General features: G+C 61.8%; 56 protein-coding genes (2 of these 56 only partly in view). 24 read left to right on the forward strand and 32 right to left on the reverse strand.

Translation table 11 applies throughout. The features are described 5' to 3' along the window. Positions 1–27, forward strand: the 3' portion of a protein-coding gene (locus U9R80_RS00285) for a cytochrome c oxidase subunit 3 (protein WP_301839082.1). 861 nt of this gene lie to the left of the window's left edge; only the last 27 of its 888 coding nucleotides appear in the window; its start codon lies beyond the left edge, outside the window; the stop codon is at positions 25–27. A gap of 6 nt (positions 28–33) precedes the next feature. Here the strand turns inward: U9R80_RS00285 and U9R80_RS00290 are convergent, their stop codons facing one another. Beyond that, a complete protein-coding gene (locus U9R80_RS00290) occupies positions 34–237 on the reverse strand; it encodes a twin transmembrane helix small protein (protein ID WP_028942629.1) in 204 nt (67 codons plus the stop codon). Between the two features lie 63 nt (positions 238–300). Here U9R80_RS00290 and U9R80_RS00295 point away from each other — a divergent pair, with 63 nt between their 5' ends. Genes U9R80_RS00295 through U9R80_RS00315 form a run of 5 tightly spaced genes read left to right on the forward strand, consistent with a single transcriptional unit; the run spans position 301 to position 4,205 of the window. Beyond that, positions 301–1,041: an SURF1 family protein gene (locus tag U9R80_RS00295; protein ID WP_301839084.1), complete on the forward strand. Its 741-nt coding sequence runs from the start codon at positions 301–303 to the stop codon at positions 1,039–1,041. Then, entirely contained in the window at positions 1,007–1,600 is a 594-nt protein-coding gene (locus U9R80_RS00300) for a hypothetical protein (protein WP_301839085.1), read from the forward strand. Before U9R80_RS00295 ends, U9R80_RS00300 begins: the two co-directional genes overlap by 35 nt. A gap of 9 nt (positions 1,601–1,609) precedes the next feature. Further along, positions 1,610–2,692 carry a COX15/CtaA family protein gene (locus tag U9R80_RS00305; protein ID WP_301839086.1) on the forward strand — a complete coding sequence of 361 codons (1,083 nt, stop codon included), beginning with the start codon at positions 1,610–1,612 and terminating at the stop codon, positions 2,690–2,692. Continuing rightward, positions 2,677–3,576 (forward strand): heme o synthase, encoded by a 900-nt coding sequence (cyoE, locus tag U9R80_RS00310; RefSeq protein ID WP_301839087.1) that lies wholly within the window; start codon positions 2,677–2,679, stop codon positions 3,574–3,576. The genes U9R80_RS00305 and cyoE overlap by 16 nt, the downstream gene beginning before the upstream one ends. Then, on the forward strand, positions 3,573–4,205 hold the full coding sequence (locus U9R80_RS00315) for an SCO family protein (protein WP_301839090.1): 633 nt from the start codon (positions 3,573–3,575) through the stop codon (positions 4,203–4,205). The genes cyoE and U9R80_RS00315 overlap by 4 nt, the downstream gene beginning before the upstream one ends. 65 nt (positions 4,206–4,270) lie before the next feature. Here U9R80_RS00315 and U9R80_RS00320 read toward each other — a convergent pair whose 3' ends face one another. The 3 genes from U9R80_RS00320 to U9R80_RS00330 all read right to left on the reverse strand — a co-directional run bounded on the left by U9R80_RS00320 (position 4,271) and on the right by U9R80_RS00330 (position 6,782). Further along, on the reverse strand, positions 4,271–5,041 hold the full coding sequence (locus tag U9R80_RS00320; protein ID WP_301839091.1) for a MetQ/NlpA family ABC transporter substrate-binding protein: 771 nt from the start codon (positions 5,039–5,041) through the stop codon (positions 4,271–4,273). A 62-nt stretch (positions 5,042–5,103) separates the two neighbouring features. Beyond that, positions 5,104–5,775, reverse strand: a complete 672-nt coding sequence (locus tag U9R80_RS00325; RefSeq protein ID WP_028942636.1) for a methionine ABC transporter permease — start codon at positions 5,773–5,775, stop codon at positions 5,104–5,106. Continuing rightward, the gene (locus U9R80_RS00330; RefSeq protein ID WP_301839094.1) at positions 5,775–6,782 is read right to left on the reverse strand and encodes a methionine ABC transporter ATP-binding protein; all 1,008 of its coding nucleotides are present in this window, start codon (positions 6,780–6,782) and stop codon (positions 5,775–5,777) included. The genes U9R80_RS00325 and U9R80_RS00330 overlap by 1 nt, the downstream gene beginning before the upstream one ends. Positions 6,783–7,007: 225 nt before the next feature. Between U9R80_RS00330 and katE the strand changes: the two genes are divergently transcribed. Continuing rightward, positions 7,008–9,146, forward strand: coding sequence for a catalase HPII (gene katE, locus U9R80_RS00335; protein WP_324804570.1), 2,139 nt, complete (start codon positions 7,008–7,010; stop codon positions 9,144–9,146). Positions 9,147–9,182: 36 nt separating this feature from the next. Here the strand turns inward: katE and U9R80_RS00340 are convergent, their stop codons facing one another. The 4 genes from U9R80_RS00340 to zur all read right to left on the reverse strand — a co-directional run bounded on the left by U9R80_RS00340 (position 9,183) and on the right by zur (position 12,062). Next, a complete protein-coding gene (locus tag U9R80_RS00340) occupies positions 9,183–9,896 on the reverse strand; it encodes a PA5502 family lipoprotein (RefSeq protein WP_301839097.1) in 714 nt (237 codons plus the stop codon). Between the two features lie 129 nt (positions 9,897–10,025). Continuing rightward, a complete protein-coding gene (gene znuB / locus U9R80_RS00345) occupies positions 10,026–10,808 on the reverse strand; it encodes a zinc ABC transporter permease subunit ZnuB (RefSeq protein ID WP_301839100.1) in 783 nt (260 codons plus the stop codon). After that, on the reverse strand, positions 10,801–11,580 hold the full coding sequence (gene znuC / locus U9R80_RS00350) for a zinc ABC transporter ATP-binding protein ZnuC (RefSeq protein WP_301839102.1): 780 nt from the start codon (positions 11,578–11,580) through the stop codon (positions 10,801–10,803). Before znuC ends, znuB begins: the two co-directional genes overlap by 8 nt. Continuing rightward, positions 11,580–12,062, reverse strand: coding sequence for a zinc uptake transcriptional repressor Zur (zur, locus tag U9R80_RS00355; RefSeq protein WP_028942642.1), 483 nt, complete (start codon positions 12,060–12,062; stop codon positions 11,580–11,582). The genes znuC and zur overlap by 1 nt, the downstream gene beginning before the upstream one ends. Positions 12,063–12,128: 66 nt before the next feature. Between zur and U9R80_RS00360 the strand changes: the two genes are divergently transcribed. Then, entirely contained in the window at positions 12,129–13,052 is a 924-nt protein-coding gene (locus U9R80_RS00360; RefSeq protein WP_301839104.1) for a zinc ABC transporter substrate-binding protein, read from the forward strand. A 66-nt stretch (positions 13,053–13,118) separates the two neighbouring features. Here U9R80_RS00360 and U9R80_RS00365 read toward each other — a convergent pair whose 3' ends face one another. Continuing rightward, complete coding sequence (locus U9R80_RS00365; RefSeq protein WP_301839106.1) at positions 13,119–14,069, reverse strand: homoserine kinase; 951 nt, start codon at positions 14,067–14,069, stop codon at positions 13,119–13,121. Positions 14,070–14,133: 64 nt separating this feature from the next. Then, entirely contained in the window at positions 14,134–14,421 is a 288-nt protein-coding gene (locus U9R80_RS00370) for a DUF2782 domain-containing protein (protein ID WP_301839107.1), read from the reverse strand. 74 nt (positions 14,422–14,495) lie between these two features. Here U9R80_RS00370 and polA point away from each other — a divergent pair, with 74 nt between their 5' ends. After that, complete coding sequence (polA, locus tag U9R80_RS00375) at positions 14,496–17,258, forward strand: DNA polymerase I (protein ID WP_301839108.1); 2,763 nt, start codon at positions 14,496–14,498, stop codon at positions 17,256–17,258. A gap of 301 nt (positions 17,259–17,559) precedes the next feature. On the opposite strand, the gene yihA is transcribed toward polA, so the two are convergent. Next, positions 17,560–18,192, reverse strand: a complete 633-nt coding sequence (gene yihA / locus U9R80_RS00380) for a ribosome biogenesis GTP-binding protein YihA/YsxC (RefSeq protein WP_301839109.1) — start codon at positions 18,190–18,192, stop codon at positions 17,560–17,562. Positions 18,193–18,385: 193 nt separating this feature from the next. Here yihA and U9R80_RS00385 point away from each other — a divergent pair, with 193 nt between their 5' ends. From U9R80_RS00385 to U9R80_RS00415, 7 genes are all read left to right on the forward strand, one after another. Further along, positions 18,386–18,688 carry a c-type cytochrome gene (locus U9R80_RS00385; protein WP_301839110.1) on the forward strand — a complete coding sequence of 101 codons (303 nt, stop codon included), beginning with the start codon at positions 18,386–18,388 and terminating at the stop codon, positions 18,686–18,688. Between the two features lie 33 nt (positions 18,689–18,721). Further along, positions 18,722–19,339, forward strand: a complete 618-nt coding sequence (locus U9R80_RS00390) for a c-type cytochrome (protein ID WP_301839112.1) — start codon at positions 18,722–18,724, stop codon at positions 19,337–19,339. A gap of 173 nt (positions 19,340–19,512) precedes the next feature. Continuing rightward, positions 19,513–20,145: a thiol:disulfide interchange protein DsbA gene (gene dsbA, locus U9R80_RS00395; protein WP_301839113.1), complete on the forward strand. Its 633-nt coding sequence runs from the start codon at positions 19,513–19,515 to the stop codon at positions 20,143–20,145. Positions 20,146–20,157: 12 nt separating this feature from the next. Beyond that, entirely contained in the window at positions 20,158–21,012 is an 855-nt protein-coding gene (locus U9R80_RS00400; RefSeq protein WP_301839114.1) for an endonuclease/exonuclease/phosphatase family protein, read from the forward strand. A 28-nt stretch (positions 21,013–21,040) separates the two neighbouring features. After that, positions 21,041–22,972 carry a GGDEF domain-containing protein gene (locus U9R80_RS00405; protein WP_301839115.1) on the forward strand — a complete coding sequence of 644 codons (1,932 nt, stop codon included), beginning with the start codon at positions 21,041–21,043 and terminating at the stop codon, positions 22,970–22,972. Positions 22,973–23,033: 61 nt separating this feature from the next. Continuing rightward, positions 23,034–23,810, forward strand: coding sequence for an N-acetylmuramoyl-L-alanine amidase (locus U9R80_RS00410; protein ID WP_301839117.1), 777 nt, complete (start codon positions 23,034–23,036; stop codon positions 23,808–23,810). Between the two features lie 75 nt (positions 23,811–23,885). After that, positions 23,886–25,505, forward strand: a complete 1,620-nt coding sequence (locus U9R80_RS00415; protein ID WP_301839118.1) for an EAL domain-containing protein — start codon at positions 23,886–23,888, stop codon at positions 25,503–25,505. Between the two features lie 12 nt (positions 25,506–25,517). Here U9R80_RS00415 and U9R80_RS00420 read toward each other — a convergent pair whose 3' ends face one another. Both U9R80_RS00420 and algB read right to left on the reverse strand, forming a co-directional pair. Then, positions 25,518–27,305 (reverse strand): KinB sensor domain-containing domain, encoded by a 1,788-nt coding sequence (locus U9R80_RS00420; protein ID WP_301839120.1) that lies wholly within the window; start codon positions 27,303–27,305, stop codon positions 25,518–25,520. Beyond that, positions 27,302–28,648 (reverse strand): sigma-54-dependent response regulator transcription factor AlgB, encoded by a 1,347-nt coding sequence (algB, locus tag U9R80_RS00425; RefSeq protein ID WP_301839122.1) that lies wholly within the window; start codon positions 28,646–28,648, stop codon positions 27,302–27,304. Before algB ends, U9R80_RS00420 begins: the two co-directional genes overlap by 4 nt. A 209-nt stretch (positions 28,649–28,857) precedes the next feature. Here algB and U9R80_RS00430 point away from each other — a divergent pair, with 209 nt between their 5' ends. The 6 genes from U9R80_RS00430 (at position 28,858) to U9R80_RS00455 (ending at position 34,369) form a co-directional block, all read left to right on the forward strand. After that, positions 28,858–29,694, forward strand: a complete 837-nt coding sequence (locus U9R80_RS00430; RefSeq protein ID WP_301839124.1) for a BON domain-containing protein — start codon at positions 28,858–28,860, stop codon at positions 29,692–29,694. A 172-nt stretch (positions 29,695–29,866) separates the two neighbouring features. Next, positions 29,867–30,139, forward strand: coding sequence for a hypothetical protein (locus U9R80_RS00435; protein WP_301839126.1), 273 nt, complete (start codon positions 29,867–29,869; stop codon positions 30,137–30,139). Positions 30,140–30,178: 39 nt separating this feature from the next. Then, complete coding sequence (locus U9R80_RS00440; RefSeq protein ID WP_009401691.1) at positions 30,179–30,343, forward strand: DUF1328 domain-containing protein; 165 nt, start codon at positions 30,179–30,181, stop codon at positions 30,341–30,343. A gap of 2 nt (positions 30,344–30,345) precedes the next feature. Continuing rightward, positions 30,346–30,816, forward strand: a complete 471-nt coding sequence (locus U9R80_RS00445; protein ID WP_301839131.1) for an inhibitor of vertebrate lysozyme family protein — start codon at positions 30,346–30,348, stop codon at positions 30,814–30,816. Positions 30,817–31,566: 750 nt separating this feature from the next. Further along, positions 31,567–32,898, forward strand: a complete 1,332-nt coding sequence (gene gltP, locus U9R80_RS00450; protein WP_028942660.1) for a glutamate/aspartate:proton symporter GltP — start codon at positions 31,567–31,569, stop codon at positions 32,896–32,898. Positions 32,899–33,139: 241 nt separating this feature from the next. Then, a complete protein-coding gene (locus U9R80_RS00455; protein WP_301839133.1) occupies positions 33,140–34,369 on the forward strand; it encodes a nucleoside recognition domain-containing protein in 1,230 nt (409 codons plus the stop codon). Here the strand turns inward: U9R80_RS00455 and U9R80_RS00460 are convergent. The 9 genes from U9R80_RS00460 to U9R80_RS00500 all read right to left on the reverse strand — a co-directional run bounded on the left by U9R80_RS00460 (position 34,351) and on the right by U9R80_RS00500 (position 44,500). Next, the gene (locus tag U9R80_RS00460; protein WP_301839134.1) at positions 34,351–34,986 is read right to left on the reverse strand and encodes an ABC-type transport auxiliary lipoprotein family protein; all 636 of its coding nucleotides are present in this window, start codon (positions 34,984–34,986) and stop codon (positions 34,351–34,353) included. The genes U9R80_RS00455 and U9R80_RS00460 overlap by 19 nt on opposite strands. After that, entirely contained in the window at positions 34,983–35,921 is a 939-nt protein-coding gene (locus U9R80_RS00465) for an MlaD family protein (protein WP_301839135.1), read from the reverse strand. Before U9R80_RS00465 ends, U9R80_RS00460 begins: the two co-directional genes overlap by 4 nt. A gap of 1 nt (position 35,922) precedes the next feature. Next, positions 35,923–36,693: an ABC transporter ATP-binding protein gene (locus U9R80_RS00470; RefSeq protein WP_442964993.1), complete on the reverse strand. Its 771-nt coding sequence runs from the start codon at positions 36,691–36,693 to the stop codon at positions 35,923–35,925. 29 nt (positions 36,694–36,722) lie between these two features. Further along, complete coding sequence (locus U9R80_RS00475; protein ID WP_442964928.1) at positions 36,723–37,856, reverse strand: ABC transporter permease; 1,134 nt, start codon at positions 37,854–37,856, stop codon at positions 36,723–36,725. A 51-nt stretch (positions 37,857–37,907) separates the two neighbouring features. Further along, a complete protein-coding gene (locus U9R80_RS00480; protein ID WP_301839138.1) occupies positions 37,908–38,930 on the reverse strand; it encodes a DUF5924 family protein in 1,023 nt (340 codons plus the stop codon). A 122-nt stretch (positions 38,931–39,052) separates the two neighbouring features. Further along, the gene (locus U9R80_RS00485; RefSeq protein WP_301839139.1) at positions 39,053–40,432 is read right to left on the reverse strand and encodes a M16 family metallopeptidase; all 1,380 of its coding nucleotides are present in this window, start codon (positions 40,430–40,432) and stop codon (positions 39,053–39,055) included. Positions 40,433–40,469: 37 nt separating this feature from the next. Then, positions 40,470–42,128, reverse strand: a complete 1,659-nt coding sequence (locus U9R80_RS00490; protein WP_301839141.1) for a Na/Pi cotransporter family protein — start codon at positions 42,126–42,128, stop codon at positions 40,470–40,472. 217 nt (positions 42,129–42,345) lie between these two features. Next, on the reverse strand, positions 42,346–43,119 hold the full coding sequence (locus U9R80_RS00495) for a TerC family protein (protein ID WP_028942669.1): 774 nt from the start codon (positions 43,117–43,119) through the stop codon (positions 42,346–42,348). A 73-nt stretch (positions 43,120–43,192) separates the two neighbouring features. Beyond that, entirely contained in the window at positions 43,193–44,500 is a 1,308-nt protein-coding gene (locus U9R80_RS00500; RefSeq protein WP_301839142.1) for a CitMHS family transporter, read from the reverse strand. Between the two features lie 304 nt (positions 44,501–44,804). Between U9R80_RS00500 and U9R80_RS00505 the strand changes: the two genes are divergently transcribed. Continuing rightward, positions 44,805–45,206 (forward strand): GFA family protein, encoded by a 402-nt coding sequence (locus U9R80_RS00505; RefSeq protein WP_301839144.1) that lies wholly within the window; start codon positions 44,805–44,807, stop codon positions 45,204–45,206. A gap of 3 nt (positions 45,207–45,209) precedes the next feature. Here U9R80_RS00505 and U9R80_RS00510 read toward each other — a convergent pair whose 3' ends face one another. The 10 genes from U9R80_RS00510 to U9R80_RS00555 all read right to left on the reverse strand — a co-directional run bounded on the left by U9R80_RS00510 (position 45,210) and on the right by U9R80_RS00555 (position 54,970). Continuing rightward, positions 45,210–47,168: a DUF7844 domain-containing protein gene (locus tag U9R80_RS00510; RefSeq protein ID WP_301839146.1), complete on the reverse strand. Its 1,959-nt coding sequence runs from the start codon at positions 47,166–47,168 to the stop codon at positions 45,210–45,212. After that, positions 47,165–47,485, reverse strand: a complete 321-nt coding sequence (locus tag U9R80_RS00515; protein ID WP_301839147.1) for a DUF2388 domain-containing protein — start codon at positions 47,483–47,485, stop codon at positions 47,165–47,167. The genes U9R80_RS00510 and U9R80_RS00515 overlap by 4 nt, the downstream gene beginning before the upstream one ends. 27 nt (positions 47,486–47,512) lie before the next feature. Next, positions 47,513–47,806 carry a DUF2388 domain-containing protein gene (locus U9R80_RS00520; RefSeq protein ID WP_301839148.1) on the reverse strand — a complete coding sequence of 98 codons (294 nt, stop codon included), beginning with the start codon at positions 47,804–47,806 and terminating at the stop codon, positions 47,513–47,515. A gap of 120 nt (positions 47,807–47,926) precedes the next feature. Continuing rightward, on the reverse strand, positions 47,927–48,244 hold the full coding sequence (locus U9R80_RS00525) for a DUF2388 domain-containing protein (RefSeq protein WP_301839149.1): 318 nt from the start codon (positions 48,242–48,244) through the stop codon (positions 47,927–47,929). 296 nt (positions 48,245–48,540) lie between these two features. Beyond that, positions 48,541–48,756 carry a DUF1127 domain-containing protein gene (locus U9R80_RS00530; RefSeq protein WP_301839151.1) on the reverse strand — a complete coding sequence of 72 codons (216 nt, stop codon included), beginning with the start codon at positions 48,754–48,756 and terminating at the stop codon, positions 48,541–48,543. Positions 48,757–49,075: 319 nt separating this feature from the next. Then, positions 49,076–50,569 (reverse strand): acetyl-CoA hydrolase/transferase family protein, encoded by a 1,494-nt coding sequence (locus tag U9R80_RS00535; protein WP_301839153.1) that lies wholly within the window; start codon positions 50,567–50,569, stop codon positions 49,076–49,078. Positions 50,570–50,746: 177 nt separating this feature from the next. After that, on the reverse strand, positions 50,747–52,183 hold the full coding sequence (locus U9R80_RS00540) for an NAD(P)(+) transhydrogenase (Re/Si-specific) subunit beta (protein WP_301839155.1): 1,437 nt from the start codon (positions 52,181–52,183) through the stop codon (positions 50,747–50,749). 2 nt (positions 52,184–52,185) lie between these two features. Then, positions 52,186–52,503 carry an NAD(P) transhydrogenase subunit alpha gene (locus U9R80_RS00545; RefSeq protein WP_301839157.1) on the reverse strand — a complete coding sequence of 106 codons (318 nt, stop codon included), beginning with the start codon at positions 52,501–52,503 and terminating at the stop codon, positions 52,186–52,188. A gap of 11 nt (positions 52,504–52,514) precedes the next feature. Continuing rightward, positions 52,515–53,636, reverse strand: a complete 1,122-nt coding sequence (locus U9R80_RS00550) for a Re/Si-specific NAD(P)(+) transhydrogenase subunit alpha (protein ID WP_301839160.1) — start codon at positions 53,634–53,636, stop codon at positions 52,515–52,517. Positions 53,637–54,043: 407 nt separating this feature from the next. Next, positions 54,044–54,970 (reverse strand): LysR family transcriptional regulator, encoded by a 927-nt coding sequence (locus U9R80_RS00555; RefSeq protein ID WP_301839162.1) that lies wholly within the window; start codon positions 54,968–54,970, stop codon positions 54,044–54,046. A 160-nt stretch (positions 54,971–55,130) separates the two neighbouring features. On the opposite strand from U9R80_RS00555, the gene U9R80_RS00560 reads away from it, so the two are divergent. Next, on the forward strand, positions 55,131–55,978 hold the 5' portion of the coding sequence (locus U9R80_RS00560; RefSeq protein ID WP_028942681.1) for an acyl-CoA dehydrogenase. 334 nt of this gene lie beyond the right edge of the window; 848 of the gene's 1,182 nt are visible here — the first part of the coding sequence; it begins with the start codon at positions 55,131–55,133; the stop codon falls past the right edge of the window.

The raw sequence follows: 55,978 nt of genomic DNA on the forward strand, positions 1-55,978 counted from the left end.
CTGTTTATCTTCGTGTATGTGCTGTAGCGGTGTTCAGAACGGCGCGTGGGAGACCAGCTGTCCGCTGTAGAAGCCCCAGGTAATCAGCGCCAGGGTCAGTGCAGCGAGGGTCACCCGCACCGTCAGGGCCTTGAGCAGGCGCGTGGAGTGTCCGTCGTCCTTGACCAGAAAGAACAGGCCACTGAACAGGCTGGCGATGGTAGCCAGCAGCATCAGGACAATCGCGGCTTTAAGCATGGCGAAACTCCGGGGGGATGCATCGATGACCTTAAGTATAGCGATTGACCATGGGGTGACCGGGTGAAGCCATTTCGCCCGGGCTGGGTGCCGACCCTGGTGGTGCTGATGCTGCTGCCCGGCCTGATCGCCTTGGGCTGCTGGCAATTGGGGCGCGCCGAGCAAAAACGCGCCCTGCTCGCCAGCTATGCCGAGCGCCAGGCCAGTGAGCCGCTGGGCGTAGCACAGCTGTCGCAGTTACCAGACCCGGCGTATCGCCGGGTGCATTTGTTTGGCCATTTCGATCCCCAACATAGCTTGCTGCTCGATAACCGCATGCGTGAGGGCAAGGTCGGCGTCGAGCTGCTGCAACCTTTTCTCGATCAGGCCAGTGGCCTGTGGCTGCTGGTCAACCGCGGCTGGCTGCCCTGGCCGGATCGGCGCAATCCCGTGCAGTTCAATACGCCAGAGCAGACACTGAGCCTGGACGCCTGGGTGTATGTGGCGCCCGGCGCCACCTTTCAACTGCACGCCGACCCTGAAGGCGGCACCTGGCCGCGGTTGCTGACAGCCATCGACGCCGGGCACCTCTGGTCGCAGTTGTCTCGCGAAGGTTTTGTCCATGAACTGCGCCTGGAACCGGGCCCGGCCAGCTACCGGCTGGACTGGCCGGTAGTCGCCATGGGCCCGGAAAAACACCTGGGCTACGCCGTGCAGTGGTTTGCCCTGGCGCTGGCACTGGTGCTGCTTTACCTCTACTTCGGCTGGCATAAAAACAAGGAGAAACAGCATGGGAGTCGTCACGAGTCCACTCAACATGTCTGAAGGCAAGACGCCGTCAGGGCGCGCCCGCGGGCGCCTGCAACTGGTGCTGATCCTGCTGGTGGTGATCGGCCCGATGCTGCTGGCGACCGGCATGTACAAGTTCCAGTTCTGGGTGCCGGACAGTCGCAGCTACCACGGGGAGATGATCGGCAACGGCCAGAACCGCGCCGACTTGGGTGTGAGCGCCGACGAGCAGCGCTGGCAGTTGCTGGTCAGTGCGCCCAAAGACTGCGGCCTGGACTGCCAGCAACTGGTGTACCTGGCGCGGCAGATCCAGATCGGACTGGGCCGTGATGCCAGCCGTGCCAGCCACGCCCTGGCCACTGCGCAACCGGTGAATGCCGACTATCAAGCCCGCCTTGAGCGTGAATACCCGCAGTTGCAGCGTTATCCGCTGGACCTGGGCAAATACGACGCGGCGAGCCAGGGCAAGCAGGATGCCCAACTGTGGATCGTCGATCCCCACGGCAACCTGGTGCTGCGCTACGACGCCAGGGTCAAGGGCAAGGACTTGCTCAATGACCTGCGCCATCTGCTGAAACTGTCCAATATCGGGTAGGACTTCACCATGGCCAGACCTGGATTTCGCCTCGCTGTGTTCGCCACCTTGCTGGCACTGGTGGTCGTCCTGCTCGGTGCCTACACCCGCCTCACCCATGCCGGCCTGGGTTGCCCCGACTGGCCCGGGTGCTACGGCTTTATCAGCGTACCCAAGACCGAGGCGCAGCTTGCCCATGCCGAGTTGCACTTCCCGGACACGCCGGTGGAAGCCCACAAGGGTCGTAACGAGATGGTCCACCGCTACTTCGCCGGCACCCTGGCGCTGGTGATTACCCTGCTCGCCTGGCAAGCCTGGCGTCGCCATGGGCGAGACGGCCAACCTTATCGCCTGCCCCTGATGCTGCTTGGCGTGGTGTTCACCCAGGCGGCCTTCGGCATGTGGACGGTGACGCTCAAGCTGTGGCCGCAGGTGGTCACTGCACATCTGTTAGGGGGCTTTGCCACCTTGAGCCTGCTGTTCTTGTTGAGCGTGCGCCTGTCGCGGGCATTTCCGCCCTTGCCCCGGCTGCCCTTGAGTGTACGGCGCATTGCGGCCCTGGCCTTGCTGGTGGTGATCGGGCAGATCGCCCTGGGCGGTTGGGTGAGCGCCAACTACGCGGCCGTGGCCTGTATCGACCTGCCCACCTGCCATGGCCAGTGGTGGCCCGAGGCCGATTTCGCCAACGGATTCCATCTGACCCAGCACATCGGCCCCAACTACCTGGGCGGGCAACTGGACAGCGATGCACGCACCGCCATTCATATCAGCCATCGCCTGGGTGCGCTGATGGTCACCGGTGTGCTGTTGCTGCTGAGCTGGAAACTGCACCGCCACGGCCTGAGCAAATTGGCGCGGCTGGTGCTGCTGGCGCTGGCCGTGCAGATCGGCCTGGGCATCAGCAATGTGCTGTTCCACCTGCCGCTGGCGGTCGCCGTGGCCCATAACGCCGGGGGCGCCATGCTGTTGCTGTGCATGGTGCTGGTCAATTACCGCATTCGCGTGGTGGCCAGGGCCAAGGCGCGACGGGTCAGCCAGGGCTGGCGCCTGACACCGCTCAGCACGGGCGGTGCAGGTCATTATCTGGGAGATAACGCATGGCGACGCTTCTGAGTGAGCGCAGGCTGCAGGCGGGCTGGCGCGACTACCTGGAGCTGACCAAGCCCAAGGTGGTGGTACTGATGTTGATCACCTCGCTGGTGGGCATGTTCCTCGCCACCCGCGCCGGCGTGCCGTGGACGGTATTGCTGTTCGGCAACCTGGGCATCGCCTGCTGCGCGGGCGCGGCGGCGGCGGTCAATCATGTGGTCGACCGGCGCATTGATGCATTGATGGCCCGCACCCATAAAAGGCCCCTGGCCGAAGGGCGGGTAGCGCCCGCTGCGGCGTTGATCTTTGCCTTGTTGCTGGCGCTGTCGGGCATGGCCTTGTTGCTGGTGTTCACCAACGCCCTCACCGCCTGGCTGACGCTGGCCTCGTTGTTGGGTTATGCGGTGATCTACACCGGCTTTCTAAAACGTGCCACGCCCCAGAACATCGTCATTGGCGGTCTGGCCGGTGCGGCGCCGCCACTGTTGGGCTGGGTGGCGATCAGCGGGCACATCAGTGCCGAGCCATTGCTGCTGGTGCTGATCATCTTTGCCTGGACACCGCCGCACTTCTGGGCCCTGGCCATCCACCGTAAGGAAGAGTACGCCAAGGCGGATATCCCGATGCTGCCGGTGACCCATGGCGAGCACTACACCAAGGTGCATATCCTGCTGTACACCCTGGTGCTGCTGGCGGTCAGCCTGCTGCCCTTCGTCATTCACATGAGCGGGTTGCTGTACCTGGCCTGCGCCGTGGTGCTGGGCGCGCGCTTCCTGCAATGGGCCTGGGTGTTGTACCGTGGCAGTCGGCCGCACGCGGCGATCAAGACCTTCAAGTACTCTATCTGGTACCTGTTCCTGTTGTTCATCGCGCTGCTTGTAGACCACTACCTACTGTTGAACCTATGACTCGAACCCAGAAAACCGTCTTCATCCTCGTTGCCCTGGTCGCCGTGATCCTCGGGCTTACCGTCAACAAGGTGCTCAATGGCCGCAGCGAGGGCAACCCTACCGAACTGATCGACGCGGGCATCATTCTGCTGCCGCAAAGCCGCACCGTGCCGAGCCTGGAAATGACCGACGAGAAAGGTCAGGCCGTGGCGGTGGATGAGCTCAAGGACAAGTGGTCGCTGCTGTTCTTTGGCTACACCTTCTGCCCGGACATCTGCCCGACCACCCTCGCCCAGTTGCGCCAGGTGAAAAGTGAATTGCCCAAAGAGGCTGCCGATCGGTTGCAGGTCATTCTGGTCAGCGTTGACCCCAACCGCGACACACCGGCGCAGTTGCAGCAGTACCTGGGCTATTTCGACAAGGATTTCCGTGGGCTGACCGGCTCACTGGAGAACATTCAGAAGTTGGCCAACGCGGTGAGCATCCCGTTCATTCCGGCCGATACCAGCAAGCCGAACTATACGGTTGACCACAGTGGCAACCTGGCGGTCATCGGACCGGACGGCAAGCAGCGCGGGTTCATTCGTGCGCCCTTCAACAACCAGAAGCTGGTTGCTCAGTTGCCAGGGTTGGTGAAGCGGGACTAAAAGCATCGCGGGGCAAGCCCGCTCCTACGCGGTAGGAGCGGGCTTGCCCCGCGATCGGTTCGGGATCAGAACGCCGGCTTGACCGCGCCTTTGTACTTCTCTTCGATGAACTTCTTCACTTCCGGGGTGTGCAGGGCTGCGACCAGCTTCTTCACTGCCTCGGCATCCTTGTTGTCTTCCCGGGTTACCAGAATGTTCACGTAAGGCGAGTCGCTGCCTTCGATGACCAGTGCGTCCTTCTCAGGGCTCAGCTTGGCTTCCAGCGCGTAGTTGGTGTTGATCAGCGCCAGGTCGACCTGGGTCAGCACACGCGGGATGGTCGCCGCTTCCAGTTCACGGAACTTGAGGTTCTTGCTGTTCTCGGTGATGTCTTTGACGGTGGACAGAATGTTGGTGTTGTCCTTGAGCTTGATCACACCGGACTTGTCCAGCAGCAGCAGGGCACGGCCGCCGTTGGTGGCATCGTTGGGAATGACCACGGTGGCGGTCGACGGCAGCTCGTCGAGCTTCTTGTACTTGCTGGAGTAGGCGCCCAGAGGCTCCAGATGCACGCCGGCAACGCTGACCAGGTGGGTACCCTTGGCCTTGTTGAACTCATCCAGGTACGGCTGGTGCTGGAAGAAGTTGGCGTCCAGGCGCTTTTCGGCAACCTGTACGTTCGGCTGGATGTAGTCGGTGAACACTTTCACCTTCAGGTCCACGCCTTCTTTGGCCAGGGCTGGTTTGACGAACTCGAGGATCTCGGCGTGCGGCACCGGGGTGGCGGCCACGGTCAGGGTCTCGGCCTGGGCCGAGAAGGCCGCGACGGCGGCAACAACAGCAAGCAGCTTTTTCATCAAATCACTCCTTGTGAGGGCCGGTCCGGCCCCCGGTGCGTCGGCGTCGCCGACCCATGGGGTTACTTACGGGAAAAATGCACAACCAGTTTGTCGCCCACGCTCTGCAGTACTTGAACCAGGATCAGCAGCAGGACCACGGTGACAATCATGACGTCGGTCTGGAAACGTTGGTATCCAAAGCGAATCGCCAGGTCGCCCAGGCCGCCCGCGCCCACCACACCGGCCATGGCGGTGTAGGACACCAGGGTAATGGCGGTAACGGTGATGGCCGCGAAGATACCCGGACGGGCTTCTGGCAACAGGGCATTCATGATGATCTGGCGAGTGGTGGCGCCCATCGACTGGGTTGCCTCGATGATGCCGCGGTCGACCTCGCGCAGGGCGGTTTCCACCAGGCGGGCAAAGAACGGCGTAGCACCGACCACCAGCGGCGGGATAGCCCCGGCGACACCTAGCGAGGTGCCGGTGATCAGCACCGTGAACGGGATCATCACGATCAGCAGGATGATGAACGGCAGCGAGCGCAGGATGTTGACCACCAGCGACAGCAACGCATACACGCCCTTCTGCTCGAACAACTGGCGCGGGCCACAGAGGAACAGCAGCACGCCCAGAGGCAGGCCCAGCAGCACGGTGAAGAACAGCGAGCCGAACAGCATGATCATGGTATCGACGGTGGCCAGCCAGATTTCGGCCCAGTCGACGTTGGCAAAGAAACTCAGGAATTCCATTAACGCAGTACCTCCATATGAACATCAGCCGCTGTGAAGCGGGCGAATGCCGCTTCCATGTCGCCGCCGGTGACGGCCAGGGTCAGCTGCCCATAAGGGGTATCTTTGATGCGGTCGATGCGGCCTGCGAGGATGCTGTAGTCCACACCGGTTTCCCGGGCCACGGTGCCCAGCAGCGGCGCGTAGGTAGCGTCGCCCTGGAAGGTCAGGCGGATGATCCGGCCTGGCACGTGGGCGAAGTCGTCGCGCTGTTCGGCTTCGTCGACCTGCTCGTCTTCCTGGACGAAACGCTTGGTGGTCGGGTGCTGCGGGTGCAGGAACACATCGGCGACCGGGCCCTGCTCGACGATCTTCCCGGCGTCCATGACCGCCACGCAGTCGCAGACCCGGCGGATCACGTCCATTTCATGGGTGATCAGCACGATGGTCAGTTTCAGCTCGCGGTTGATCTCGGCCAGCAATTGCAGCACCGAGGCCGTGGTTTGCGGGTCGAGCGCACTGGTGGCCTCGTCGCACAGCAGGATCTTCGGCTTGGTAGCCAGGGCGCGGGCGATGCCGACGCGCTGCTTCTGGCCGCCGGACAACTGCGCCGGGTACTTTTTGGCATGGTCCGCCAGGCCGACACGGGCCAGCAATTCGCTGACGCGGGCGTCGATGTCCTTGCGCGACAGCTCGCCGGCCAGGATCAGTGGCAGCGCGACGTTGTCGGCGACGGTCTTGGAGGCCAGCAGGTTGAAGTGCTGGAAGATCATCCCGACTTGCTGGCGGAAGCGACGCAGGTCGTTGGCGTTGAAGGCGGTGACGTCTTCACCGTCGACAATGATCTTGCCGCCGCTTGGTGCTTCCAGGCGGTTGATCAGGCGCAGCAGGGTACTTTTACCGGCACCGGAATGGCCGATCAGTCCGAACACCTGGCCGTCTTCGACACTCAGGTTGGTCGGGTGCAGCGCGGGGATGTCCCTACCGGCGACGCGGTAGGTTTTATGTACATTTTGAAACTCGATCACGTAGCGAACCTTGTGGGGCGCATGGAAATTTGGTCAGCGGTTAGCCGGGCGCGCATTTTAGCCTGTTCGTATAGAGGTTCTTAGCATTTATTTCGTAAGAGACCAATGCTACGGGAATAACGCGATCAGTGGTCAATCCGAATGAACGCTCGCCGCGCCCGGCCAGTCACTACTGAAAGGGCCCGCCGTGGGGTCGAACCGAGACTGATCGAGGAGAGCGTTCCAATGCCCAGCAAGAAGAATCCGCCCAAGGAAAGTCAACTGGCCGGCACCCAGACCCCGGACCGGGCCAACACCAATGCCAAGCTGCAGAGCCTGGAAGCCTTTCGCAGCGACGCCACCGGCCAGGGCTTGCGCACCAATCAGGGAGTGAAGGTTGCCGACAACCAGAACACCCTGAAGGCCGGAGACCGCGGCCCATCGCTGCTGGAAGACTTCATCATGCGTGAGAAGATCACGCACTTCGACCACGAGCGTATTCCCGAGCGCATCGTCCATGCCCGGGGAAGCGGCGCTCATGGCTACTTCCAGGCCTACCAGTCCCATGCCGCGCTGACCAAGGCCGGGTTCCTGCAGGACCCCGAGAAAATCACCCCGGTGTTCGTGCGGTTCTCCACCGTCCAGGGCCCACGCGGCTCCGGCGATACCGTACGAGACGTACGTGGTTTTGCCGTCAAGTTCTTCACCGAGGAAGGCAACTTCGACCTGGTGGGCAACAACATGCCGGTGTTTTTCATCCAGGACGCGATCAAGTTCCCGGACTTCGTCCATGCGGTAAAACCCGAGCCCCACAACGAAATGCCTACGGGCGGCTCGGCCCATGACACGTTCTGGGACTTTGTCTCGCTGGTGCCGGAGTCGGCGCACATGGTGATCTGGGCGATGTCCGACCGGGCCATCCCGAAAAGCCTGCGCACCATGCAGGGCTTTGGCGTGCACACCTTCCGCATGATCAATGCCAAGGGCGAGTCGCACTTCGTCAAGTTTCACTGGAAGCCCGTGGCGGGTGTCTGTTCGCTGCTCTGGGATGAAGCGCAGAAGCTGGCCGGCAAGGACACTGACTATCACCGCCGAGACCTTTGGGAAGCGATTGAAACCGGCAATTACCCGGAATGGGAGTTCGGCGTGCAGATCGTTCCGGAGGCGGACGAGCACACATTCGACTTCGACCTGCTCGACCCGACCAAGATCATCCCCGAAGAGCTGGTGCCGGTGACGCCCCTGGGCAAGATGGTGCTCAACCGCAACCCCGACAACTTTTTCGCCGAAACCGAACAGGTCGCCTTCTGCCCCGGGCACATCGTCCCCGGTATCGACTTTTCCAACGATCCGCTGTTGCAGGGCCGGCTGTTCTCCTACACCGATACCCAGATCAGCCGCCTGGGCGGGCCCAACTTCCACGAAATCCCGATCAACCGCCCGCTGGCGCCCAATCACAACGGCCAGCGCGACGCGCAGCACCGGGTGACGCTGGACAAGGGGCGCGCTTCGTATGAACCCAATTCGATTGATGGCGGTTGGCCGCAGGAAACGCCGCCGGCGGCCAGCGACGGTGGCTTCGAGTCGTACCCTGAGCGGATCGAGGCCCACAAGGTGCGGCAGCGCAGCCCCTCGTTCGCCGACCACTTCTCTCAAGCGCGGTTGTTCTTCAACAGCATGAGCAAGACTGAGCAGGAGCACATCATCAGTGCCTACAGCTTCGAGCTGGGCAAGGTGGAGCGTGAGCACATCCGTGCACGGGAAGTGAACGAGATCCTTGCCAATATCGACCTGACGCTGGCCAAGCGGGTGGCCGAGAATCTCGGGCTGCCCGCGCCGAAGAAAGGCACCGTGCAAGTGCCTGAGACCCAGTTGAAGAAATCCCCTGCCCTGAGTCAGTTGAACCTGCTGGGCAAGGGCATCAGGGGGCGCAAGGTGGCGGTGCTGGTGGCCGACGGGGTGGATGGCGACAGTGTCGATGCGCTGGTCAAGGCGCTGGAAGCCGAAAGTGCCCAGATCAAGCTGCTTGGCCCGACCTCGGCTGCGGTCAAGACCGCCCAGGGGCAAGCGCTGGCGGTGGATGCCTCGATGGAGGGGCTGCCGTCGGTGGCATTCGATGCGCTGTGGGTGCCGGCCGGCAAGGCGTCGTTGCAGGCGCTGTCGGGCAACGGCGTGGCGCTGCACTTCCTGCTCGAAGCCTACAAGCACCTCAAACCGATGGGGTTGGCCAAAGAGGCCCAGGAATTGCTCGACACCTTGGGATTGAAAACCGATAGCGGCTTGCTGTTGGGCGACGACCCGAGTACCTACCAGGCGTTCATCAAGGCCATCAGCAAGCATCGGGTGTGGGAGCGGGAGGCTGCAGCCCAGGCGATTCCGGCCTAGGGCGGGATAAGGGTGCCCGTGCGGGCACCCGTTCACTTATGGACGGCGGGGTACCAGAACCGCCTGGGCAGGCTGGTCGCGGTGGATCTCGTGGGACTGCTTCAGGGCAAACCCGCTGTCGAGCTTGCTCACGCGCTTGCTCAGCAGGGTCTTGAGCCACGGTGCGTCATCCTTTCGCGGCACCTGGAACACCACGTCGCACTGATAATTCACCACGTCGGCGGCGATGTCATCGAGTTGCTTGCGCATCTGCGCAATGTTGCGCGTTTTAAGCGCGACGACCGTGCTCGGTGCGGTTGGGTCGATGACCCGGGCCTTGGGCCGGGCTTCGGCAGCCTTGAGGGCCGCTTCGGCCTTTTCCAGTTCCGCCTTGCGGGCCTGGGCAATGGCACCGTTGACCCCGCCGGTGAGCGCTGGGGCTTTGGGCATAAGCGCCCGGGCACGGCTCAAGGCCGTGGCGGCTGCATTGACATCACCCTTCTGCAGAACGATCTGGCTGCGTTGCAGATAGGCTTCGGCCAACTGGCGCTGGTATTGCTCGACACGGCTGTCGTTGGGCGACTGGGCCTGCAGCGCGGCCAACTGATCTTCAGCGGTGGCCAGCTCGCTGCTGGCAATGCTTTGCTCCAACTGCTGCCAGGCATCGGCCTGAACAGGGGCTGCGGCGTTGTCGGCCGGGGTGCTGGAGCACGCAGCCAGGATCAGGGAAAACGCGGCAAGGAGCAGATAACGGGAGGCGAACGGCTTCATTCCTGCGACTCTCTATTTGCGCAAAAAGCGAGCAAGTCTACACCCAGTCTGCAGACTCGAAAATAATTCTTGAGGCCCTGCATGATTTAGAGGCTACAGGGTGCAACCGCCGGGGCTGCACCCTGCGGGTCAGCGCCGGGGCCAGGCCAGGCTCAGCAAGAATAGCACTGCTGCACAGACCACGATCGAAGGTCCGGCCGGGGTGTCCTTGAACCAGGACAGCGCCAGGCCTGCACACACCGCGGTCACCCCCAGCAGGCTGGCGCCCAGGGCCATTTGCTCGGGCGAGCGGGCGTGACGCTGGGCCGCAGCAGCCGGGATGATCAGCAGCGAAGTGATCAGCAGCACACCGACGATCTTCATCGCCACGGCGATCACCACAGCAATCAACAGCATCAGTGCCAGGCGCAGCGCCGCCACCGGCAGGCCTTCGACCATGGCCAGCTCTTCGTGCACGGTGACCGCCAGCAGCGGCCGCCACAGCGCCACCAGCAACAGCAGCACCGCGGCGCTGCCACCCAGGATCCAGGCCAGGTCGCCCGGACTGATCGCCAGCAGGTCACCGAACAGGTAGGCCATCAGGTCAATGCGCACATCGTGCATGAAGCTCAGTACCACCAGGCCCAGCGACAGGGTGCTCGGGGCGAGAATCCCCAGCAGGGTGTCGGAAGCCAGCGGTTGGCGTTGTTGCAGGGTCACCAGCAGGATCGCCAGCAGCAGGCAGCCGACCGTGACCGCCAGCGCCGGGCTGATATCCAGCACAAAGCCCAGGGCTACGCCCAGCAGTGCGGCGTGAGACAGGGTGTCGCCAAAATAGGCCATGCGCCGCCAGACCACGAAGGAGCCCAGGGGACCAGCAACCACGGCAAGGGCCAGGCCTGCGAGCAGGGCATAAAGCAGAAAATCAGCCATGCTTGCAGTGTTCTCCGTGTACGTGCCCGCCTTGGGCCGGGGTAACCACCGACCCATGCAGGTCGTGGTCGTGGTCGTGATGGTGATGGTAGATCGCAAGGCTTGGCGCATTGCTGCCGAACAGCTCGACAAAGGCCGGGTCACCGCTGACCTGTTCCGGGTGCCCAGAGCAGCAGACGTGGCGGTTCAGGCAGACCACCTGGTCGGTGGTGCTCATGACCAGGTGCAGGTCATGGGACACCATCAGCACGCCGCAGCCATGGCGGTCGCGCAGACGGGTAATCAGGCTGTACAGCTCGGCCTGGCCGGCCACATCGACACCTTGCACCGGTTCGTCGAGCACCAGCAGTTCAGGTTCGCGCAGCAGGGCGCGGGCCAGCAGCACGCGCTGCATTTCACCACCGGAAATCGTCTGGATCGGGCTGTCGATCACTTGCTCGGCGCCGACCTCATTGAGTGCCGACAGCGCTGCGGCCCGATCGACACCCGGTACCAGGCGCAAAAAGCGCAGTACCGACAGTGGCAGGGTCGCATCCACTTGCAGTTTTTGCGGCATGTAGCCGATGCGCAGACGCGGTTTGCGCCAGACTTTGCCGGTATGCGGCTTGAGCAGGCCGAGTACGGCGCGCACCAGGGTAGTCTTGCCGGCGCCGTTAGGACCGATCAGGGTAACGATTTGCCCGGGCTCCACTGCCAGGTCGATGCTGTCGAGCACCGCCTGGCCGGAGAAGGCCACGCCAACCTGTTCAAGGCGAATCAACGCATTGTTCATCAGGCGCTCCGGCAGTTGCCGCACAGGCCGACGACTTCGACGGTCTGCGTCTCGACGCTGAAGCCGACATCCTTGGCGCTGGCAACAATGGCGTCGCTGATGCTGGTTTGCTCAAGCTCGATCGCCACATGGCACGCGCGGCAGATCAGGAACTGGCCCTGGTGGGCATGTTCCGGGTGGCTGCAGCCCATGAAGGCGTTGAGCGATGCGATACGGTGCACCAGGCTGTTTTCCAGGAGGAAATCCAGGGCGCGGTAGACCGTCGGCGGCGCTGCCCGGCGACCGTCCTGCTCGCTCAGTACGGCGAGGATGTCGTAGGCGCCCAGTGGCTTGTGGCTCTGCCAGACCAGCTCCAGCACACGGCGGCGCAAGGCAGTCAGGCGCAGGCCCTGGCGCGCGCACAGGGCATCGGCCTCGGCCAGGGCGCTGTGGACGCAATGGGAGTGGTCGTGGGGGCGGTTGGCCAGCGGGGTTTTAGGCATGGGCGGCGACGGTTCTGATTAGAGACGTTATTATGTTACCTGTTCCTGCCCCTTTGAGTGGTCATCGTGTCCCGATTTTTTGCCCTATTTGTCGCTTTTATCGCCACCCTGGTGATGGCCCAGGCACAGGCCGAAGTCCGTGTCCTGACCAGCATCAAGCCGCTGCAACAGATCGCTGCGGCGGTTCAGGATGGCGTAGGCAGCCCTGAAGTGCTGCTCCCGCCGGGGGCGTCCCCGCACCATTATGCGCTGCGTCCTTCCGACGTACGGCGGGTCAATGATTTCGATCTGCTGTATTGGATCGGGCCGGACATGGAAGGATTCCTGCCACGGGTGCTCAAGGGCCGCAGCAAGCCGAGCATTGCCGTGCAGGGCCTGCCGGGCTTGCAGTTGCGTCACTTCGGTGAAGACAGCCACTCCCACGATCACGACGACGATGCCGACGAGCATGATCACGATCACCGCCCTGGCAGCCTGGATGCTCACCTGTGGCTGTCGTCGGTCAATGCCCGGGTGATCGCCGCGAAGATGGCCAGCGACCTGAGCGCTGCCGATCCTGCCAATGCGGCCCGCTACCAGAGCAACCTGAAGGCCTTCGGCGAGCGTCTGGATGCCCTGGATGCGCGCTTGAAGAAGCGCCTGGCCGGTATCAGTGGCAAGCCCTACTTCGTGTTCCACGAGGCTTTCGATTACTTTGAATCGGCCTACGGCTTGAAGCACACGGGCGTTTTCAGCGTGGCGGCTGAAGTGCAGCCGGGTGCCCAGCATGTGGCGGCCATGCGCAAGCGCCTGCAGGAGGTGGGCAAGACCTGTGTGTTCAGCGAGCCGCCGCTGCGCCCGCGGTTGGCCGAGACGTTGACGGCCGGGTTGCCGGTTACCTTGGCTGAGCTGGATGCGTTGGGCGGGATGGCACCGGTCAGTGCGCAGGGGTATGAGCAGTTGCTGGAGAAGCTGGGGAACGATTTGGCGGGGTGTCTGGAGAAGCTCTAGCGCCTTGATCGCGAGGCAAGCCCGCTCCTACAACATTGGTAGGAGCGGGCTTGCCCCGCGCTGGTTTTACAAGGCGAACGGCAAAGCAGTCTCTACGTGCTGGCGTGCTGCCAGGCGCACTTCAAAATCGGCCGGATCGTGGATCAGCACGTCCATTCCGGCGAACGACTCCGCCGCAATCAGACGCGACAGCCAGAACCGCACGCAGGCAATGCGCAACATCACTGGCCACAGATGGGCCTCGGCCGAGGTGAACGGCCGCAGCGCAGCATAAGCCCCCAGCAGCGCCCGAGCCCGTGGGCCGTCGATCTTCCCGGCATTGTCGCAGCACCAGTCGTTGAGGGTGATGGCCAGGTCATAGAGCATTGGCCCGGAGCAGGCGTTGTAGAAGTCGATCAAGCCGGTCAGGTGGGTGCCTTCAAACAGCACGTTGTCGCGGAACAGGTCGGCGTGCAGGTTGGCACGCGGCAGGGCCATGATCTGCGCCTTGTGTTCCTCGATTTCGCCCAGGCAAGCCTGCAGCAGCTGGCGTTGCTCCGGGTTCAGGCGCGGCATCAGCTCGGCGCCGGTCTCCAGCATCCAGTCCAGGCCACGGTCGGTCTTGCGCTCCAGCACCTTGTCGCGGGTGGCCAGGTGCAGATGGCCGAGCAGTTCGCCGATCTGTACACAGTGCTGGTTGTTGACGACCTTGATGTGCTTGCCCGGCAGGCGTGGTTGCAGCAGCGCCGGTTTGCCGGCCAGCTCGCGCAAGGCCACGCCGTCGTTGCCACGCAAGGCATAGGGCACCGGCAGGTCTGCTTCATGCAGCACGTCGAGCAGTTCGATGAAGAACGGCAGGTCCTGGATCGGCCCGCGCTCGACCAGCGTCAGCACGAACTCACCCTGTTCGAGGCTGACGAAAAAATTGCTGTTCTCGGTTCCGGCGGCAATGCCCTGGAAGTCCCGCAGGCGACCCAGGCCGTACGGCGCCAGAAAGGTTTCCAGCTCAGGCCGGGTCAGGGGGGTGAAGACTGACATGATCAAAAATTGCCCATACGGGCACTTCTGCAGGGAAGTGCCAGGTTGATATTAGGGGTACGCGTTACCACTCGAAGATTTTCCACGAGGGAATCAGCATGTCCGGCTGGTCGGAGCGAATGAAGTTGCCCTCCGAACCATCGGCGCGTACCAGGAAGTAAGGTTTGCCGCCTTTCGGCGTGACCTTGATGGCATACAGAAAACCATTCTGGCGGTATTCCTGAATGGTCTTATCGCCTTCCGTGCGAATGGTTACATCTGGATCGGCCGTTGGCGCGTCATCCGCAGCCAGTGTGACGACTGGCGTGACCGCCAACAGGCCGAGCAGCAACAGGCGATTTAGTGTACGCATGATAACCTTGTCCCTTTGTCGTCAATGTTCCGGACATTCTAGCGCCGGGCCCGTCGAAAAGGTTGATTCTGCACATGAGCCAAGCTCCCCTCGTCCTGGTGGACGGTTCCTCATACCTCTACCGTGCCTTTCACGCGCTGCCGCCGCTGACCACTTCCAAGGGCATGCCGACCGGTGCGGTCAAAGGCGTGCTGAACATGCTCAAGAGCCTGCGCAAGCAATACCCGGACAGCCTGTTCGCCGTGGTGTTCGACGCCAAAGGCGGCACGTTCCGCGATGAGATGTTCGCCGAGTACAAGGCCAACCGCCCGAGCATGCCCGATGACCTGCGGGTGCAGATCGAACCACTGCATGCCAGCGTTCGTGCCCTGGGCTACCCGCTGCTGTGCGTCGAAGGTGTCGAAGCCGACGATGTGATCGGCACTCTGGCCCGCAGCAGTGCCGCTGCTGGACGCCCGGTGATCATCTCCACGGGTGATAAAGACATGGCCCAGCTGGTCGACGGCCACATTACCCTGGTCAACACCATGACCGGCACTGTGCTGGACGTGCCTGGCGTGCATGAGAAATTCGGTGTCGGTCCTGAGCACATCATCGATTTTCTCGCCTTGATGGGCGATAAGGTCGACAACATTCCGGGCGTACCGGGGGTGGGCGAGAAGACCGCGGTGGGCCTGCTGACCGGCATCGGTGGCGGTCTGCGTGACCTCTATGAAAACCTCGACAAGGTGCCGGGGCTGGCCATTCGTGGCGCCAAGACGCTGCCGGCCAAGCTTGAAGAGCACCGCGATGCGGCCTTCCTCTCCTACGAGCTGGCAACCATCAAGATCGACGTGCCACTGGACGTGGAAGTCGACGCGCTGGTGTGCGGTGAGCCGGACCGTGAGGCACTGCTCGAGCTGTACTCGGAAATGGAGTTCAAGAGCTGGATCGATGAAGTCCAGCGCGAGGCGAAACGCGCAGGCCAGGAGATCGTCGCCGATGAGCCTGAGCCTGTCGTCGAAGCCCGGTATGAGACCATCCTCGATCAGGCGCGTTTTGATGCGTGGCTGGAAAGGCTGCGCCAGGCGCCGCTGTTCGCCTTCGACACCGAGACCACCGGGCTGGATGCGCAACAGGCGCAGTTGGTCGGTCTGTCGTTCGCTGTGCAGGCCCATGAAGCCGCCTACGTACCGCTGACCCATTCCTACATGGGCGTGCCCGAGCAGCTGGACCGCGACAGCGTGTTGCTGGCGCTCAAGCCGCTGCTGGAGGACCCGACCAAACTCAAGGTCGGGCAAAACGCCAAGTACGACATGAACATCCTGGCCAACTGCGCCATCGGCGGCGATATCGCCAACGGCATTCTGATGCAGGGTGTGGCCTACGACACCATGCTCGAGTCCTACGTACTCGACTCCACGGCCACCCGTCACGACATGGACAGCTTGGCGCTCAAGTACCTGAACCACACCACCATCGGTTTCCAGGACATTGCCGGCAAGGGCGCCAAGCAGTTGACCTTCGACCAGATCCCTCTGGAACAGGCCGGCCCGTACGCTGCCGAAGACGCCGACGTGACCCTGCGCCTGCATCAGGTCCTGCAGCAGAAGCTGGCCAAGGTACCGAGTGTGCTGCCGGTGCTGACCGACATCGAAATGCCGCTGGTGCCGGTGCTGGCCAAGATCGAACGCCAGGGGGCGCTGGTGGATGACAAGCTGCTGGGCATTCAGAGCGTGGAGCTGGGCGACAAGCTGGTTGAGCTGGAGCGCGAGGCGTTCGAGATCGCCGGTGAAGAGTTCAACCTGGGGTCGCCCAAGCAGCTCGGCGTGATCCTTTACGACAAGCTCGGCATGCCAGTGCTGAGCAAGACCGCCAAAGGCCAGGCCTCGACCGCTGAAGCGGTGTTGGCAGAGCTTGCCGAGATGGACTTCCCGCTGCCCAAGGTGCTGATGCAGTACCGCTCCTTGAGCAAGCTGAAAAGTACCTACACCGACCGCTTGCCCGAGCAGATCAATCCGCGCACCGGGCGTATCCATACCTCTTATCAACAGGCGGTGGCCGCAACGGGCCGTTTGTCGTCCAGCGACCCGAACCTGCAGAACATCCCTATCCGTACCGCCGAAGGCCGGCGTATCCGCCAGGCGTTCGTTGCCGCGCCGGGCTACAAGCTGCTGGCGGCGGACTACTCGCAGATCGAGCTGCGCATCATGGCCCACCTGGCCAAGGACGAAGGTTTGCTGCATGCCTTCCGCAACGACCTGGACGTACACCGCGCCACGGCGGCCGAGGTGTTTGGTGTTGAGCTTGCCGATGTCACTTCCGACCAGCGGCGCAGCGCAAAGGCGATCAACTTCGGTCTGATCTATGGCATGAGTGCCTTTGGTCTGGCCAAGCAGATTGGTGTCGATCGCAAACAGTCCCAGGCTTACATCGACCGCTACTTCGCCCGTTACCCAGGCGTGCTGGCCTATATGGAGCGCACGCGTGCGCAGGCTGCCGAGCAAGGTTTCGTCGAGACGCTGTTCGGTCGTCGTCTGTACCTGCCGGAGATCAACGCCAAGAACCCGGCCCTGCGCAAAGGCGCCGAGCGTACGGCGATCAACGCGCCGATGCAGGGCACCGCAGCCGATATCATCAAGCGCGCCATGGTGGCCGTGGATAACTGGCTCACCGAGTCAGGTCTTGATGCCCGGGTGATCCTGCAGGTGCACGACGAACTGGTGCTCGAGGTGCGTGAAGACCTCATCGATCAGGTACGCGAACAGATACGTCCGCACATGAGCAATGCCGCTCAACTGGATGTTCCGTTGCTGGTTGAGGTCGGAGTGGGGGCAAACTGGGACGAAGCGCACTAAAAACGCGGCGAAAATCGGAGAAAAGCTGCGGCATATCGTCGCGGCTTTTTAGGGTTTATGACCCGGCAGGGAGAGAAATTTCTCTCTTATCGCAAATAGTTTTTAAACGTCCGGAACTAAACCGGTGAACTGCGACTCAGAGTAACTGAATGGCTGGTGAAGCCCTTCGATGCTCCTATGTTGTGTTAAGTGTTGGCAGATATCTGGACCCCGCCCTAGCGGTCCGGAACTTGAACCCCGAACTTCCCCCTCCCCATACGAAGTCCGGGGTTTTTTTTGCCCGGCGTTTACCGGGCAGCCCTTATTCTGCGGGCTTGTCGGCCAGTTCCATCCACTTGGCCAGCACGCCGTAGGCTTCTTCCAGGCCCTGGCGCTTGGGCGCCGAGAATAGCTGGATGGTCACGGCCTCACCCCAACCCTTGCGGATTTCCGACTGCACCTTGAGCAGGGTGTTCTTGGCTGCGCCGAAGGTCAGCTTGTCGGCCTTGGTCAGCAGGATATGCATCGGCATGCCGGCAGCCTGGGACCAATCGAGCATCATCTTGTCGAAGTCGGTCATCGGGTGGCGCACGTCCATCATCAGGATCAGGCCCTTCAGGCACTCGCGGCTGCCCAGGTAGGCCTCCAGGTGCTTCTGCCAGTGTTGCTTGAGCGGAATCGGCACTTTTGCATAACCGTAACCCGGCAAGTCGACCAAACGCCGTTCATCGTCCAGACTGAAGAAGTTCAACAGCTGGGTGCGCCCTGGGGTTTTCGAGGTGCGCGCCAGGCTGGCGTGGGTCAGGGTATTCAGGGCGCTGGACTTACCGGCGTTGGAGCGGCCGGCGAAGGCCACTTCATAGCCCTGGTCATCCGGGCATTGGTCGACCTTGGCAGCGCTGAGGGCGAATTTGGCCTGTTGGCAGAGACCGAGGATGGGGTTTTTGACTTGCATGGGATATCCGGTGTGGGTGTTGCCAGAGGCTGGCTCGGCAAGCGGTGTCGTTTCCGTTTCAGTAACGGGAGTATATAATGCCCCAGATTTTGTGTGCGCATTATCCCAGCGTAGGAGGATGTGCACGGGGGCTTCGGATTCAAGCTTGCGCATTAGAACGCAGTGCAGCCCCCAACCCTGAAAGGTCGTTCGCATGACGAAATGGCTGCTTGTTGTCGGTGTCTTGATACCGTTTTTCAGCGCTCAGGCTACACAGGATCCCGAGGCGTTGTACAACCGCAGTTGTGCGGCTTGTCACGCCGGGCAGCTGCCACAGGCACCGAAGGTGGGTGACCGTGGAGCCTGGGAGCCAAGACTGGCGCAGGGTATGGAGGTACTGGTGGTGCATGTCACCCAGGGTTTCAAGGCTATGCCGCCGCGTGGATTGTGCATGGACTGCAGTGCCGAGGACTACCAGGCGATCATCCAGTGGATGAGCCAGCGTCCCGATACATAACTCTTTCACCCTTAGCCGTAGTTGGATTAGCTGATGAACAAACTACTCGTGAGTCTGCTGTTGACCTTGGGCATCACCGGTGTCGCCAATGCCGCAGAGCCTATCAAAGGGGATGCCGCTGCTGGTCAGGCCAAAACTGCTGTATGTGGCGCCTGCCACAATCCGGACGGCAATAGCCTGGCGCCGAACTTCCCTAAACTTGCAGGCCAGGGTGAAAAGTACCTGGAAAAACAATTGCACGACATCAAGTCGGGCAAGCGCACCGTGCTGGAAATGACCGGCATGCTGGCCGCCTTCAGCGACCAGGACCTGGCCGACATCGCCGCCTATTTCTCCAGCCAGAAAGGCAGCGTGGGTGCGGCTGATCCGAAGCTGGTCGAGCGTGGCCGCGCACTGTTCAACGGCGGCGACGTCGAAAAAGGCCTGCCATCGTGCACCGGCTGTCACTCGCCTAACGGCGCAGGCATTGCCCTGGCCGGCTTCCCGCACCTGGGTGGCCAGCACGCCAGCTATGTCGCCAAGCAACTGACCGACTTCCGCGAAGGCAACCGCACCAACGATGGCGACGCCACCACCATGCGGACCATTGCCTCCAAGTTGAGCAACAAGGACATCGAAGCGCTGTCCAGCTACATCCAGGGTCTGCACTGATCCGCGCAGTAACGTTAACGCAGGGTTAATACTGCGGCGTGAAGATGAAAAGGGTGGCTTTGGCCGCCCTTTTTTGTGCCCGCTGCCGTTACACTAACGAACTCGGGCCCGCCTCGACCTGTCTTAAGACAGGTCGCGTCGAGGCGACCAAATTGACTGCTCAGGAGTGAAGCATGCGTAATCTGATTCTCAGCGCCACGCTGGTCGCCGCCAGCGTATTCGGTATCACTGCCCAGGCCGCAGAGCCTATCGAAGCCGGCAAGCAGTACATCGAGCTGAGCAACCCGGTACCGGTGTCGGTGCCTGGCAAGATCGAAGTGGTCGAGCTGTTCTGGTATGGCTGCCCGCACTGCTACAGCTTTGAGCCGGTTGTGAATCCGTGGGCCGAGAAGCTGCCCGCCGACGTCAACTTCAAGCGCATTCCGGCCATGTTCGGTGGCCCATGGGATGCCCACGGCCAGATGTTCCTGACCCTCGAGGCGATGGGTGTCGAGCATGACGTGCACGCCGCCGTTTTCGATGCCATCCAGAATCAGCGCAAGCAACTGACCAAGCCTGAAGACATGGCCGCCTTCCTCGCCACCCAAGGCGTCGACAAGGACAAGTTCCTCGCGACCTTCAACTCCTTTGCCATCAAAGGCCAGGTGCAGAAAGCCAAGGAACTGGCCAAGAAGTACGAAATCACCGGCGTTCCGAGCATGGTCGTCAACGGCAAGTACCGCTTTGACCTGGGCACAGCCCAAGGCCCACAAGGCGTGCTGAATGTCGCCGACCAACTGATTGCCAAGGAGCGCGCCGCCAAGTAAGCGGCGACTACCATGCGCCGGTGGAGAACTGAGCGAGGCGTTGGCTTGCACGATCCGCGAGTCAACGAACATCACCTGCAGGCCAACGGCCTGCCAGAGGATGGCCGGCTGCGGCTGCTCAGTTTCAATATCCAGGTCGGCATCAGCACCGAGCGTTACCGGCACTACCTGACCAAGAGCTGGCAGCACCTGCTGCCGCACAATGGGCGTGCCGGCAACTTGCAGAAAATCGGCGAGCTGTTGGGCGACTTCGACCTGGTGGCGCTGCAGGAAGCCGATGGTGGCAGCCTGCGTTCCGGGTACGTCAATCAGGTCGAACACCTGGCCCAACTGGGTGCCTTCCCCTACTGGTACCAGCAGCTCAATCGCAACCTCGGGCGATTTGCCCAGCACAGCAACGGCGTCCTCAGCCGACTCAAACCCCAACTACTCGAAGATCACCCCCTGCCCGGCCCGGCCGGTCGCGGTGCGATCCTGGTGCGGTTTGGCGAAGGCGAAGATGCGCTGGTAGTCGTCATGATGCACCTGGCCCTGGGGTCCAAGACCCGTGCCCTGCAGTTGGCCTACATCCGTGAGTTAATCGGCGGCTATCGCCATCAGGTGCTGATGGGCGACATGAATACCCACGCCAACGACCTGCTCCAGCACTCGCCACTGCGCGACCTGGGCCTGGTCGCTCCCCAGGTGCAAGCCACCTTCCCCAGCTGGCGGCCGCAGCGCTGCCTTGATCATATTCTGCTCAGCCCGAGCCTGACCCTGGAACGGGTCGAGGTGCTGGCCCAGCCCATTTCCGATCATCTTCCGGTCGCGGTTGAGATTCGTTTGCCTGATGCCCTCGCTGTGGATACGCTGCCCGCTTTGAGCTAATTGCCATCACCCCTCTGCGGACCCAGGCATGACCGACGAAGCCCAGCGCTGGAAAGAAAAGTACCTCAAGAGTATCGAACAGCAAGAAAAGCTCGAGCGCCGTTGGGAAGCCCGTCTCGACCTCTTGCGCCGTGGCCTGGTGCGCAGCACCCTGGCCGCTGAAGGCAGCGACCGCGCGGTAGACCAGTGCATGAAGGAAATGCGCGAGGTCATTCGCACCGACAACATGGACGCGGCCCTGGCCGGCCTGATCCCGCGGCTGGAAAAAGCCGTGCTCGATTCCGAGCAGCGCCGCGAAACCCGAATCGCCCAGGTCGGCACTGCACTCATGGCACTGGTGACCCAGTTGCAGCGCATGCCCTTGCCCAATGAGGTCAGCCGCGCGCTGAAGAAGTTCGCCAAGCAAGTCGAGGTCCGCGCCAGCCAGTCGCGTGAAATGCCTTTGCTGTTGGGCGAGTTGAGCAGCTTGCAGGATCAGGCACTCGCTGCCCTGGATCGGCCGGAAGAAGCGCCGCGTCCAGGCTTGTTGCAGCGGTTGTTTGGTGCCCGCGAAGCAGAAGCTGAAATGCTGCAACCGGCGATGGCCGGGTCAGTACCTGAGACCATCGTCCATCCCGCATCGACGCTGCAGGCTCAGGGTGATGCCGAACTCAGGGCCGCCACTGCCGACGTAGATGCGCTGCAACCCCTGGAGCCACTGCATGAGGCGACTGCGGAGCCGCTGAGTGAGCCGCAGCTGGTCCCCGACCTTGAGCCAGTACCGCCTCTGCCCGAGCCCGATCCAGTCGCAGTCGTGGATGCAGCGCCGGCAGTGCCCGAACACGACCTGCACGCACAACCAGACACTCAGCCCGACAGCCTCGAACCCGAGGAGGTTGCGGATCACTTCGAGCTGCCTGACGGTACCGAGCCCACCTACAGCTCGGTCGCCACGCACATTGAGGAAACACTGCTCGGCCTGCTCGACGACCTGACCTTGCCCGAACGCTACAAGGCACAGGCGCAATCCTTGCGCGAACGCCTGGAGCACGGGTTGAACTGGTACGAACTGTTGCCGGTGCTCGATGACCTGGCAGTGCTGATGCTGGCCATCAACGACAGCGGCCAGCACGAATTTGAACGTTACCTGCAGCAACTCAACGAACGCCTCGAATCGTTCCAGAGCCATTTGCACGAAGCCAGCGAAGGCCATGCCGACAACACCTGCGCCGCCCGCGACCTGGATAACCAATTGCGCGAGCAGGTCGATGGCCTGCAAAGCAGCGTGCAAGGTGCTGCCGACCTGGACAGCCTCAAGCACGTCCTGGAAAGCCGTCTTGAAGGTTTGCTTGGCACCATGGATGCCCACAGGCACCAACGCGATCAGCGTGAGCAGGAAATGGCCAGCCGCCTGCACGGCCTGGCCGAGCGCGTGGCGAGCATGGAGCAGGAAGCCATGGGCTATCGCGAACACCTGGAAGAGCAGCGGCAAAAAGCCTTGATCGACCCCCTGACCGGCCTGCCCAACCGCGCGGCCTGGTCCGAGCAGGTCGATCAGGAGGTTGCGCATTGGCAGGAACAGGGTGGGCACCTGCTGATGGCCATTCTCGACCTGGACCATTTCAAGCGAATCAACGACAGCTATGGCCACCTAGCCGGCGACAAGGTGCTCAAGATTGTTGCCAATGTACTGCGCAAGCGCCTTCGCCCCAGGGATTTCATCGCCCGCTTCGGCGGCGAGGAATTCGTGATGCTGGTGCCGCAGACAACCCTGGCGGCGGGCTGCCAGCTGGCCGAAGCCCTGCGCGCGGCGATAGAAGCCTGTCCATTCCACTTCAAGGGCGAGCGCGTCACCATCACGCTGTCGATCGGCATCAGTGCTTTCCGTTCGGGCGAGCGCAGCGACATCGTGCTCAAGCGCGCCGACGAAGCGCTGTACCGGGCGAAACATCTGGGTCGAAACCGAGTCGAACAGGGATAAGTGGCATCAGCGCGGATACGTTATGCTATTGCATTGCAGATCATCACATGTGCCCTTCTCCATGAAAGCCTTTATTACCGTGCTCCTGCTGCTGACCCTGGCAGGTTGCAGCAGTGGCCTGCGGATCGACCGTAGTCACCCTTCGGCCAACCAGGACGGACGCATACAGTTCGTCGTGCTGCACTACACCAACGCTAACCTGGAGCGTTCCCTGCAACTGCTGACCCACGGCGAGGTCAGCAGTCACTACCTGGTGGGTGATTCGCCGGCGACCATTTATCAGTTGGTCGATGAAAACCGCCGTGCCTGGCATGCCGGCGATAGCCAATGGGACGGGCGAACCTGGCTCAATTCCAGCTCGATCGGCATCGAGATCGTCAACCCAGGCTTCACTGACACGCCGACCGGACGCGTCTGGCATCCGTACACCGAGGAGCAGATCCAGGCCCTGATCGCCTTGCTCAAGGACATCGTCCAACGCAACAACATCCAGCCCCGCTACATCATTGGCCACAGCGATATTGCCCCGCTGCGTAAGCTCGACCCCGGTCCGTTGTTCCCCTGGAAGCGCCTGGCGGATGCGGGTCTGGGCGTTTGGCCCGATGCCCGGGCAGTGGCCCAGCAGCAAGCCCGCTTCAGCGTCAACCTGCCCAGCATCACCTGGTATCAGCAGCAATTGGCCCGCTTCGGCTATGCCATCGAGCAGACCGGCGTGTACGACGTCAGCACCAAGCATGTGCTGGCAGCGTTCCAGATGCGCTTTCGTCCCCAGCGTTTTGACGGGGTGCCAGACGCCCAAACAGCGGCCATGTTGCAGGTGCTCAACAACCGTCGATGAAAGGCGCCGCCCAACGGACAGGCTGACTTGATCGCCAGTTGCTATACCTCTTGGTATTCAACGGGATGATTCTTGATGTCAGCCGCTCTGTCCATGCTGCGCCATTTGTTCTACCGCCCCTGGTTACTGGCCTCACTCGCGGCTTCGGCCAGCGCAATCCTGTTGCTTATTGCCAGCGTCGGCGTGGCCATGCATCAGATGCAGCAGAGCGAAAGTGAGCAGATGAACGCCAGGGGCGAGCGATTTCTCGAGCGCCTCGAGCAGGTTTTCGGACAACTGCGCGAAGGGGTCGACGAGCTGCAGGCCCAACCTGTACGCGGCTGTGATGCCCCGATGCTACGGACGCTGCAGGAGATCGCGTTCCGCTATCGCTTTGTCTACGAAGCCGCCTATGTGGATGGCACGGTTGCCTGCTCCAACCGCATTGGTGAGCGCATCATCAATCCGCTGCGCCCACCGGACATCCAGGGCCCGACCTACAGCTACTGGCTCAACACCACTACCGAACCCGACGATAACCTTGCCGCGTTGATGCTCGGGCGTGGCAGGTTCCTGGTCGCGACGTCCCGCGGCCATATCACCGATGTGGTCGATTTGCCGCCGGAGGGCAGCCTCCTTGTTGTGCTGGACAACGGTACGCGGGCAGTCCCGGTGCTGGGCCCGCCGCAGGCCTGGCCACCGTCCGCGCATTGGCCACCCACATCCAAGGAAGCACTGCTGGAGCTACCCGATCGGCTGATCTACCGCATGCCGACCAAATCGCCGGACTATCAACTGGTGCTGATCGCGCCACGGGCCAGCATGCCGCTGAAAATGAACGGGGTGCTTTGGCTGTTGTTCCCCGGCAGCCTGGTATTGGCCTGGTGTATCGGCTGGCTGGTGCTGCAGATGGTCCGCCAGCGCCGCTCCATGAGCTCCGAACTGCAGATGGCCTTGCGCCGGGGCGAGCTGCAGGTGCTGTATCAACCCATTTTCGAGCTCAACAGTCGTCGCTGTGTGGGGGCGGAAGCCTTGGTGCGCTGGCGCCGGCCGGATGGCACCCTGACCAGTCCCGATTTGTTCATCCCTTTGGCGGAGAACACTGGCCAGATCCGGCAGATCACCGATTTTGTCCTGCAACGCGTGCTGGAGCAGCTCGGTCACCTGCTGCGCTCCAACCGACAGCTCTATATCTCGGTCAACCTGGCAGCATGCGATGTGATGGTGCCCAGGATTGGTCGGGTCGCGGCACGATTACTGGCCTTGCACCATGTTTCCGCCAGTCAGATCGCCTTCGAGGTGACTGAGCGCGGCCTGATCGACGTGGTGGTTGCCCGTGACAACCTGCAAGCCCTGCGGGCGGTGGGCCACCAGGTGCTGATCGACGATTTCGGCACCGGCTACTGCAGCCTGGCGTACTTGCAGACGCTGCCGGTGGACTGTTTGAAGATCGACAAGGCGTTCATCGACGCCCTGGGGCATGACGCCGCCAGCAGCGGCGTGGCGCCGCACATCATTCGCATGGCTCATGCCCTGCAGCTGAGGGTGATTGCCGAAGGCATCGAGTATGAAGACCAGGCCCTGCTGCTCAATAGCGAGGGGGTCAACTATGGCCAAGGCTGGCTGTTTGCCCATCCGCTCAGTGCCCGTCAGTTCGTGGAGCTGATCACCCGGGGCCGACGCATGGCGCCGCGGCGCATCGATGACGAGGCCTGAGGCCCGTCGCCTTCAGACCGGCAAGGCCATGTAGAACTGGGTGCCTTGCCCCGGGCGCGAATACACACCCATGCGTCCGCCATGCAGTTGGACGATTTCCTTGCACAGTGCCAGGCCAAGGCCTGCCCCGCCTTTCTTGCGTCCGACCTGGACGAAGGGCTCGAAGATCCGTCCTTGTTGCCCGTAAGCAATCCCCTCGCCGTTGTCCTCAATGCTGATGATCACCCGCTCGTCATGGCGCCTGGCGTGCAGGCGAATGTGGCCGGCCGTGGGTGTATGGCGCACGGCGTTGTCCAGCAGATTGTCCATCACGCGGTCGAGCTGCAAGGGGTCGGCCTGGATGCGTGGCAGGGGCGTATCCAGCTCGATCTTCAGCTCGATCTGCTTGTCGGCGGCCGGTCCTGCAAAGCGCTCGCATGCACGGGCCAGCAAGTCGTCGACGGCGCAGGGGGTCAGCTCCAGCTTCTGTTGGCCGCTCTGGTAGCGCGAGAAGTTGAGCAGGTCGTTGATCAACTGGGTCAGACGCTGCATTTCTTCACCGATGGTGTCGAACAGGTCGGTCTCTCTTGATTGCGGTGGGAATTTCAGGCGTTCGCGCAACAGCCCGAAGGCCATGTGCATCCCCGTGACCGGTGTGCGCAGTTCATGGGAGGCGCGTAGCACAAACTCACTGCGCACCCGCTCGAAGGTGCGCTGTTCGGTGACATCGTGGAGGACCATGACGGCACCAAGAATCTGCCCCCCGGGATGGCACATGGGCGTCAGGCTGTAAGCCAGCAAGCGCGGCTCTTCATCTATTTCCAGGTCCAGGTCTTCCGGCGGGCGGTCCAGGCTTGCGCCACGCAACACCAGGCGCAGTTGCTCGTCCAGCTCCGGGCGCTTCAGCGCTTCACCCAGGCCACTGCCCAGGCGGCTGTCATCCCAGCCCAACTGGCGTTGGGCTACAGGGTTGATGTGCTCCAGGTGTCCCTGGCGGTCGATGATCAGCAGGCCGTCATCAATGCTGTCGAGTACCGCTCGCAGGCGCTGCTGGCCAGCGAGCAGTTCATCGACATTGGTTGCCTGATGTTTGCGCAGGGCTTCGGCCATCAAGCCGAAGCGACGGGTCAGCTGGTTCATTTCCAGGGCCTGGACCACGGGCAGGGTTACATCAAAGTCGCCCTGGCCGATCTGGTCGGCAGCTTTTGCCAGCGCCTCGATGGGGTGACCAAAGCGCCGGGCGATGCCGTGGGCGGTCACAAATCCAAGGATCAGCACGGCCAGGCCCACCAGGCCGAGCAGGCTGGAAATCAGCAAGGCGCGGTCATGGGCCTGCTGCTGGCTTTGATTGATGTGCTCCAAGGCATGCTTGTGGGCGTTGACCAGGTCAGCACGCAGGGTATTGAAAGCCTGGCCCAGCGGATGGTCGGCGCCGAGGCTGCGCGCCGGTGCGCTGCTGGTGCGAAAGGCCTGGAGGTACTGCTGGTAATGCTGATTGGCCTGGGCAAACCCTTCATTGGCCGCGTTATCTGTCTCATGGCTGGTGCCCTCGTCGAGCAATTGCTGGAACTGCGTTTGCAGGTCCTCCAGCGCCTTGGCATTGGCGGAGTCATCAAGCATCAACGTCAGTTGTTCACCGAGGTTCTGCCGCAGTTTCAAGCCAAGGTCGAGGGTAACGGCGTTCTCGCGGATCGATGCCTGTTGTGTGCTGGACATCTGCAGCACGCTGACCAGGCCCAGCAGCAAGCCGAACAGGGCCACGGTGATCAGAGCCGAAATGCTGAGAAAAAGCCGCGTGCGCAGCTTCATCGTCCATTTCATAAGTTGTACTGCTTGCGCTTGCGGTACAGGGTCGAGGCGTCGATGCCGAGGGTCTTGGCGGCCTGGTCGAGGGTATCGCTGGTCGCCAGCACCGCCCCGATGTGTGCCCGCTCCAGCTCATCCAGGCTCAGCGCGGCACCGATACGTGGCGCATTGCTGGCCGGTTGCTCGGCCATGCCCAGGTGGCTGACCTCTACCCGCTCCTGGGCACAGATGATGCTGGCCCGCTCGACCACGTTGCGCAACTCGCGAATGTTGCCCGGCCAGCGGTAGTTGAGCAGCGCTGCACGGGCTTCATCGCTGAAACCACGGGCCGGGCGTGAGTACTCTTTGACGAAGCGGGCGAGGAAACGATCGGCCAGGGCCAGGATGTCTTCACTGCGTTCGCGCAAGGGGGGCAGGTGCAGGGTGATGACGTTGAGGCGATAGAGCAGGTCTTCGCGAAAGCGCCCGTCGCGAACCATGTCTTCCAGGTTGAGATTGGTCGCCGCCAGGATGCGCACATCGGCGCGGCGGGTCACCGGGTCGCCGACCCGCTCGTATTCCTTGTCCTGGATAAAGCGCAGCAGCTTGGGCTGAAGCGGTAGTGGGAAATCGCCGATTTCGTCCAGGAACAAAGTACCACCATCGGCCTGGTTGACCCGGCCCAAGGTGCTTTCGCTGGCCCCGGTAAAGGCGCCACGGCTATGGCCAAAGAGCTCGCTTTCCATGAGCTCGGCGGTCAACGAGGGGCAGTTGATGGTCACGCACGCCTTGCGGGCGCGTTTGCTCCAGCCATGAATGGCCCTGGCCAGCTCGCCTTTGCCGGTGCCGGATTCACCGAGAATCAGGATGTTGGCATCGGTACTGGCCACCTGGCGGGCGGTTTCCAGCACCACCATCATGGCCGGGCTGTGGGAATCCAGGCCGTCCTTGGGTTTTCGCACCTCGTCTTCCAGTGCTTCCAGGCGCGCAGACAACTGGCGCACTTCAAGCTGCTTGGCCGTGGCCAGGCGCAATTGGTCGGGGCTGCACGGTTTCACCAGGTAGTCGGCAGCGCCGGCCTGGATGGCATCGACGGCAGTGTCGACCGCCGAGTGGGCGGTGACGATCACCACGCGCATCCAGGGGGCCTGAATGCGCATCTGCGCCAGCACATCCAGGCCGTTGTCCTCGCCCAGGCGAAGGTCGAGAAAGCACAGGTCGAAGACCTGGCGCTGCAGCAGGGTTTCGGCCTGGGCGGCGCTGTTGGCGGTGGCCACGCTGTAGCCTTCATCCTCCAGGCAGTAGCGGAAGGTACGCAGGATGGCAGTCTCATCATCGACCAACAGAATGCGGCCTTGATGTTCCTGGGCTGATTCCATTTTCCTGCGCTCCTTTGAGATTGATCTTGGTTAGTGTCAGAAAAATCGGGCAAGTTGCATGATTCGTTCTGATTCTTTCCTGCTCCTGCATGGTAGTCCTTCGCCTGGTACATATCTAACCGGCTGAATAAAGGGCGGTTGTATGTGCAGTAGGACCTTGGCGCGATGGATGCGGTCCAATGACTCTCTGGCCTATCGGAGGTTATCCCATGCCCGTTCCGCATCCCTTGGTAGTCGCCGCTACCGTGCTTCTATTGTTGCCGGTCGCTGCGTCTGCCGCCGATCCACAACCCACCGCGCGGCAGGAGGCGCGACTGGAAGGCGCATTGCAAACCGCCCTGGCGCTTAACCGGCTGCTCAATCCGTTCAAGATCGAAGTCGAGGTGCAAGGGGGAACGGCACGTCTGCAAGGCCAGGTCGAGAACGAGGTCGAACGGCAACTGGCCGAGCAAGTGGCGCTGGCGACCCGAGGTATCGACAAGGTGCAGAACGACCTGCAAATCAATGCCGACCTGGTCGAACAGCCGCTGGAGCGCCGCGCCTATGCCCAGCGCCTGGAGGACGCGACCCTGGCGTCGATCATCCGCGCCCGCTTGCTGTGGAGTACCCGTACCCAGGCGTCAGCTATAGAAGTGCAAAGCCGTGAAGGTGTGGTAACGCTGCGTGGCCAGGTCAACAGTGCCGAGGCCAAGGAGTTGGCTGGCGTGCTGGCAGGTTCGACCGAAGGGGTCTTCCTGGTGAACAACTTGATCAGCCTGAGCGCCGCCGACATGGCCAAGCTGCGAGAAGCACAGCAGGAGGTCAGGAGCGATCCGCAACTGAGCGACGCCTGGATCAACAACAAGGTCCAGACCAGCTTCATGTACAGCCGCAACCTCGATGGCCCGAACATCAAGGTCGCTACCCAGGAGGGCGTGGTGAGGCTGTCGGGTGAGGTGGTCAGCGATGAACAGAAAACCATCGCGGTCGAAGTTGCGCGACAGATTCGCGGTGTCAGGGGCGTGGACGCAGACATGCTCAAAGTGGCGACCAAGGTGCAGGGCTGATCATGCAAAACGCACGAGGCGACCGGGGCCATCGTGCAGGATACGTCCTACAGTTGATCGCCTTGTTTTATAACTAGCTGATAAATAAAGAGATTTTTAATAAAGAAAGAATGGCATGCGCTCTGCAATGACTACTGCAAGTCAACAACAAATGCAGCAGGAGGAGCACGGCATGAACCGCCATCCCGCCACCCTAGTGCAGATATCGCCACTTCAGCTGCGCCAGGGGCTGTTTTTCAGCCTGGCCCTGCTGCTGACCCTGATTGCCGGTCAGCTCTATCACAACTGGCAAGTTGCCCAGGATGCCCGGGCCATCCCAGCCCGCGCCGCCCTGATGGTTAAAGCGCCGACCCCCGCCTCCGCCGTGCTGACGCAAGCAGCGCCCGCCGCAGCCAACGCCGCCACGGTCGAGACCAGAACCCCTCGTGAACGCTGGGTGTTCTGAGCCAGAGGAACTCTTTCTAAAACGGTAAGGAGAATCACCATGTTGAGCTGGGCTATCACCTTCCTGATTATCGCCATTGTCGCTGCCGTGCTGGGCTTCGGTGGTATCGCCGGCGCCGCTACCGGTATCGCGAAGATCCTCTTCATTGTCTTCCTGGTGCTGTTCGTGGCTTCTTTCTTCTTCGGTCGTCGCGGTAGAGGTTGAACATGAAAGGGACGCTATACAGAGCCCTGGCTACCGCCCTGCTCATGGGCGGCAGTACAGCGGCAATGGCGGCCAATGACGGCCAGGTCCGGGTCAACCAACTGTTGGCCTCGGACCCCGAATACCGGGAAACCTGGCAAGAGGCTGTCGAAAAAGAGGAGCGCCTGCCCGAGTGGGTGCTCAACCTCAGCGGGGTTTCCGAACAACAGATGTCGGCCGTGGAGGAAGACGGCGACAAGTACCTGGTCGGCCCGCTCTGCGAGACCGAGCAGAAATGCCTGAACAAGCGTCTGGTCGTAGCCTTCAGCTGGGACAAGGATGACGCCTACGGGATGCTGGTCGAAGTGCCCGAGGGCTTGCCGGGCGACAAGTCGCCTACCCGCCATGCCGATTACCGCTGGTTGGGCAAGCCGGACCCAGGCATGCAGAAGTTGCTGATGGAGCAGCTCAAACGTGATCCGAACTGGTACTGAATGCCGCCGGGCTATTCACGTACATATATAGAAGCTGAACCTTTCGCCGTTTCCAGTTTCTATGATGCGCCCGCCTGAGGAAGGCTGGCGCATGACCAAGGGGCCGGGCTGCTCTGATTGTTACAGGATCGGAGGGGCCTAGGGGTACAGGGAGTGCCCCCGATGAGGGCCGGGTCAGGTGAAGCAGCAACGGAAGTTTCAGGTTGGGCGACCCGCTTCAGGGGACATGCCTGACCGAGCTTCCGTAGCGCTTTGACGAACTGTCGAGATTCCTTCCAGGTTTACTTCCGTTTTCCTACAAAGTACGTCGACGCATATTTTCGCTCGACCGTATATCTATATTTTTTCGTCCTGTTTCAACCTTCACGCCTGAGCCTTTTCACGCATTCGGATTGTCGAACAATGGCCTTTTGCATTCAGGTGGATACGTCCAAATCGGCCGGAATATGGCGCTTTGGCCATCGTCGGAATTCCGAACGCCCCGTTCGCAACCCCTTGGGACGCTCGTTTTAGAGCAGAAAGGTCATGCCGATTCGGCATAGGGTAGTCGTTTACGGCATTAGACGGAGACTCCCAGCGTGGGAATAGTTGCGCCTTTTTTCGCTGGCCTGAGCGTTCAAACGCTCGCTCGCGGTGACCTTCTACGGAGTCGCCTGCCGATAGCCACCACCGACCATTTGATGCTGGAAACAGCTCTGGGTCGCGGTTATCAGCCTGGTGCCCGTGTCCACTTCAAGAAAAGGTAACGACATGAAGAAGGCAAAGCTAAGCCTCGCCTGGCAGATCCTCATCGGTCTGGTACTGGGGATTGCCATCGGCGCTTTACTGAATCATTTCAGTGCAGAAAAGGCATGGTGGATCAGCAACGTCCTGCAACCTGCCGGTGACATCTTCATTCGCCTGATCAAGATGATCGTCATCCCGATCGTGATTTCGTCGCTGATCGTGGGTATCGCCGGGGTAGGCGACGCGAAAAAACTGGGCAGCATTGGCCTCAAGACCATCATTTACTTCGAGGTGGTCACCACCATCGCGATCGTGGTCGGCCTGGTTCTGGCCAACCTGTTCCACCCGGGCGCCGGCATCGACATGAGCACCCTGGGTACCGTGGATATCTCCAAGTACCAGGCCACGGCGGCCGAGGTTCAGCATGAACATGCGTTCATCGAGACCATCCTCAACCTGATCCCGTCGAACATCTTCGCAGCGCTGATGCGCGGTGAAATGTTGCCGATCATCTTCTTCTCGGTGCTGTTCGGCCTTGGTCTGTCGAGCCTGCAGGCCGACATTCGCGACCCGCTGGTGAAAACCTTCCAGGGCGTCTCCGAAGCCATGTTCAAGGTCACTCACATGATCATGAACTACGCGCCAATCGGTGTATTCGCGCTGATCGCCGTGACCGTTGCCAACTTCGGCTTCGCCTCGCTGCTGCCGCTGGCCAAGCTGGTGCTGCTGGTGTACTTCGCCATCGCCTTCTTCGCCTTCATGGTGCTGGGCCTGATCGCTCGCCTGTTCGGCTTCTCGGTGATCAAGCTGATGCGCATCTTCAAGGATGAGCTGGTGCTGGCCTACTCCACCGCCAGTTCCGAGACCGTACTGCCGCGCGTGATCGAGAAGATGGAAGCCTACGGTGCGCCGAAAGCCATCTGCAGCTTCGTGGTTCCGACCGGCTACTCGTTCAACCTGGACGGCTCGACCCTGTACCAGAGCATCGCGGCGATCTTCATCGCCCAGCTGTACGGCATTGACCTGTCGCTGAGCCAGCAACTGCTGCTGGTACTGACCCTGATGGTTACCTCCAAGGGTATCGCCGGTGTTCCGGGTGTGTCCTTCGTGGTGCTGCTGGCCACGCTGGGCAGCGTCGGTATCCCGCTGGAAGGCCTGGCCTTCATCGCCGGTGTAGACCGTGTGATGGACATGGCACGTACCGCCCTGAACGTGATCGGCAACGCCCTGGCTGTATTGGTCATCGCTCGCTGGGAAGGCATGTACGACGACGCCAAGGGTCAGCGCTACTGGAACTCCCTGCCGCACTGGCGCAGCAAAGAAGCTGCACCTGCCGGCAAGACTGCCAACCACTAAGGTGCAGTCTGGCTAAACAAAAAGCCCCGACCTGGTCGGGGCTTTTTGCATTGTGCGAGACGGCTTTTGTAGCCGCTGCCGCCAGGCTGCGATCGGCCGCGAAGCGGTCGTACTACTCAATGGCGCCTGCCATGCAGGCGATCGCAGCCTGGCGGCAGCGGTTACGACACCTTAAGGACACCGCGCTCGCCGGGGTGTAGCTGTGGCATCATTTGCCGCAACTTTGTGGGGGGAACATCGGATGCTCAACGGCCTTTGGCTTGGTTTTTTCGTGGTCGCGGCCATCTCCGCGCTGGCGCAATGGCTGGTAGGCGGCAACGCCGGAATTTTTGCCGCAATGGTCGAGAGCATTTTTGCCATGGCCAAGCTATCGGTCGAGGTCATGGTGCTGTTGTTCGGTACGCTGACGCTCTGGCTGGGCTTTCTGAAGATCGCCGAGCAGGCCGGTATCGTTGACTGGCTGGCCAAGGTCCTGGGGCCCCTGTTCGCCAGGCTGATGCCCGAAGTGCCGCCCGGTCACCCGGCCCTGGGCCTGATCACCCTGAACTTCGCGGCCAACGGCCTGGGCCTGGATAACGCCGCTACGCCTATTGGCCTGAAGGCCATGCGTGCGCTGCAGGAGCTCAACCCCAGCTCCACCACCGCCAGCAATGCGCAAATCCTGTTCCTGGTGCTCAACGCCTCGTCCCTGACCCTGCTGCCGGTCACCATCTTCATGTACCGCGCCCAGCAAGGCGCCCCGGACCCTACCCTGGTTTTCCTGCCCATTCTGCTGGCGACCAGTGCCTCCACCCTGGTCGGCCTGCTGTCGGTAGCCGTCATGCAGCGCCTGCGTCTGTGGGACCCGGTGGTGCTGGCTTACCTGATTCCCGGTGCGCTGCTGCTGGGCGGTTTCATGGCGTTTCTCGGCACCTTGTCGGCCACCGCGCTGGCCGGGCTGTCGTCGATCCTGGGCAACCTGACCCTGTTCGGCCTGATCATGCTGTTCCTGGTGATTGGCGCCTTCAAGCGTGTGAAGGTGTACGAAACCTTCGTGGAGGGCGCCAAGGAGGGCTTTGACGTCGCCAAGAGCCTGCTGCCGTATCTGGTTGCCATGCTCTGCGCGGTCGGGGTGCTGCGCGCCTCAGGGGCCCTGGAGCTGAGCCTGGACGGGATCCGTCATGTGGTGGAGTGGCTGGGGATGGATACGCGCTTCGTCGAGGGGCTGCCCACCGCCCTGGTCAAGCCGTTCTCGGGTAGCGCGGCGCGGGCCATGCTGATCGAGACCATGCAGACCCACGGCGTCGACAGTTTCCCTGCCCTGGTGGCGGCGACCATCCAGGGCAGTACCGAAACCACGTTCTATGTGCTGGCGGTGTACTTCGGCGCCGTCGGCATCCAGCGCGCCCGCCATGCAGTCGGTTGCGCCTTGCTGGCCGAGCTTGCCGGGGTGGTCGCGGCCATCTTCGTCTGCTACTGGTTCTTTGCCTGAACCTGCACCTGGTTGGCCTGGGCCAGGGTCCAGGCCACCAATTGCATCATCAACTGGTCAGTGGCGGCGCCGAAGCCGTTGACCACTGCCGGTACCTGCTTGTCGCTGACGGGCTGATGCACTTCAAAGCGCCGGCTGGCGAGAATACGCTGGGTGCGTCCTTCAACCAGCCGCGCGTCGTAGCGAATCAGCACCTGTAGACCATTGGCGCTGTATTCGCTCTGAAAGGCCTGCAGCTCCCCTGCCAGCTCATAGTCGGCCTGCAAGTTGCTGTCATCGGCACTGAGCCGCGGCACCCGGCCATCACGCTGGAAGGCATCGAGCATGCGGTTGCGCAGCAGCAACGGCGCCGGGTCGCTCCAGCGTGCGCCTTTATAGGTGCTGATCAGGTTGCCTTCCGGCACCACGGCAATTTTCGGGCTGTTGAGCACATCACTGGCCAGGGGCTTGTTCAGCCGCAGTGACCAGTTGGCCAGCGTGCCCTGTGTTGCCGGCCGGTTGGCTTGGGCCGACGGCAGGCGATAGACGTCGGCAGGTTCGGCCTCTGGCAGGATCGAGCAGGCACTGCCCAGGCTCAGCGCTGCAGCCAGGGCCAGGAAGCGGCAGGTACGACTCATGGCGTGAACTCCTTGTTTGTGTCACGGCCGAGCAGGTAGCCGCTGGGGTTGGCTTCCAGGCGTTGGGAGATCGCCTTCAGCGAATTGAGCGTTTCGCGCAGCTCGCGAATGGCCGGGGCCAGCTGGTTCAGCCCTTGGGCGCCGCCATCCAGGGCGTCGCGGTTGTCGTTGAGCAGGCTGTTGATGGTGGCTGTGCTCTGGGCCAGGTTCTGCATGGCCAGTTCCGCGCTGCCGAAGGCTTGCTTGCCCTGGCTGTTGAGCAGGCCATTGGCGTTGCGCATCAGCTCGCTGGTTTGCTGGAGCATGGAGCTGGCCTGGTTGCCGACCTGGGCCAGTTGCTGGATTGCCGTACGGATATCACCGCGCTGCTCGCTGAAGGCTGCAGTGGTCTGCTCCAGGTTGGCCAGGGTCTTGCCCAGGCTGGTGGCGTTGTCTTCGGAGAACAGGGCGTTGGCGTTGTGCACCAGCATGTTGATGTTGGTCAGCAGGTCGCTGCCGTCATCGAGCAGGCGGGCAATGGGAGACGGCGAGGCATAGATCACCGGCAGCTTGCCATCCTTGCCCTTGAGTTCCGGGCTTTGCGGTGTGCCGCCGCTGAGCTGGATGAAGGAGGTACCGGTGATGCCGGTCAGGGTCAGTTTGGCCCGGGTATCCTCTTTCACCGGGGTGTCGGCGCTCAGGCGCACTTGCGCCAGTACCCGGCGCGGGTCATTGGGATCGAGCCGCAGGCTGGTAACGTCGCCCACCTTGATACCGCTGTACTGCACCGAGCTGCCGCGGGACAGCCCGGACACCGCTTCGTTGAACACCACTTCGTAATCCTTGAAGGTGCTGTCGACGCTGGACTTGGTCAGCCACAGGCCGAACAGCATGGCGCCGGTGACCACAATGACTGTGACCAGGCCGATCAGCACGTGATGTGCGCGGGTTTCCATCTCAGAGCTCCTTTGCCACTGTGGCGGCCTGATACGCCGCGCGGCCACGTGGGCCGTGAAAATATTCGTGAATCCAGGTGTCGTCGGTGTCTTCGACCTGGGCGATGGGACCTGCCACCAGCACTTTCTTCTGCGACAGCACCGCCACCCGGTCGGTGATGGTGTAGAGGGTGTCCAGGTCGTGGGTGATCAGGAACACGCTCAGGCCCAGGGCATCGCGCAGGGTCAGGATCAACTGGTCAAATGCGGCGGCACCGATAGGGTCCAGGCCGGCGGTGGGTTCATCGAGAAACAGAATGTCGGGATCAAGGGCCAGGGCCCGGGCCAACGCAGCGCGCTTGATCATGCCGCCGGAGAGCGACGAGGGGTATTTGTCGGCGGCGGAAATCGGCAGGCCGGCCAACGCCAGCTTGACCCCGGCCAGGTGCTCGGCATCGGGGCGGGACAAGCCCGCGTGCTCGATCAGCGGCAAGGCGACGTTCTCGGTGACGGTCAATGAAGAGAACAGCGCGCCCTTCTGGAACAGCACGCCAAAGCGGCGTTCGACCTTCGAGCGCTGCTCGTCATTCAGGCCCGTGAGGTCTTGGCCAAATACCTTCACCTGCCCTTCGTTGGGTCGCCGCAACCCGACGATGCTGCGCAGCAGCACCGACTTGCCACTGCCCGACCCGCCCACCACGGCCAGGATTTCGCCCCGGTACAGGTCCAGATCCAGTTGCTCGTGCACGCTCTGGGTGCCGAAGCGGTTGCAGATGCCCCGGGCCTCGATCACCGCCTCGCGGCTGTTGGGGGTTGTCTGACTCACCAGCCCATCTCCATGAAGAACAGTGCGGCGATCGCATCCAGGACGATCACCACGAAAATCGACTGCACCACGCTGGAGGTGGTGTGAGCGCCCACCGACTCGGCACTGCCGCTGACCTTGAAGCCTTCCAGGCAGCCAATGGCGGCGATCAGGAAGGCAAAGAACGGTGCCTTGGCCAGGCCGACCAGAAAGTGCTGCACGCCGATATCGCTTTGCAGCAGCGACAGGAACATGGCGGGCGAGATATCCAGCGACAGCGCGCAGACCACGGCCCCGCCGATGATCCCGCAGATCATTGCCAGGAAGGTCAGCAGAGGCAGTGCGATCAGCAGCGCCAGGACGCGCGGGACCACCAGCAGCTCTACCGGGTCCAGGCCCAGGGTGCGGATGGCGTCGATCTCTTCGTTGGCTTTCATCGAGCCGATCTGCGCGGTAAAGGCACTGGCGGTGCGGCCGGCCATGAGGATGGCGGTCAGCAAAACGCCGAATTCACGCAAGAAGGAGAATGCGACCAGGTCGACGGTGAAGATACTGGCGCCGAACCCGGCCAGTACCGTGGCACCCAGGAAGGCCACCACGGCGCCGACCAGGAAAGTCAGCAAGGCGACGATGGGCGCGGCGTCCAGGCCGGTCTGTTCGATATGGGCGACCACCGCCGTGACGCGCCAGCGCCGGGGCTGGAAGAGGCGAACGAAAATGGTCTGCAGGATCAGGCCGACAAAGCCCAGGATCTGCAGGGTGTCCTTCCAGAGGGTGTCGACCGAGCAGCCAATGCGGCTGAGCAGCTGGATCAGTACCGATTGCTCGGGTTGCTTTTCCGGGATGCAGAAGTTCTGAACCGAGCAGTAGACCGTCTGCAGCAGGGCGCGGCTGGCGTCGGGCAATTGTGCTGATTCGGTCAGGTGGGACAGTCGTTCGGGCCCCAGCAGTTCAACCAGCAAGGCGGCGCCGGCGGTATCGAGCTTGCCCAACTGACTGAGATCGACTTCGGTTTGCTGGTCGTACTGCCCTTTCAAGCTATCGCTGTGCTGCTTGAGCTCGGCGTAGTGGGCCAGGGTCCAGTCACCGACGATCTGCAGGCGTGACGGTGTGCTTGTGGTGTCCAGGGTTGCGCCAGGCGAGTTGATCATAAGCTCCATGCTGTCTGGCGGCGCGGTAATGCGCCGCCACAGAGCATAGCGTTACTGGCTGGCGGTTGCTTGACCATCGTCAATCACACGAAAGCGCAGCACGCCGATGACCTGGCCATCTTCGGTCAGCACCCTCACCTGCCAGCGGCCCACCGGATTGCCGGGGAAGTTCTGCTTGTGGGTCCAGGCCCGGTAGCCTTCCTTGCGCCCGCCATGAATATCCAGGGCGATGCGGTCGACCTCTTTGCCGTCGAACTGCCACACATGGTAGATCCGCTCGTTCAGCCCGCGGGGTGCGTTGATGGCGGTAAAGGCGTAGAGGCCGCTGCTGCGAATCTGGCTGGCCTTGATTTCGTCGAGGCTCTTGCCGGGGGTGCGGTTCTCGACCTGGGTACTGACCGCCACTTCGGTCATCCACAGGGTTGCCGGCGGCACCCAGGATCGCAGCATCCAGCCGCTGGCGCCGACCGCCAGGGTCATGACCACCAGCATCACACCGCGTCGCCAATGGCTGATCGGAAAGCTGCTGGCAAGGCTCGGGAACGAAAGCAGCATGGCAATACCCAAGGCCAGCTTGAAGCTCTGCGAGGTGGTCAGGTGCAGGATGATCGGCAGCGCGGTGAGCAGCGCGGCGAACAACGTCAGGGTATGCAGCGCGAGGAACAGCCAGCGCCGCGGGGCCAGCCATCTGTAATACAGCGGGTCGATGATCGAAATCAGCCCGGCAGCGCCCAACAGGCCGGTAAACACCAGCTGGCCACTGTTCCAGGTGGTGGTGACAAAAAAGAACGGCAAGACAAAGAACAGACTTTCCTGGTGGATCATCTGCGTGGCGTAGCGCAACAGCGGCTGGGGAATCTCGCGCTTGAAGACCTTGGCGAACAGTTTGGTGAAGGTGTTTTCCATCATCAGCCAGATCCAACTGATCAGCATGACGATGGCGATCCAGCTCGCCAGACCTTCCTGGCGGTCGACCAGCATGAAACTGGCAATACCCGAGATGAAACCGCCGAGGGCGATTACGCCGGGATAGCGCTTGATCAGCTCGATCAAGCGCTGGAGATACTGAGGCATTAGAGGGGTTCGCAGGGTGAGGTAATAAATGCTTACAGGATTTTAACCCATTCCCTGTAGGAGCGGGCTTGCCCCGCGATGGCATTCTGATTCTTTCCTGCCATCGCCAGGCAACCCCACCCTTACCGGTGCCTGCGGTGTCTTATCCACAGCAGGATGCCCGCCAGGATCAGCCCCAGCCCCAACGCGATGAGCCCGGTCAGCTCGTTGTAGCTGAACAGGGGTCGCTCGATACGCACATACCCAGGCTTGGCCAGCAGTTGCTTCAAGGCCAGGTTGGCATCCTCCAGGCTCACCCGGCGCAGGGTTCGCGCCGGATCAGCGAAGCGGCCGTCGAGATAATCGTTCAGCGCACCCCAGTAGTAGTCCGCCAGGGCCGAGTTGCCTTGAGTGGTCCAGGCTTCGCGGTCGATCGCCGCCTGTTTGATCCGGGCGAAGGTGGTCGGGTCCAGGCCGTGCTTGCGCAGGCGGTCGAGCATGTCGCCCAGGGCCTGTTCGGCTTCCTTGAGGTCGGCACGGTCCACGTCGGCATTGAGGCTCATCATCCCGGTGTCGCCAAAGGTCTCCCGTTGGGTGTAAGGCCCGTACGACACGCCGTGCTTGAGACGAAGCTCTTCATACAGCGCCCAGTCCAGGTAGCGCTGCAGCAGATCGAAGGTTTGCCCGTGGTCGTTGTCCAGTACCGGCTCCAGGAACAGCCAATGCAACTTTGCACTGTCGCCCAGCCAGCCCCGGTCCAGCTCGCGGCGGAATTCGGCTTTTTGCGTGACACCGTCCAGCGCCCGGCGCTCACCCGGTTCGGCGGGCGTGAGTTCGCCGTAGGAGCGTTCCAGGTAGGCCGGCAGCAGCCGGTCAAGGCCGCCGACCACGATCAGGCTCATGTTGTTGGCGGCATACCAGTGCTGGCGCAGGTCATTCACCTGCTTGAGTGTCATCTCGTCGATCGCCGAACGTTCGGCGCATTTGAGCCCCAACTCCACCGCCAACTGATCGCTGGAGCGGTGGCCGATGTCCTGGCGGTCGAGCCAGCGTTGCAGGTGGGTGTAATGTCCGCCGTCCTCGCGCTCGACAATCCGCTTTGACAGCGCCAGATCGTCTTCATCGATCTCGGTGTCCTTGATCACCGCCAGCAACAGGTCCAGCACCTTTCGCTGGTTGCGGGCGGGGGCTTCGATCACAAACGTGGTGTCGGCACTGCTGGTATAGGCATTCCATTCGCCGCCCAGCGCTTGCATGCGCTTCTCAAGACCGCCTTCGCCGCCTTCGTCGATGCCGCTGAACAACAAGTGTTCGAGAAGATGCGGCAGCTCCTGCTGCTCGCACGGGAAGTCGTCGAAGCCGACGCCGACCACCAGGCGAATTGACACATGGTTGCGTTCATAGCCTGATTTGAGCAGCACCTGCAGCCCGTTGGGCAACAGATAACCTTCGACCTGCGAGCGGTCGAAAGCAAAGCAGGGTATGGCGCCCAATAACAGGCACAGGAACATCAGGCAACGCATGGCGAGCTTCCTAGCGGGCATTCTGGAGGGGCGCAGGTCAAGGTGAATGGGCATCATCCGGCACGCTGTCGAGCAGCAGACCGCCGGTATCGGAGCCACCCAATACCACATAGGCACTGCTGCAGAACAAGGAGTTCAATCGTTTCATATCGGCAATCAGTTCCAGGTGCAAGGCACTGGTCTCGATACTTTGCACCACTCTACGTTGCAATCGGCTGACATGGGCGTGGGCCAGGCGCCGCTCCTGGGCTCGGAAGCGGCGCTTTTCCCGCAGCAGCTGCCGGGCACTTTCCGGGTCGGCGCTCAGGAACACCGACAGGCCCAGGCGCAGGTTGGCAATCAGTTGGCCGTGAAGCCCGGCCAGTTCTTCCAGGCCAACGTCGGAAAACTCACGGCGTTGCGAGGTCTTCTGCTCCTGCACCTTGCGCAGCATGCGCTCTATCAGGTCGCTGGCCAGCTTGAGGTTGATCGCAAGCTCGATGATTTCCGCCCAGCGCTTGCTGTCCTGGCCGCTGAGGTCTTCGCGGGGCATTTGTGCCAGGTACAGCTTGATCGCATTGTTCAGGGCCTCGACATCCTCACCCAGGCTGCGTACCTGCTGGGTCATCGCAGTCTGAGTACCACGCAGGACGCCTTGCATGGCTTCGAGCATGTTGTCGATCAAGTCGCCCACGCGCAGGGTTTCGCGCACCGCGTTGGCCAGGGCCAGGCTCGGTGTGCCGAGGGCGGCGGGGTCCAGGTGGCGTGGGCGGGCGCGGCCATTGGTTTCGGCGCGCTCCGGCAGCAGCCAACTGCACAGCCGGGCCATCGGGGTGACGGTCGGCAGCATGATCAGGCAGCGCAGGCTGTTGTAGAGCAGGTGGAAGCCGATCACCAGCTCCTGGGCGCTGAAGGTCAGGCTGTCCATCCACTTCACCAGTGGGTCGAGCACCGGGATGATGAGAATCAGGCCGATCAGTTTGTACAGCAAGCTGCCCAGGGCCACCTGGCGTCCGGCAGCGTTCTGCATGCTGGTGGAGAGAAAGGCCAGCAGGCCGCTGCCAATGTTGGCGCCAATGACCAGGCCAATGGCCACCGGCAGGCTGATCAGCTCGGCGCCTGCCAGGGTCGCGGTCAGCAGCACGGCGGCCAGGCTGGAATAGGAAATCAGGGCAAACAGGGCGCCGACCAGGGCGTCGAGCAGAATGTCGCCGGTCAGCGAGGCGAACAGCACCTTCACGCCCTGGGCCTGGGTAATAGGGGCTGCGGCTTCGACAATCAACTGCAACGCCAGGATGATCAGGCCCAGGCCGATACCGACGCGGCCCAGTTGCCCGGCGCGGGTCTGCTTGCGCGAGAGGAAGAAAATCACCCCGAGGAAGATCAGCAAGGGCGACAGCCAGGACAGGTCGAAAGTCAGTACCCGTGCCATCAGGGCGGTACCGACGTCGGCACCGAGCATGATCGCCAGCGCCGGGGTCAGGGTCATCAAACCCTGGCCCACGAAGGAGGTCACCAGCATCGCCGTGGCGTTGCTGCTTTGCACCATGGCGGTCACCAGGATGCCGGCGACGAATGCCAGCGGTCGCTTGGACATGTTCTGGCTCAACACCCGCCGCAGGTTCGATCCATACACCCGCAGGATGCCGGTACGCACGATATGGGTGCCCCAGATCAGCAACGCCACGGCGGAAAGCAGATTGAGCAGGGTCAGCATTGAATAGGCCCCCTGTTGAAGCGCCCCAGCGGGGCAAATGGATGGTGCCGTGAGCCTGGCCTGATCGCAGGCGGTTTTTCCCAGTGCTCACTTAAGCTGTAGTCGGCTAGCGGCCGGGGCGCCAGCATCGCATAGCCGGCAGAGCCTTTGAAACAAAACCGTCATGAAGGCGCATGAAAAAAGGGCCCCGAAGGGCCCTTTCTATTGACGCTCAGGGTTACTGACCCGGAATGTCCTTGCGAAGTTTCACGGGCTCGCCCTGCTCCTGGTTCTTCTTGCGGGCCATCGCAGTGCGCATCTTGATGTTGATGGCTTCGACGGCCAGGGAGAAGGCCATGGCGAAGTAGACGTAGCCTTTCGGTACATGCACTTCAAACGCTTCGGCGATCAGTACGGTACCGACCACGATCAGGAACGACAGGGCCAGCATCTTCAGCGACGGGTGCTTGTCGATGAAGTTACTGATGGCGCCGGCGCAGAGCATCATCACCAGCACGGCCACGACAATCGCAGCGATCATCACCGGGACGTGAGAGACCATGCCGACCGCAGTGATCACCGAGTCCAGGGAGAACACGATGTCGATGATGGCGATCTGGATGATGGTGTAGAGGAACTTGCCGCCTTTGCCGGTCGGCTCTTCGTGGGTTTCGTCCTCGCCTTCCAGGCCGTGGTAGATCTCCTGGGAGCTTTTCCACAGCAGGAACAGGCCACCGAAGAACAGGATCAGGTCGCGGCCGGAAATACCCTGGTCGAACACTACGAACAAGTCGGCCGTCAGGCGCATGACCCAGGTGATCGACAGCAGCAGGAGGATACGGGTAACCATGGCCAGGGCCAGGCCGAAGATCCGGGTGCGCTGCTGCATGTGCTTGGGCATGCGGCTGACCAGGATCGAGATCATGATGATGTTGTCGATGCCGAGAACGATCTCAAGGGCCGTCAGTGTAAAAAAGGCAACCCAGATCTCTGGGCTGGTCAGCCATTCCATGTGTATTCCTTCGTGCGGTATTTGCAGGGCGCCCGGGCAAGGAGCGCCACTGCGATTGGATGAATCTGTTGACTTATAGGCTACTGAACACTGGGAAAATTCCCATGAGCAGCGCGGCGAACATTATGCACAGGCAGACCAGCACTGCCCACTTCAGGGTGAAGCGTTGGTGGTCGCCGAAGTCGATGCCGGCCAGGGCTACCAGCAGGTAGGTAGAGGGTACCAGCGGGCTGAGCAGGTGCACGGGCTGGCCGACGATCGACGCGCGGGCCATCTCTACCGGCGAGATACCGTAGTGGCTGGCGGCCTCGGAAAGTACCGGCAGGACACCGTAGTAGAAGGCGTCGTTGGACATGAAGAAGGTGAACGGCATGCTGACGATGGCAGTGATTACCGCCAGGTACGGGCCCAGGGCTTCCGGAATCACGGCCAGCAAGCTCTTGGACATCGCCTCGACCATGCCGGTACCGGACAGAATGCCGGTGAAGATACCCGCGGCGAAAATCAGGCCGACCACGGCCAGCACGCTGCCGGAGTGTGCCGCAACGCGGTCTTTCTGCATTTGCAGGCACGGGTAGTTGACGATCATGGCGATACTGAAGGCGACCATGAACAGCACCGGCAGTGGCAACAGGCCTGCAACCAGGGCAACCATCAAGGCAGCGGTCAGGGCGCCGTTGAACCAGATCATTTTCGGCCGGCGGGCGTCGGGGAACTGCGACACGCTGATTTCGCTGTGGTCGATTTCGTCGCCCGGCAGGTGCAGCTCACCCAGACGGGCACGCTCACGCTTGCCGTACATGTAGGCAATGGCAAGGATCGCCACCACACCGGCGAGCATGGCCGGGATCATCGGGACGAAGATGTCCGAAGGATCGACATGCAGGGCGCTGGCGGCGCGTGCGGTCGGGCCACCCCAGGGGGTCATGTTCATCACCCCGCCGGCGAGAATGATCAGGCCGGCCATGATGCGTGGGCTCATGCCCAGGCGGCTGTACAGCGGCAGCATGGCTGCCACGCAGATCATGTAGGTGGTAGCGCCGTCGCCGTCCAACGACACGACCAGGGCCAGCACGGCGGTACCCACCGAGACTTTCAGCGGGTCACCCTTGACCATCTTGAGGATCTTGCGCACCGCAGGATCGAACAGGCCGGAGTCGATCATCAGGCCGAAATACAGAATGGCGAACATCAACATGACCCCGGTCGGGGCCAGCTTGGTGATGCCTTGCAGCATCATTGGGCCGATATCGCCCGAGAAGCCACCGAACAGGGCGAACAGGATCGGTACCAGGATCAGGGCAATCAAGGCCGACAGGCGCTTGGTCATGATCAGGTACATGAAGGTGATGACCATGGCAAAGCCGAGGAAGGTCAGCATGGGAGTACTCCAGGCGTATCGCGTCGATTAAAGAAACGGGTCGGGCGGATCAGCGCGCGAGGCGCGGCGCATGGAATAGCGGAGGGGTTGCAGCAGGGAGGCGGTTGAAAGCGGACATCAGAATCACCATTGTTGTTGTTAATTGGGCCAGGCGACTGTGGAAAATTCAGACGCTCTGACTGACCGGTCTGTGCCGGAAGTGGGATTCATCCTAAATCCACAAGCTTTCAGCCAGCTTTCGCTGGCCCAATGGCGACGAGAGGTGCATTGTTTGCTATCGGCCAATGGCCGGGAGGAGGATGCGATGACCGAAACGTACCAAGGTGGCTGCCATTGCGGCGCCCTGCGTTATCAGATCAAAGGGCCATTGAGCGACGTTGCCCATTGCCATTGTTCGGTTTGCCGACAGGTCAGCGGCGGTTTGCTGATCACTTGGCTGACCCGCCCGTGCACCGACTTTCAATGGCTCAGTGGTACGCCCCAGCGCTACGACTCCTCACCCAGCTGTGTGAGGTACTTCTGCAGCCGCTGCGGGGCTCATGTGGCGTTGACCACCGACTTGAGCCCGGAAACCATCGACATCACCGTCAGCACCCTGGACAACCCGGAGCTGGCCCAGCCCAAGCGGCATATCTGGACGGAAAGCCGCCTGCCCTGGCTGCACCTGGATGAACACCTGCCAGGGGAGCCGCACGAAACCCTTTAGGGTTCAGGGGAGCTGCAGGCCACCCGCCGCCTTGTGCAGGGCGCGCAGGTGCTCGCCCACCTGCTTGATGTTGGCCTCTACGGCGGCGATTTCGGCGGCGCGTGCCGGGCCCAATAGCGCCCGCACTTCCTTGTCCAGGTCGGCACTGAGGGATTGCAGCTGCTGTTGTCGCTGGCTGGACTCGCTGATCAACAGCGCCCGCTCACTTTCCTGCGGTAACCCATAGCCCTTGCTGCCAAGCAGCTCGGCCGGACGACTGAGAAAGCCGCTGTTGGCCAGAATCTGCTGCAGGGTGCCGTTGGCCTTGGCGACGCTCGCATCGTTCTCCGCCCTCCCGGTCAGGTAACGCTGCTTGACCTCGTCCTGGGCCAGCAGCAGTTGCCGGCGCAGGCTGGCCTGCTCCAGCAGGAGCAAGGCCGCGCTGGTGCGCAGGTCGGCCTGCGTGAACCACTGCTGGCGCTGCTGGGCCGATTGCTCCAGCCACGATTCGACGCTGTCCTGGGGAATCGGCAATTGCTGCTTGAGGACCAGGAACATGGCCTGGTAGCGGTCGCGGTAGGAGTCGAAGCGGTAGCCCAGGCGCAGCGCCTCCCGTGGGTCATCGAGGACACTGACATCGGCCAGGCCGCGGCCTTGCAGCACTTCCAGCAAGCCATTGGGCATGATGCTGTCCAGGTCGGTCAGGCGCGGGTTGGCGGTGCCGCTGCGCAGCAGCTTGAGGGTTTCCACCGCGCAGTTGTTGGACAGGAAGTAATAGTTGCCGTCGTAGCTCCAATGCATCTCCGCTGCCTGGCGAACCAGGCTTTCAAGCTCGGTGCGATCAAGCTTGAGCGGGATCGACGCCAGGCTGCGCAGCTCGGTCTTGGTGTACTCATCAATGACCTGGGCCAGCGGTAGAACGAACAGGCGCGAGGGGTAGGCGCCGGTCAGGCCGTCCCAGCTCGATAGCTGCAGATCATTGACGAAAGCCCGGTATGAGAGCACCAGGTGCTGGTCCAGGTCGAGGCGGCAGTCAGGCCCGCGCGGACGCCCCGGTGCGCAGATCACCAGGCGCAGCATGCTATGGCCCCAGCGGCTGACCCAGTTCTGATTGGCCTCGGCCAGCAGGTAATCCACGGCGTAGACACGTTCGGGATCGATTTCACCCAGCGGTGCCTTGGCGAAGTCGTTGCCGGCATTGAGGAATGGCAGTGCCTGTGTGCACGCCGGCTGATCCGGTGCCCAGTCGAAGTGGGCCTTGAGGTAAGTCTGCAGGGCGGGCCGACGGCAGGCGAAGCTTGGGTCAAGGAGGAAGTACTCCATGTTGACCGCAATGAATTCCTTTGGGCTGCTCAGCTCGTAGCTGTCCGGGCTGCGCGCGACCTGGCGGTTATGCTGCTCGCGCTCCCCTCGCCTGCCTACATATTGCTGCCAGCCAGCCAGGTCGAGCAGGCGCGGATCATCGCTGAGCGTGAAGCGTCGGTCGGTTTGTCCGCGGCATTGCTCGGGCAGGCCAACCTTGCCCTGGCTGCTCATATGGCGCGTGCACTGGGTGATCAGACGCCGGTCAGCACCTTGCCAGAGGCGTGCGCGGTCGTAGATGTGGGTCAGTTCGTGCAGGACGGTGGCCAGCAGCTCGTTGCGAACCGTGCCGTGGGGGCGCCCGGTCTTTTGGCTGGCAGCGCTGCCGTCGGTCAGGCTTGGCAGCAGTTTTTGGTTCAGTTCGAGGGTCGAGACCAGCGATGCCTGGCCGTAGGCATCCGCCGGCATCTTCCCGCTCCAGCTGACCTGGATGCGTCGATCCAGGCGCACCTTGAAGCTGGGCGGCAGCGCCTGCATGGCTTCATCAAGCAGCGCCTGGCTGGCCTGTTGCTGGGCAGGCGTCAGGCCGTCGGTGTTGAGCTGCAGCTGCAAGTCCGCCAGTGCAGGCATGCCCAGCAGTGTCAGCAGGCCGCCCAGCAGCCAGGCGCGCAGGTTTTTCACAGGGCGAGAATGGCTTCGGCCAGGTCCTGGTCGCTGGCCTGGCGTGCTTCAGGCACACGCTGGCGCAGGGTGTCGAAGGCGGCTTCGAGCTGGGCACCACGGATGTCACCGTTGCTGGCGACGTAGCTGGCCGCATCGTCACGGGCTTCGCGCACGACTTTGGAGTCGCGGATCGAGGTGGTGGTGTCGGATGTGAAGTCGATCGAACGACCGAAAGCGCGCACGATGATGTTGCTGGTGGCCACCAGGGTTTGCGCCTGGGCGATATCGGCCAGCAACAGAAGGCCAAGGGTGGCGGCAATCAGCGGTTTACGCATGGAGCATCTCCGGAAGAACAGGGGTAATCATTGGACGAGAATTGCCTGCGCCAGTTCAAGGTCGTCGGCATGAAGTTCGGGGTTGGACTGGCGCAGGCGATTGAGCGCCGCTTGCAAGCGGGCGCCCCGGAGCTGGCCATCGCTGGCGACAAACGCCGCTGCAGCATCCTGGGCATCGAAGAGCAGTTTGCGATCGAAGGGTGCCGAGGTCACCTTGCTGGTGACGTAGCCACTGATGACAAGGTTATTGGTGGTGAGGTCCAGTGCCTGGGCAGAACCGCCCCAGCACAGCCCAAGCAACAGCAATGACAGATAACGCATGAGTCTCGGTAGGCTGGTAAGTCAGCCGGCAAGGCTATCCCAATGCGCTGGCAAGAACCAGCGTAGGGAACCCGGCTTCGTTGCATGTTGTTACATGCGCGAAGCCGGAATCAGGCGGCCTCAGATCGCCAGGATGGCCTGGGCCAACTGCGCGTCGCTCGCCTGCAGGGTTGGAGCCTGCTGACGGATGTGGGCGAAAGCGCTCTCGAGCTTCACACCGCGGATTTCGCCGTGGCTGGCAACGAAGCTGGCAGCGTCGTCACGGGCTGCGCGCACGATCTTGTCGTCACGGAACGAGGAAGACACATCGGAGGTGGCGTCGGTGGAAGCAGCTACGCCGCGAACGATGGTGTCGGTAGTCACGACGAAGCTAGTGGCGTTGGCGGTGGAAGCCAGGGCCAGCAGCAGTGCGGCGCCAACAAAGCGTGAACGGAACATGGTCGATCTCCTGAAAAAGGCTGGTACTTGTGTCAGACGCACGCTCAGCTTGTTGTGCTACTTATCGTTTCCAAGCTGGGTGCATTAAGCGTATCACGCGATCAGCGTCCGTGAGTTAGACAGGATACCAGTAAGATTTATCAACTGTACCTGTAAAAAATAACTCTTCGTAAACTGTATCTGTCGAGCCCGTAGCCGCTCTATTCCGCGGCTTCAGAACGACAAAACCCGTCAGCAGTCACCTGCGACGGGTTTTGTGGAATTCGAGGTGCCGGCGTTGGCCGGCGAGCCTTGCATCAACGCCAGAACGGCTTGCTCAGCTCTTCGTAGCGTTGTGCCTCGCTGATGCCGGCGTCGGCAAGCAGGCGGGAGTCCAGGCGGGCCAACTGGTGGCGGCTGGCGATGCGGCGTTGCCACAGCATCAGGTTAGCCAGAGCGCGCAGTGGCAGCGCAGCCTTGGATTGTTTGGCGGTGTTTTCGAAAACCAGGCCGGAACTGAGGGTACGTTCCATGATGTCATCCTTCCGCTTGTGGCGGCATTAGGTAGTGATTTAACTGATGCCAATGATCCTCCTCTGTCGTCCATAACAGTAGATACAGTTCACCTAGATTGTGATGGTCCAGTTAACTGTTTAAGTGCACTGTTGCACTCGAAATAGGCGTAACTGTACTGGTCAGCACTCAAATGGTGCATTTATCTGCAGAGTAAGGAGGTTGGAGCGGAAATGCGGGGTGAAAATACCGGTACAGTAGAACAGTTTTTGCAAATGTATAGGTGGTAACTGTTCAGCCGGTGAGCATTGCGCATCACCGGCTGAATTACAGTACGACTCAGCTGGCGAGCATACGGCCGGTTTCTTCCAGGTTTTCGTGCCAGGCCAGGGCTTCACGCAGGATGTGCGGGGTATGACCGCCGCGCTCGCAAGCGCGGGTGAAGTAGTCATTCAGCGCATCGCGGTAGTCCGGGTGCACACAGTTGTCGATGATCACCCGTGCGCGCTCGCGCGGCGCCAGGCCACGCAGGTCGGCGAGGCCCTGCTCGGTGACGAGAATGTCGACGTCGTGCTCGGTGTGGTCCACGTGGCTGACCATTGGCACTACGCTCGAGATCGCACCGCCCTTGGCGATGGACTTGGTGACGAAGATCGCCAGGTGCGCATTGCGGGCGAAGTCGCCGGAACCGCCAATACCGTTCATCATCCGCGTGCCGCAGACGTGCGTGGAGTTGACGTTGCCGTACAGGTCAAACTCAAGGGCGGTGTTGATGCCGATGATGCCCAGTCGACGGACCACTTCAGGGTGGTTGGAGATTTCCTGTGGGCGCAGGACCAGTTTGTCCTTGTAGCGCTCAAGGTTGCCGAACACGTCAGCGTTGCGGCGAGTCGACAGGGTGATCGAGCTGCCCGAGGCAAAGCTCAGCTTGCCGGCGTCGATCAGGTCGAAGGTCGAGTCCTGCAGTACTTCGGAGTACATGGTCAGGTCTTCAAACGGCGAGTCGATCAGGCCGCACATCACCGCGTTGGCAATGCTGCCGATGCCGGCCTGCAGCGGGCCGAGCTTGTTGGTCATGCGCCCTGCTTCCACTTCCTGCTTGAGGAAGTTGATCAGGTGGTTGGCGATGCCTTGGGTTTCGCCATCCGGCGGGAGTACGGTGGACGGCGAGTCCGGCTGCTCGGTGATGACGATACCGACAATCTTGGCCGGGTCGATCGGGATCGCGGTGCTGCCGATGCGGTCATCGACTTTTACCAGCGGGATCGGCGTACGGGTTGGACGGTAGGTCGGGATGTAGATGTCGTGCAGGCCTTCGAGGTTGGCGTTGTGCGCCATGTTGATCTCGACGATGACCTGTTTGGCGAAAATCGCGAAGCTGGCCGAGTTGCCCACCGAGGTGGTCGGTACGATGTGGCCTTGCTCGGTGATGGCTACCGCTTCGATGACCGCGATGTCCGGCAGTTTCAGCTGTTGGTTGCGCAGCTGTTCAACGGTTTCCGACAGGTGCTGGTCGATGAACATGACCTTGCCATCGTTGATGGCCTTGCGCAGGGTGCTGTCGACCTGGAATGGCATGCGACGGGCCAGTACACCGGCCTCGGTCAGTTGTTTGTCCAGGTCGTTGCCCAGGCTGGCGCCGGTCATCAGGCTGATTTGCAGCGGCGACTGCTTGGCGCGTTCGGCCAATGCATGGGGTACAGCCTTGGCTTCGCCGGCGCGGGTAAAACCGCTCATGCCGACGGTCATGCCGTCCTCGATCAGGCCAGCGGCATCAGCCGCACTCATTACCTTGCTGTGCAGGGAGGACAAGCGGATACGATCACGGTACATGGATTGTTATCTCGGGCTACTAAAGCTAGATGCGCAGTCTAGTGTTTTAGCAACGCGCCGTCCCGCGACCAAGGTCGAATGCTAAGCCCTGAATTAGAGCCTTCTGTCGGCTGGCCGGGCATGAAAAAGCCCCAGCCGGTACAGCGCTGGGGCTATTTGTCACAGCCTGGAAAAGGCTTAGTCGACGGCTTTGACCATGTCTTCGATGACCTTCTTGGCGTCACCGAAAACCATCATGGTCTTGTCCAGGTAGAACAGCTCGTTATCAAGCCCCGCGTAGCCACTGGCCATCGAGCGCTTGTTGACGATGATGGTCTTGGCCTTGAAGGCTTCGAGGATCGGCATGCCGGCGATCGGCGATTTCGGATCGTTCTTGGCGGCCGGGTTGACCACGTCGTTGGCACCGAGCACCAGCACCACGTCGGCCTGGCCGAACTCGGAGTTGATGTCTTCCATCTCGAACACCTGGTCGTACGGCACTTCGGCTTCAGCCAGCAGTACGTTCATGTGACCTGGCATGCGGCCTGCCACCGGGTGGATCGCATACTTCACGTTCACACCGTTGTGGACCAGCTTCTCGGTCAGTTCCTTGAGCGCGTGCTGGGCACGGGCCACCGCCAGGCCGTAGCCCGGGACGATGATCACGGTATCGGCATTGCTCAGCAGGAAGGTCGCATCATCAGCCGAACCGGATTTCACCGGACGGGCCTCTTGTGCGCCGGCCGGGCCACTGACGTCTGTTGCACCGCCAAAGCCACCGAGGATCACGTTGAAGAACGAACGGTTCATCGCCTTGCACATGATGTACGACAGGATGGCACCGGACGAACCGACCAGGGAGCCGGCAATGATCAGCATCGAGTTGTTCAGCGAGAAGCCGATACCGGCCGCCGCCCAGCCCGAGTAGCTGTTGAGCATCGACACCACGACCGGCATGTCGGCGCCGCCGATCGGGATGATGATCAGCACACCCATGACGAACGCCAGGATCAGCATCAGGGCGAAGGCGCTCAAGTTGCCGGTGAAGGTGAAGACCAGCCCCAGGCCGATGGTTGCCAGGCCCAGCACCAGGTTCAGTTGGTGCTGACCGCGGAACTGCACAGGTGCGCCCTGGAACAGGCGGAACTTGTACTTGCCGGAGAGCTTGCCGAAGGCAATGACCGAACCCGAGAAGGTGATCGCACCGATGGCTGCGCCGAGGAACAGCTCCAGGCGGTTACCGGTGGGGATCGGGTCGCTGATGCTGGAGACGATGCCCAGCGACTGCGGCTCAACCACTGCTGCAATTGCGATGAACACCGCGGCCAGACCGATCATGCTGTGCATGAAAGCAACCAGCTCAGGCATTTTGGTCATTTCAACGCGCTTGGCCATGATCGAGCCGGCAGTGCCGCCGACCAGCAGGCCGACAATGACATAGCCGATGCCGTCAGTGGCCAGCTCTGCACCCAGCTTGTAGATCAGGCCGATGGTGGTGATGATCGCCAGGGCCATGCCGAGCATGCCGAACAGGTTGCCGCGCCGCGACGACGTCGGGTGCGACAGGCCCTTGAGCGCCTGGATGAAGCACACCGAGGCGACGAGGTAGAGAAGTGTTACCAGGTTCATGCTCATGTTTACTGCTTCCCCTCAGCCTTTGCGGCTTTCTTCTTGAACATCTCCAGCATGCGCCGGGTGACCAGGAAACCACCAAATACGTTGACCGCTGCCAAGGCCACCGCCAGGGTGCCCATGATCTTGCCGAACGGTGTCACGGTCAGGGCGGCGGCCAGCATGGCGCCGACGATGACGATGGCGGAAATGGCGTTGGTAACCGCCATCAGGGGGGTATGCAGTGCCGGGGTGACGTTCCACACCACGTGGTAACCGATATAGATCGCCAGCACGAAAATGATCAGGTTATAGACGCCGTGAGAGATCAGCATGTCTTCCATTGTCTAGCTCCTTATCCGTTCTTGCGGATGATCTGGCCGTCGCGGCACATCAGGCACGCGGCGACGATATCGTCTTCGAGGTTGATCACCAGCTGACTGTCCTTGTCGAACAGCAGCTTCATGAAGTCGAGCAGGTTGCGGGCATAGAGCGCCGAAGCATCTGCCCCGACCTGCGCGGGCAGGTTGGTCGGGCCGACGATGGTCACACCATTCTCGATCACTACCTGGTCGGCGACGGTCAGCGGGCAGTTGCCGCCCTGGGCTGCGGCAAGGTCAATGACCACGGAGCCCGGCTTCATTTGCGCAACGGTCTCGGCGCTCAACAGCGTCGGTGCCTTGCGGCCCGGGATCAGCGCGGTGGTGATGACAATGTCAGCCTGCTTGGCGCGCTCGTGCACCGCCTGGGCCTGACGCTGCATCCAGCTCGCAGGCATTGGGCGGGCGTAGCCACCAACGCCTTCGGCACATTCGCGTTCTTCGTCGGTTTCGTAGGGCACGTCGATGAACTTGGCGCCCAGCGACTCGATCTGCTCCTTCACCGCCGGACGGACGTCCGAGGCTTCAATGACGGCGCCCAGGCGCTTGGCCGTGGCGATCGCCTGAAGTCCCGCCACACCCGCACCCAGAATCAGTACACGAGCGGCTTTGACGGTGCCTGCGGCAGTCATCAGCATCGGCATGAAGCGTGGGTAGTAGTGAGCCGCCAGCAGCACCGACTTGTAGCCGGCAATGTTGGCCTGCGAAGACAGCACGTCGAGGCTCTGCGCCCGTGAGGTGCGCGGCGCCGCTTCGAGGGCGAACGCGGTGACGCCGCGTTCGGCCATCTTGGCAATGGTTTCGTTGTTGAACGGATTGAGCATCCCCACCAGGACGGTGCCGCTGTTGATCTGGGCCAATTCGCTGTCGTTGGGTGCTACGACCTTCAACACCAGCTGTGCACCAAACGCATCGGCAGCGCTGCCAATAGTGGCGCCTGCTGCTTCATAGGCACTGTCCGGAACGCTGGCGTTGATGCCGGCGCCGCTCTGGACGGTGACCTGATGCCCCTGACCAATCAGTTTCTTGATGGTTTCCGGGGTTGCAGCAACCCGTGTTTCGCCCGTCTGCGTTTCGAGTGGAACACCAATGTGCACGTCAAATCTCCTGCGTGATCTTTTGTTGGAAAACCAGCGCACTGCGGATGGTGCGTCTGGGGCGGCCGATCAGCACGATCCCGCCGAATTCAGGCGGGGCGCGGCATTTTGCAGGTGATTACAGAGTCGCTTCAACCAGTTTTGAAGGGTGACGGCAATCAAACTACAAGTCACCCTGTGACCGAATGTCGCAATAACTGACCTGGAGCCCGCCAATCACGGGCTTCAGGGAGATTACGGTAAATTTTGAAATAATTCCGCCGAATTCTCTGAATGCGCTGTTCAAAACGCGATTTATGCTGTGAAAGCCGCATAAATAGGAGGGTTAAGGGCTGTCGGAGGGGGTGGAAAAACAGTTGTGGTAATTGCGACATTTCCGTACATCTGTAGGGTTCCAGTTTTACTGACTACGGGGTCGAGTTATTGCTGTGATCCTTGTGGGTAGCGGTATAGCGGCCGGCTTCGGCTACTAGCCAGTCGCGAAAAGCGCGCAAAGATGCAGATTCCACCTTTCGCTCCGGGATCATCAGGTAATACGCCTTGATGCTTGACAGCGCATGCCGGTTGGCGACAACCAGGCGCCCTTCTGCCAATTCGCGCTGGATCAGGAACGGTGGAATCAGCGCCACCCCCATCTCATGCATGGCCGCCTGCGCAAGCATCGAGAATAGCTCATAGCGTGGGCCGGTCATGTCCCTTGGGACGTTCATGTCGAGGCTGTTGAACCATTGGCGCCAGGCGTAGGGGCGTGTGGTCTGTTGCAGTAGAGGCAGTTGTGCGAGCTGTTCGGGGTCTAGCTCCCCTGCTCCACCCAGCAGCGCCGGGCTGCAGACCGGTACCGGATTCTCCCCCATGAGTCGATGGGACTGCGTACCCGACCAGTCGGCATCGCCAAAATAGATGGCGGCATCGAAATTGGTGTCGGCAAACAGGAACGGTCGGGTGCGGTTGGTGAGGTTGACGGTGACCTCGGGGTGACGCAGCTGGAAGTCCTTGAGCCTGGGCAACAGCCATTGGGTGCCGAAGGTCGGTACCACGGCCAGCTCGATCACATTGGCGCCCTGCTGGCCCATTACCGACAAGGTGTCGCGCTCTACGGCGTCCAGTTGTGCCGCTACGCGACGGCTATAGGAAAGCCCTGCCTCGGTGAGCTTTACCCCGCGACGCGAGCGACGGAACAGCTCGACGTTGAGAAACTCCTCCAGGCCGGCGACTTGCCGACAGACGGCGCCCTGAGTCAGGGACAACTCCTGGGAGGCCTTGGTAAAGCTCTCGTGCCGGGCTGCGGCCTCGAAACATACCAGGGCTGCGGTACTGGGGATCTTGCGTCGCATGTACGTCAACCTCACTAATAAGGCGCAAAGAGTGGCGTTGCTGGTATTACGGAGTGAGAAATTATCACAGGACGTTGCGCATTCCTCGTTTGTCTCGTCGGTTGAAGGGGCCTAGGATCAATGCATAACAACTCTGGTCCCATCTTTCGAGGATTCGCTCATGGCCGGTAAAGCAAGCTTCAACTGGATCGATCCGCTGTTGCTCGACCAACAGCTCACTGAAGAAGAGCGCATGGTGCGTGACAGCGCTTATCAGTTCGCCCAGGACAAGTTGGCCCCGCGCGTGCTGGAGGCTTTCCGTCACGAGCAGACTGATCCTGCGATCTTCCGTGAGATGGGCGAAGTCGGCCTGCTCGGCGCCACGATCCCTGAGCAATACGGCGGCAGCGGCCTGAACTATGTGTGCTACGGCTTGATCGCTCGTGAAGTGGAGCGCATCGACTCCGGCTACCGCTCGATGATGAGTGTGCAGTCCTCCCTGGTGATGGTGCCGATCAATGAGTTCGGCAATGAAGCCACCAAGCAGAAGTACCTGCCCAAGCTGGCCAGTGGTGAATGGATTGGTTGCTTCGGCCTGACCGAACCTGACCACGGCTCCGATCCTGGCTCGATGATCACCCGCGCGAAGAAGGTCGAAGGCGGCTATCGCCTGACCGGCAACAAGATGTGGATCACCAACAGCCCGATTGCAGATGTGTTCGTGGTCTGGGCCAAGGACGATGCTGGCGATATCCGCGGCTTTGTGCTGGAAAAGGGCTGGGAAGGTCTGAGCGCCCCGGCGATTCACGGCAAGGTCGGCCTGCGGGCTTCGATCACCGGTGAAATTGTCATGGACAACGTCTTTGTGCCGGAAGAGAACATCTTCCCTGAAGTGCGTGGCCTCAAAGGTCCGTTCACTTGCCTGAACTCTGCCCGTTACGGCATCTCCTGGGGTGCGCTGGGCGCCGCTGAGGCCTGCTGGCATACCGCTCGCCAGTACACCCTGGACCGTAAACAGTTTGGCCGCCC

The organism is Pseudomonas sp. JQ170C, assembly GCF_035581345.1.
In the GTDB taxonomy this organism is placed as follows: Bacteria; Pseudomonadota; Gammaproteobacteria; order Pseudomonadales; family Pseudomonadaceae; genus Aquipseudomonas.

Bases quoted from the DNA above. Each gene is read 5' to 3' on its own strand.
- U9R80_RS00290 (WP_028942629.1), bottom strand. From the start codon at position 237: ATGCTTAAAGCCGCGATTGTCCTGATGCTGCTGGCTACCATCGCCAGC.
- U9R80_RS00300 (WP_301839085.1), top strand. From the start codon at position 1,007: ATGGGAGTCGTCACGAGTCCACTCAACATGTCTGAAGGCAAGACGCCG.
- U9R80_RS00305 (WP_301839086.1), top strand. From the start codon at position 1,610: ATGGCCAGACCTGGATTTCGCCTCGCTGTGTTCGCCACCTTGCTGGCA.
- cyoE (WP_301839087.1), top strand. From the start codon at position 2,677: ATGGCGACGCTTCTGAGTGAGCGCAGGCTGCAGGCGGGCTGGCGCGAC.
- U9R80_RS00315 (WP_301839090.1), top strand. From the start codon at position 3,573: ATGACTCGAACCCAGAAAACCGTCTTCATCCTCGTTGCCCTGGTCGCC.
- U9R80_RS00320 (WP_301839091.1), bottom strand. From the start codon at position 5,041: ATGAAAAAGCTGCTTGCTGTTGTTGCCGCCGTCGCGGCCTTCTCGGCC.
- U9R80_RS00325 (WP_028942636.1), bottom strand. From the start codon at position 5,775: ATGGAATTCCTGAGTTTCTTTGCCAACGTCGACTGGGCCGAAATCTGG.
- katE (WP_324804570.1), top strand. From the start codon at position 7,008: ATGCCCAGCAAGAAGAATCCGCCCAAGGAAAGTCAACTGGCCGGCACC.
- U9R80_RS00340 (WP_301839097.1), bottom strand. From the start codon at position 9,896: ATGAAGCCGTTCGCCTCCCGTTATCTGCTCCTTGCCGCGTTTTCCCTG.
- znuB (WP_301839100.1), bottom strand. From the start codon at position 10,808: ATGGCTGATTTTCTGCTTTATGCCCTGCTCGCAGGCCTGGCCCTTGCC.
- znuC (WP_301839102.1), bottom strand. From the start codon at position 11,580: ATGAACAATGCGTTGATTCGCCTTGAACAGGTTGGCGTGGCCTTCTCC.
- zur (WP_028942642.1), bottom strand. From the start codon at position 12,062: ATGCCTAAAACCCCGCTGGCCAACCGCCCCCACGACCACTCCCATTGC.
- U9R80_RS00365 (WP_301839106.1), bottom strand. From the start codon at position 14,069: ATGTCAGTCTTCACCCCCCTGACCCGGCCTGAGCTGGAAACCTTTCTG.
- U9R80_RS00370 (WP_301839107.1), bottom strand. From the start codon at position 14,421: ATGCGTACACTAAATCGCCTGTTGCTGCTCGGCCTGTTGGCGGTCACG.
- polA (WP_301839108.1), top strand. From the start codon at position 14,496: ATGAGCCAAGCTCCCCTCGTCCTGGTGGACGGTTCCTCATACCTCTAC.
- yihA (WP_301839109.1), bottom strand. From the start codon at position 18,192: ATGCAAGTCAAAAACCCCATCCTCGGTCTCTGCCAACAGGCCAAATTC.
- U9R80_RS00385 (WP_301839110.1), top strand. From the start codon at position 18,386: ATGACGAAATGGCTGCTTGTTGTCGGTGTCTTGATACCGTTTTTCAGC.
- U9R80_RS00390 (WP_301839112.1), top strand. From the start codon at position 18,722: ATGAACAAACTACTCGTGAGTCTGCTGTTGACCTTGGGCATCACCGGT.
- dsbA (WP_301839113.1), top strand. From the start codon at position 19,513: ATGCGTAATCTGATTCTCAGCGCCACGCTGGTCGCCGCCAGCGTATTC.
- U9R80_RS00400 (WP_301839114.1), top strand. From the start codon at position 20,158: ATGCGCCGGTGGAGAACTGAGCGAGGCGTTGGCTTGCACGATCCGCGA.
- U9R80_RS00405 (WP_301839115.1), top strand. From the start codon at position 21,041: ATGACCGACGAAGCCCAGCGCTGGAAAGAAAAGTACCTCAAGAGTATC.
- U9R80_RS00410 (WP_301839117.1), top strand. From the start codon at position 23,034: ATGAAAGCCTTTATTACCGTGCTCCTGCTGCTGACCCTGGCAGGTTGC.
- U9R80_RS00415 (WP_301839118.1), top strand. From the start codon at position 23,886: ATGTCAGCCGCTCTGTCCATGCTGCGCCATTTGTTCTACCGCCCCTGG.
- U9R80_RS00420 (WP_301839120.1), bottom strand. From the start codon at position 27,305: ATGAAATGGACGATGAAGCTGCGCACGCGGCTTTTTCTCAGCATTTCG.
- algB (WP_301839122.1), bottom strand. From the start codon at position 28,648: ATGGAATCAGCCCAGGAACATCAAGGCCGCATTCTGTTGGTCGATGAT.
- U9R80_RS00430 (WP_301839124.1), top strand. From the start codon at position 28,858: ATGCCCGTTCCGCATCCCTTGGTAGTCGCCGCTACCGTGCTTCTATTG.
- U9R80_RS00435 (WP_301839126.1), top strand. From the start codon at position 29,867: ATGAACCGCCATCCCGCCACCCTAGTGCAGATATCGCCACTTCAGCTG.
- U9R80_RS00440 (WP_009401691.1), top strand. From the start codon at position 30,179: ATGTTGAGCTGGGCTATCACCTTCCTGATTATCGCCATTGTCGCTGCC.
- U9R80_RS00445 (WP_301839131.1), top strand. From the start codon at position 30,346: ATGAAAGGGACGCTATACAGAGCCCTGGCTACCGCCCTGCTCATGGGC.
- gltP (WP_028942660.1), top strand. From the start codon at position 31,567: ATGAAGAAGGCAAAGCTAAGCCTCGCCTGGCAGATCCTCATCGGTCTG.
- U9R80_RS00455 (WP_301839133.1), top strand. From the start codon at position 33,140: ATGCTCAACGGCCTTTGGCTTGGTTTTTTCGTGGTCGCGGCCATCTCC.
- U9R80_RS00460 (WP_301839134.1), bottom strand. From the start codon at position 34,986: ATGAGTCGTACCTGCCGCTTCCTGGCCCTGGCTGCAGCGCTGAGCCTG.
- U9R80_RS00465 (WP_301839135.1), bottom strand. From the start codon at position 35,921: ATGGAAACCCGCGCACATCACGTGCTGATCGGCCTGGTCACAGTCATT.
- U9R80_RS00475 (WP_442964928.1), bottom strand. From the start codon at position 37,856: ATGATCAACTCGCCTGGCGCAACCCTGGACACCACAAGCACACCGTCA.
- U9R80_RS00480 (WP_301839138.1), bottom strand. From the start codon at position 38,930: ATGCCTCAGTATCTCCAGCGCTTGATCGAGCTGATCAAGCGCTATCCC.
- U9R80_RS00485 (WP_301839139.1), bottom strand. From the start codon at position 40,432: ATGCGTTGCCTGATGTTCCTGTGCCTGTTATTGGGCGCCATACCCTGC.
- U9R80_RS00490 (WP_301839141.1), bottom strand. From the start codon at position 42,128: ATGCTGACCCTGCTCAATCTGCTTTCCGCCGTGGCGTTGCTGATCTGG.
- U9R80_RS00495 (WP_028942669.1), bottom strand. From the start codon at position 43,119: ATGGAATGGCTGACCAGCCCAGAGATCTGGGTTGCCTTTTTTACACTG.
- U9R80_RS00500 (WP_301839142.1), bottom strand. From the start codon at position 44,500: ATGCTGACCTTCCTCGGCTTTGCCATGGTCATCACCTTCATGTACCTG.
- U9R80_RS00505 (WP_301839144.1), top strand. From the start codon at position 44,805: ATGACCGAAACGTACCAAGGTGGCTGCCATTGCGGCGCCCTGCGTTAT.
- U9R80_RS00515 (WP_301839147.1), bottom strand. From the start codon at position 47,485: ATGCGTAAACCGCTGATTGCCGCCACCCTTGGCCTTCTGTTGCTGGCC.
- U9R80_RS00520 (WP_301839148.1), bottom strand. From the start codon at position 47,806: ATGCGTTATCTGTCATTGCTGTTGCTTGGGCTGTGCTGGGGCGGTTCT.
- U9R80_RS00525 (WP_301839149.1), bottom strand. From the start codon at position 48,244: ATGTTCCGTTCACGCTTTGTTGGCGCCGCACTGCTGCTGGCCCTGGCT.
- U9R80_RS00530 (WP_301839151.1), bottom strand. From the start codon at position 48,756: ATGGAACGTACCCTCAGTTCCGGCCTGGTTTTCGAAAACACCGCCAAA.
- U9R80_RS00535 (WP_301839153.1), bottom strand. From the start codon at position 50,569: ATGTACCGTGATCGTATCCGCTTGTCCTCCCTGCACAGCAAGGTAATG.
- U9R80_RS00540 (WP_301839155.1), bottom strand. From the start codon at position 52,183: ATGAGCATGAACCTGGTAACACTTCTCTACCTCGTCGCCTCGGTGTGC.
- U9R80_RS00545 (WP_301839157.1), bottom strand. From the start codon at position 52,503: ATGGAAGACATGCTGATCTCTCACGGCGTCTATAACCTGATCATTTTC.
- U9R80_RS00555 (WP_301839162.1), bottom strand. From the start codon at position 54,970: ATGCGACGCAAGATCCCCAGTACCGCAGCCCTGGTATGTTTCGAGGCC.